The following is a 52,523-nucleotide window of genomic DNA, read 5'->3' on the forward strand; positions in this document are numbered from 1 at the left end:
GGCCATTTTTTGGTTGTCTTTTCCATGGAGAAAGCTGCAAAATTTCCCAATCTTTCGATGAAAATCCAACCAACCAAAGTTATTCTCCACATTGAATGGAAATATCAGATTCAATTTCTCAACAACAATTGTTGGGTACTTTTTTCAGGGATGACTAAGTAACATCTTAATAAAAATTAAGCAATTACTTATTACTAGACCTTTGCGCGGTTACAACCCTGGAGCAATGGATCAGATGATATAATTATATTTTGAAACAATGGATTGAAGCGATGACCATGAGTTTTTCGGAATATGATGTAACCCGCCGCACGCGGAAAGGGAATTTCTTGAAGCAGATTGATCAATTGATAGACTGGAATTCGATAGAGAAAGCGATCACAGTCCATTACGCACCGGTATTGGATGCAACGGGCCGTCCGGCGTATTCCGGGTTTGCTGCTGTTCAAGATGCTGTTGGCAGGAATCTGGAACGGCGGTTTAAGCGATGAATCGGTGGAAGACATGGCGAACTCGAATCTGCACGTGATGCGATTTCTGGGACTGTCAATAGAAGACGATGTGCCGGATCATTCCGTGCTGTCGCGCTTCCGAACCCGGCTGACGGCAGCGTGCGCTTGGGATGGATTGTTAACGCAGATGAATGAGCAAATACAAATGCACGACATCATGGTCAGGAAAGGCAACCATGTTGATGCGAGCATTACACAGAGTCCGCGTAAACCTAAAACCAGGCCTGCTTATGAAGTGGTGAGCGATCGGGAAGAACGGGACGATGAAGCGGATGCCCGGACAGCGATGCAAGTCATTGAAGTGACTCAGCCCGGTGTGGATTCTGAGGCACGCTGGGTTAGAAAAGGCGGCAAACCGGTATTTGGCTATAAGCAACAAACGGTAGTCGATGACAATGGTTTGGTACTGGCGGTTGAAACTAGGCGGCCAATTGCCATGACAGCAAGCCGCTGCTGGATTTACTCGACAAAGCCAATATCCAGCCGGGAGCCCGTGTTCACGCCGACAAGGCGTATAGCAGCCGGAAACATCGCGCTGCGCTGAAATCACGCGGCATTAAAAACGGCATTCAGGATAAAGCCGCGAAGAACAACCCGTTGACGCGCCGGCAGTTGCAGCGCAATAGCCTGATCGCGAAAGTCCGGTATGTGATAGAGCGCACCTTCGGCAGCCAGGCACGTTGGTTCAATGCCAAAATCCTGCGTTACCGTGGTCTGGTCAAAGCGCATGCCTGGCATCTGCTCCTGGCAATGGCGTATAACTTGAAAAGACTGCCCAAACTCTTCGCCGATCGCAGAATATCACGCAAACATAGGGATATTGCGTCCTCTTGATCGGGAATATCCGATTTAGAGTGATCATTCCTGACTCATTTGTAGAAATTTGTAGAAAAATGGCTAAAAATCACACCGAGTCATATAAAGATATGCCCGGAATTACATCAAAATAAAAAATCGCGTGATTTTGCAAAGGTCTCATTACATTTTACCCAACAAAAGAATACCTTGTGGTATCACAAAATCTTGAAATGTGAAGTGGTGCCACAAAACTGGACAGGTTGTTAAGCTCTGTTATGGACACTATAGAGGATCATAATTATGAGCAAGAAACCCACGCAATATTCCAGTGAATTCAAGGCTAAAGTAGCGCTGGCTGCGATACGGGGAGACGAAACCATTGCCCAACTGGCAGCACGTTATGGGATACATCCCACACAGATCAATAGCTGGAGACGGCAACTCATTGAACAAGTGGCCGAGTTGTTTTCCAGAAACAGCAGTGCTAGCAAAGAGAACGGACAAACCACAGACGATTTACATCGTGTCATAGGACAACTGACGGTAGAACGCGATTTTTTAGCCAGAAAGCTCGATTATTAAGCGCGGCGGAACGCAAGATGATGATCGAGCGCCACGATAAACTGAGTCATGTTCGCCAATGCCGCCTACTGGGTTTGGCACGCTCGACTTATTATTATCAACCTCAACCAGCAAGTGATGTTGAACTGGTTTTGCTGCGAAAGATGGACGAGCAATACCTAAAAACACCACAATATGGTACCCGCAGCTACGCCACGTGGTTTTTGCGCCAGGGAATACTGATTGTGGTCGCAAGAAAGCAGCTTCCATGATGAAGATTCTGGGCATTATCAGCACTGCACCAAAACCCAGAACCAGTATTCCAGCCAAACAACACAAAATATATCCTTACCTGCTTAAAGGTAAGATAATAAACCAGTCCAATCAAGTCTGGGCCGCTGATATTACCTATGTGCCGATGGAGAAAGGCTTTGGTTATTTGGTTGTCATCATGGACTGGCATTCCCGTAAAGTACTGAGCTGGCGCTTGTCCAATACGATGGATACCGGTTTCTGCGTTCAGGCGCTGGAGGCTGCCATTCAAGACCACGGGTATCCGCAGCTATTCAATACCGATCAGGGTGCTCAGTTCACCAGCGAAGCATGGGTGGCTGTTTTGAAGAATCACGATATTCAGATCAGCATGGACGGAACAGGTTGTTATCATGATAATATTTTTGTTGAACGGCTATGGCGTACAGTAAAGTATGAACTCTTATACACTAAGGCATTCAGTGACTTAAAGGAGGTAAGGAAAAGTTTGACTCAGTGGTTTGACTGGTACAATCAGGAACGTTTTCATCAAGGTCTTGATAACCAAACTCCCAATGAGGTCTATTATCAATATCAAGCAATTCATCAGCCTGCCTGGGCTTGATTAACTAACAATACAGAGCTTAATTCTACTCTCAGGTTGTACAGATACAGGTGACCACTTCAAACCTATTCCTAGATTTCATTCAGAAAGCTTCTTGGAGAGTTTATTACAACTTGAGCTAAATCGATTGAGTACCATATTCAGCTCAAGGTCTTGTTTAGCTAGCGTTACAATGATTCTTGAAGATTTTAAGGTTGTGGCCCTGTGAGGATGGCGCTATGCAACGCGTTCACAATGCTGGCGGTATTCATCTCTTGGGCGAAATACCACCAAAAGTAACCACCGACATATCTAGCAGGCATCTTAACACGCGATGCTATGGGGTAAAATTCCTGGATTAGGTTTAGCTCATAGCTTGAACCATACTGTGGATTCGCTGTACCGATTTCCCCGAAACCAATTTTTGCGTTCGGATAAATTGCAGCAAGTTTTGCAAAGACAGTTGCCCAATCAGGCTTGATATTATTACATTGTTGGGGATACCAGCTCACAAAAATATAGTCCACATTCAATCGCATTTTTTCATTTTGCGGATCCCGCTTTTCAACAGACAGATCAAGTTGGTGAAGGCTTTTGATCCAAGTAAACATCTCGTACTGCGTAGCAGGGATACAGTTATTCTTCTGTCCTTGTTCACCGAAGTAAAAAAAAGTAATGGCTGTGGTAGCGCCAGCATCATCAAGGACTTGAAAACCTGCACGGAGTTTATTTTCTACATTGGTACCGAGCCAGTCTCCATTGATTTCATTACCTACTTCCCAAATATCTACAGAATCTTTCAAACCTTTAAAGAAAGTCTGCGCCCGAGACTTAAAGGATTCAATCGTTTGTGATTTCATATCCGCTGAGTCTTGTAGTTCTGCCATGATATAAGCTGAGGTTTTCATGGCGTTAATAGCCATAGAATAATCTGTAGGTATTGTTCCTGGATCCAACACCACACGAGCTGTTGGCATGTGAGGAAATTTCTGCAGTGCGCTTACTTTAGCTTTGTAATTAGCTACATTGTCAAAAGTTACGCCATAGATAGGTACGGGTACGACACGACCGTATTGTGGAGCCAGTTCTACATTTGGTGCCGGACTCGGAGATAGAGTAGGATCAGGTAGCGGCTCAGAACCTGCAGCAAGAATTTGTTGAACTTGACTACTATCCTGATAATTCATTGTTGATACATACAGTGTTTTTGAACCTCGCGACGTACCTTTGAAGAAGAATGAGACGTTATTCGTTCCAGCAAGCATTTGCAGAGTCGAAACCTCTGTCAAGCAGTTGAAGTCTTTAAAAATTTTAAGCTCATAGCTGCCTTGATCAAAATAGATTTTCGTATCGAGTTCCACATTGGCCGCAATCCCATACCTATCCTGAGACTGAAGGTTAACCACATTAGAACATTTTTCTAATTCTACTGATTGTGGAGCCGTCAGAATCTTCATTTTGCTAACTGAGGCTGATTCTGAACTGAACGGTAAGACTATCGCCGCAATAGCAATATAAATTATTATTAGTTGCCTATTAGTTTTCATTCTTTCTCCTATAAAGTTTTACTACATTTGATGTTTTTTCAGTAAATTACGTCAGATCCAATTAGTCTCGACGCCTCTTTTAACAATCTATTCGATCAGGTTTTAATTGCTTCAGGATTTAGCTTAAGCTATGCGGTCTTCTGAGGAACTCTTGATAAACGATGTAATTCCCCATTATTTATGTCAGCCCTGCCAGAGCGTTCCAGATGCAGAGCCATTAATATTCAACTTAATCTCAATGCTCGAATAAATTGTTCCAATGGTTTTAAGCAATTTGCATACCCACCTAGACTCTCGATGTGATTCTCATCTAATACTCTAATATTCGGGAATTTATGGTGTTGCCGTAGTATTAAGATGAATACTCTAAGTGAAGATACTCGAAGCATTTGCACCCGTTTAACTTAATGGGTGACGAGAAAACCAGGCAGCTTTATCAAACTTGATTGTAGGTGGGCAATTGGGAAACCGTTTTCACGTGAATCCAGTAATTTAACGGATTGAAGCGATGCAGACTTAATGAATTTGATAGATATGCTAATACTTAGATATTCAATATGTTGACGAGCTGTCTCAAATATAGAGAAGTCTGACCACGCGCAATGGCGCCGCGTGCTTTTATGGAATATCGATTCCAGGCATTATAAATTGACATTACATTGGGATTAAAAGCTTCTTGGGTACGATAATCCCCCACAAGAGGGTCATTTATACCAAAATAATATTTTTGTTCTATTAATGACTTAGGGTCATCTTGTATGCCAGGCATGGGTAAATTACCTGCAAATTTATCTTGTGCCTAGGTAGTAAACAATCCCATCTCAAACGCTACAATTCTGGATTCTTTGAATTACCGTCACCAAAATCAACCGCAAATACTGATGGTGCCACTGTAATTAGTGGCGCTAACATTGGCGTCACTAACATCATATTTTTTATAAACATTTCTCCCTAAAAAATAATAAATTAATTTTTGTAATGAAGATATAGAACCTCTCGATAAGATTTCATGCTTCCAAAAGTGAATATCAACTGTCCAAATTCACCAGAGTATCTATGTGGCATTTTCTCAATGAACCACCAAGCTTGTTTTTGTGTGAATATTTCCCACTTATTGGAATGGGAAGGGATGGTAGCTTAGAAAAACTTCTATGTCAACAATATGCGTGATTATTTCCCACGCCACCCTATCGTTCTTAATCTTAATTTTGGATATATTGCGGAAGGCATCAGCTCATTTTGCCCAGGCGGAGCTCGATCACTGCCAAAAAAATAAGGATGTTTGTTGATCAACAAAAAAAGCAATACGGAAGCACACCAATCTGCAGACAAATTCAGACTACCTCGTCAAGCTATTGCTATTATGAGCACAAAGCACGCGAGCGAGATCCTGACCGATTGCCTGAAGCATAAAATGAGATGCAGAGCTTGATCGCGATATACAGCGGGACGGGATTTGCTTAGGCAACTTTTATTACGAATGTTTTCACACGGTATATTGTCGGTTGTCGGTTGGCGGTTTAGTCGACGCTGCATACGGATCTGGTGCTTGACGCGCTGGAACAGGCGCTGTGGCTCGACTAGAAACCAAGGAATTAACCACCATAGTGTGAACACGTGAGCCGATCGAAAATATTCCACAGGAAGGATTTGAAATGGCATATTATTGCCAACTGGGGGAGTCAGATGATGCGGCTTGACTCAAGTTAAAAAGTCTCCGGAAAAGCAGGGGCGATTCATTATAATATTTTCATAAAATGACTAAGAAATATTTTGGAACAGATGGCATACGTGGCCGAGTGGGAAAGGAACCTATTACTCCTGAATTCATCATGCATCTGGGCTACTCTGCTGGTAAAGTTCTGGCTGCTGCTGATTGGCATCTTGTGGAAGGAAAACGTCCAACAGTGCTTATTGGTAAAGATACTCGAGTATCTGGTTATTTGCTCGAATCTTCACTTCAAGCAGGCTTGTGTGCCGCAGGTGTGGATGTACTCCTATCCGGCCCCATGCCGACCCCCGCTATTGCTTATCTTATTCGCGCCCTGCGATTGCAGGCTGGTATTGTTATCTCCGCTTCACACAACCTATTCGAAGATAATGGCGTTAAGTTTTTTTCTGCTGATGGGTGCAAACTACCTGATAGCATGGAGCATAGTATTGAATCTTTAATAGATGCAACAATTGAAACCATGCCTTCAGAAAAGCTAGGCAAAGTGCAGCGTCTTAAAGATGCAACAGGCCGTTATATCGAGTTTTGTAAAAGTTCTTTTCCTTATCATCTTGATCTACGTGGGTTAAAGATGGTCGTTGATTGTGCCAATGGCGCTACTTACCATATTGCTGGTCATGTTATGCACGAACTAGGTGCCGATGTTATTACCATTGGTGCGCAACCCAATGGCTTAAATATCAATCTTGAATGTGGAGCTACTCATTGCTCAACACTACAAAAGACCGTTATACATCATCATGCCGACATAGGTATTGCATTGGATGGCGATGGTGACCGCATTATGATGGTGGATAAACAAGGCAGACTCTACGATGGCGATCAATTACTCTATATTATAGCCAAACATCGTAAACAGAGAAGAGTTCTTGAAGGTGGTGTCGTAGGTACGCTAATGACTAACCTTGCAATAGAAAACCGTTTTAAAGAAATGAATATTCCATTTCTTAGAGCTAATGTAGGTGACCGGCATGTACTCGAATTACTGCAAGAAAAAAAATGGTATCTCGGGGGCGAGAATTCCGGGCATATCGTTTGTAAAGACAGGCATACGACCGGTGATGGCATTATCTCTGCTTTGCAGGTACTGTACGCGTTACGTGACACCCAAAAAACTTTGGCTCAATTCACGCGTGGCCTTGTACTATACCCGCAGCGATTGATTAATATAAAGATTCCCAAGTCATTTGATTTTAGATCTAATAAAATTGTCAAAACAGTACAGGAAGAAGCCGAAACTGACTTGAATGATAGCGGGCGTGTTCTTATTCGAGCATCAGGAACGGAGCCTCTCATTCGGGTGATGGTTGAAGGTAAATCAAAACAGAAAGTTAACTACTGGACTGAACGTATCGCTCAGGCTGTTCAAATTGCCAGCGCAGAATAAACGATAATTGCTCGCGAACTACACCATTAATATCCCGCATCCATACAATCTGTATCCATAAACCAGAATCTGGAAAAAATCAGATCTGGGAACAAAACATAAGAATTGTCATAATCCTGTAACAATTCTGAAATAGTATGGCGCGTAGTTTTTTCAAGACGCTCATCCTCTACTTTATTCATTTGGAGCACGTATAAACATGTTGAATTCTTTGAACTTCAGGGTACCCATTGCAGCAGCTTTCCTAAGTGCGCTCTTCTATGCAGGCCTCGCCAGCGCCGCGCCGATCGTGAAAATTGATGGCTCAAGCACTGTTTTTCCCATTACTGAGGCCGTTGCAGAAGATTTTCAAATAGCCAAACGCGGCGCAATTCGAGTCACTGTCGGCATCTCTGGAACAGGCGGCGGATTCAAGAAATTCTGCCGGAATGAAATCGATATCGTGAATGCATCCCGCCCCATTACCGAATTGGAAATGGACGCTTGTAAAAAAGAAGGTGTGCAATTTATTGAAATGCCCATCGCTTTTGACGCCCTAACTGTGGTTGTTAACCCCAAAAACACGTGGAGCAAAACCATCACGGTCGAAGAATTGCAGAAAATCTGGGAACCTTCCGCACAAGGCAAAATCACCAACTGGAATCAAATAAACCCGGCGTGGCCGGACAAAAAAATCAAACTTTATGGTCCAGGAGCGGATTCTGGTACCTTTGAGTACTTTACTGAAGCTATTGTTGGCAAAGCCAAATCAAGCCGTGGCGATTTTACGGCATCAGAAGACGATAACGTTTTGGTGCAAGGCGTTGCAAGTGATCTCTATGCATTAGGGTTTTTCGGTTTTGCCTATTACATCGAAAATAGTAAAAAAATTAATGCTGTTGCAATTGATAGTGGAAATGGCGGCGTGCTTCCCTCTGCAGCAACCGTAGAAAACAACAGTTATAAACCATTATCGCGCCCGATATTCATTTACATTAATGCCAAGTCCACAGAAAAACCGGAAGTAAATGAATTCATTAATTTCTATATGCAAAATGCAACGGAACTGGTGACAGAAGTGAAGTATTTCCCGCTCTCCAAAGCGGTATATGATCTCAATCTCGAACACTTAAACAAGAAAAAGGTAGGTACTGTATTCAAAGGCACCGGAATCAACATAAAACTGGAAGACATCCTTAAACTGGAATCCAGTTTATGACCCCCTATTCGCCATAAGGTATAGGTATTCTATATTCAGGGGTACTTGCTTGTAATGAATACACGCAAGGAAGTGCTGTTCAAAGCATAAGCCTTTTTATCTGGCTTAGAATTGATCAGCACTTCCTTTACCATTTATAAATGGGATAAACTGCGCTAGTAATGGATTACCTGCCAATCTTTTTAGATATTAAAAACAAAGCTTGTCTGATTGTAGGTGGCGGTCAAGTTGCTACCCGCAAGGTTATGCTGTTACTCCAGGCCGGTGCGCAAGTATCGGTGGTAGCACCCAAACTGGATAGCGTTTTAGATGAGTACGCCGCTCACGGCACTATCACCCATCGGGCTGAGTGCTTTCAACCCGAACATCTGCACAACATTGCACTCGTAATCGCTGCAACAAATGATCATGCCATCAATCAGCAAATTTCCGCAGCAGCGCAACAGAGACAGATTCCGGTTAATGTCGTTGATAGTCCAGCATTATGTACTTTCATCATGCCATCCATCGTGGATCGCTCCCCACTCCTAATCGCAGTCTCCAGCGGTGGACAATCTCCGGTCCTGGCGCGATTGCTGCGTGCGCAACTGGAAATCATGATACCTGCCGCTTACGCACGCATCGCCACTATTGCAGGGAAATTTCGCCAGCGCGTAAAACAACATTTCACTCACCCGGAGAAACGGCGTATTTTCTGGGAAAAAATCCTGCAAGGCCCATTTACTGAAATGATATTGACCGGTAAAGATGAGACTGCTCAGGATTATTTTCTGCAATCGCTGCAACAGGAAAAGAATGAACCGCAGCAAGGTGAGGTTTATTTGGTCGGCGCCGGGCCGGGCAATCCTGATTTACTCACTTTCCGTGCCATGCGTCTGATGCAGCAGGCTGATGTAGTCGTTTATGACCGCCTGGTTTCAACCGAAATTCTTGATATGGTGCGTCGTGACGCTGCACGCATTTATGCTGGCAAGGAACGTAACCGCCATACACTGAAACAGGAGTCGATCAATCAACTGCTGGTACGATTGGCGCAGGAAGGTAAACGAGTGTTGCGGCTAAAAGGCGGAGATCCTTTTATTTTTGGCCGAGGTGGTGAAGAAATTGAAACTTTGGCTTTAAACCATATCCCCTTTCAAGTTGTGCCAGGCATTACGGCTGCATCGGGTGTTTCAGCCTATGCAGGAATCCCGCTGACACACCGTGATTACGCGCAATCATGCATTTTTGTAACCGGTCATCTAAAAAATAATACGATTGATCTCGATTGGCCGCGCCTCGCCTGCTCCAACCAGACCATCGTGATTTATATGGGATTGCTTGGATTGCCCGTATTATCCCGGCAACTTATCGCCCACGGCTTGCCGGGCTCCACACCTGCAGCAATCATTCAACAAGGCACGACGCAACAACAAAAAATCGTAATCGGAACCTTACAAACGCTACCTGACTTGGCCGCAGCAGCTCATTTGTCCCCTCCTACGCTGATCATTGTCGGAGAAGTTGTCACACTACACAGAAATCTTGCATGGTTTGAATCCACACCCGAGAATTCTTAAATCAATTTTATTATTATTTAATCAAATAGTTAAATTATAAAATAGCGCTGATTTATTAGTATATTACTTCGATGCCTTGAATCTCATCGACAAGTCAATCGCCTGAATATTCTTGGTTAAGCTACCGATTGAAATTCTGTCAATACCGGTTTCGGCCACCTGACGCACATTATCCAGTGTTATGTTACCGGATGCTTCCAGAATTACCCGCTTTTCAGATTGCTGCTGGATCAGAGTAACCGCTTCCGATAACTGCTTCAGCGTAAAATTATCCAACAATATCATGGCAGCTCCGGCCACCAGAGCCTCTTGTAATTCCGGCAGTGATTCCACTTCAATTTGAATAACAGTTCCCGGAGGGGCTATCGCCAATGCTCTGTTTAAGGCGTGCCGGATACTGCCTGCCGCAATGATATGATTTTCCTTAATTAGAATCCCATCATACAGACCCAAGCGATGATTAACGCCGCCGCCGCATGCCACAGCATATTTTTGCGCCAACCGCAATCCGGGAAGCGTTTTACGCGTATCCACAATGACAGCCTCAGTACCCGCAATGGCATCAACAAAACGTTTTGTTTGTGTCGCTACAGCGGATAACATTTGCAGAAAATTCAGCGCGGAACGTTCTGCAGTCAGTAAATCTCGGGATCTTCCCTGAATCTCACAAAGCTTTTGTTCAGATTGAACAAGATCTCCATCATTGGCAAACCATGTGATGACTGTTTCAGGCGATAATGCCAGGAAACAAGCATCAAACCACTGCACTCCACACAATACCGCATTTTCCCTACCGATTACTGCAGCACTCAATACACTTTCGCGAGGAATCAGTGATGCTGTCAAGTCACCGGTACCTATATCTTCTTTCAATGCGCATTGCACATTCGCGTAAATTTCATTATGTAAATCTTGCAATTTCTTTTCCCTAGTTGTTAATCAGGAATGAAAAATATCATATTGACCCCTCTATGACATGCATACCTTCAGCGCCGCCAATACTGCCATATGCAAAAAAATGATAAGTAAATGAATTTTTATTAGTTCCAAGAATAAAGTAAGGCTAGTAAATTCACGGCTCTCACAACAATGATTATTTCAGCAATGACACAGCTAACAACAACACATAAGAGTAATCAACTTAACACGGATGTTATCGAAGAGATTCTGAGTGCCGTAACCAGTATCGAATATGGATCAGTTGAGGTTGTGATACACGATGGCAGAGTTGTGCAAATAGAATGCCGTAAGAAAATTCGCTTAAATCAAAGCAAACCTAACCGGAAAACGTTAGAGCCATGACTAGGCAATTAGCAAGTTAAATTCGGACAAATAAAAATAACACCGACCACGCACATGGAGGTGAGAACGTAAAGAAGAATCAATGACCTAGCCGGAGTTCCGGAAGGTGCGCTCAGGAGAATACCTTGAAATTATTTTATTTTTTTCTACAGGCTGCGTTTTTTAGCACCTTGATTATCCATCCGGCATATGCGACCTCGGATAATAAACCTTCCATAAACTTTGAAACCATGCAGCAAACTATCGTTCAGTTGGCGCAACAAATTGCGGTGGACATGGGCAGGCCGTTGGGAAATAACACACCGGATCAATCCAAGCCAGCCGGAAAAGCATCCGAAGTTGAAAAAACTTTGCCAACGATCGAGCCACAAGCGAAATCTCCGCCAACAACACCGGCCGCTGCGCAATCAACCAGCTATCATCAGCGCTCTAATAGCTATGCCACCAATCCGGATTCCGATCCGCCGCGGTATGTGCGGCAATTAAGCGATATCGGCATTCCGGCTTTTAAAGATATTACCTGGCTGGACGTCGGTTTGGAACATCGCACACGCTATGAGTGGCGCAATAATGACATACGTCGAATTGAAGGGGGAGAAGATAATCCGTTCTTTTTACGTAACCGGGCATGGATTGGAATAAAGAATATTTTGGACCCTTTCCGGTTTGCAGTTGAGTTTCAAGATTCGAGAGTCTATAACAATAAGCATGCCATTACCGATCAGGAGAGAAACGAGTTCGATCTGCTCAATGCTTATGGCGAATTAAATTTCAAAAAAGCACTCGGTGCCGATGACCGGGGTAATGATCGTCCTATTCGATTCCGGGTTGGCCGCATGGCTTACGAGACTACCGATCGGCGTTTTATCGCGCGTAATGAATGGCGTAATACCACAAATACTTTTGAAGGTTTCCGCCTGAATCTGGGGCGTGAAGCCAATGACTGGGAACTTGATCTGTTTGGCATGCAACCGGTTAGACGCTTACAAACCAAATTTGATGAGGCTAATAATAATCTGTGGTTTTTTGGCGGGATCGGCACTTGGCGCAAGTGGTCAGACATCGCCACCATCCAGACGTACTACATGGGTCAGAAGCAAACGGCTGATCCGAATGGTTTTACAGCCACCAATCGGCTGGATCGGGAAATCCATATGCCAGGGTTCCGTGTTTATGGAAAGGCAGGCAATATTGTTGATTTCGATGTCAGCTACAACCACCAGCTGGGGTTTTCCGGCCCCAGTCGCGTGGATGCTAATGGATATACCATCGAAGTAGGACGAACATTTGAGCATATTTGGAGACCTCGTGTTGGTTTGTTTTACGGGTATGCCAGCGGTGACAAAGATCCTACTGATAATGTCGACAACCGTTTTGATCGCTTCTTTGGATTTGCACGGCCTTGGTCAGCAGATCACTATGTGATTTACGAGAATCTCAAGGCTCCGAAAATCAGGTTTGAATTAACTCCAACCCAGAAGCTCGGGTTTGAGCTTGGTTATGGTGCGTATTGGCTGGCCAGTAAAACCGATCGCATGTTCGATATTCTCGATGGCAATATCAGTAATACCGTCAAAGATCCTGGGTTCAATCGTGACCGCACCGGACAAAGTGGTGATTTCGGCGGCCATGCATTTGAAGGACGCATACGCTACCAACCTACCCCGAGAATCAACACCATACTTGGATATACCCATTTTACTGCGGGTGAATTCGTAAGGAACCGCATTGCAGCAAGCCCATCTTGCTCTGATGGCCACTCCCATCCTTGCGTGGATCATCGCTCAGGAAATACGGATTTCTTGTACTTTGAAGTACTCATCAGTCTCTTATAAACCCTTTTAAATTTCTACTGGAGGAAAAATCATGAAGATTACATCATGGCTAGCAACAAGTATTCTGGCAACAAGTCTCATCATCAGCGGCAGCGTGCTGGCGGAAAAAACACTCTTAAATGTTTCTTATGATCCGACGCGTGAGCTGTACCAGGAATTCAATGCAGCTTTTGCCAAGTATTGGCAAGCAAAAAACCACGAGAAAGTAGTCATCCGGCAATCTCACGGCGGCTCCGGCAAGCAGGCGCGTTCTGTCATTGATGGGCTAGAAGCCGATGTCGTGACATTGGCCCTGGCCAACGATATCAACGCCATCGCAGAAATTGCCAAATTATTGCCGGAAAATTGGCAACAGCGTTTATCCCTGAATAGCACCCCCTATACCTCAACAATCATTTTCCTGGTGCGTAAAGGCAATCCCAAAGGCATTAAAGATTGGGATGATCTTGCACGTTCCGGCGTTGCCGTCATTACTCCGAATCCGAAAACTTCCGGCGGCGCGCAGTGGAATTACCTGGCGGCATGGGAATACGGTAAACAACGCTACGGCGAAGATAAAGCCAAAGATTTTGTCGGCAATATTTATAAAAATGTACCGGTGCTGGACTCCGGTGCGCGGGGATCAACGACAACATTTGTAGAACGAGGTGTCGGTGATGTTCTGATTACATGGGAAAACGAAGCATTCCTGGCACTCAAGGAATATGGCTCAGAGAAATTTGAAACTGTTATTCCTTCTTTGAGTATTGTGGCGGAACCACCGGTTGCAGTCGTTGATAAAGTCGTCGACAAGCGAGGCACACGTCAGATTGCCGAAGCCTATCTGCAGTTTCTCTATTCGGAAGAAGGACAAGAAATTGCCGCCAAACATTTCTACCGGCCTACTAGCGCCAAGATAGCGGAAAGATATGCTCAGAAGTTTCCAAAAATTGAATTGTTCAATATCGATGATGCCTTTGGCGGCTGGAAGAATGCACACAAAATTCATTTCGCCGATGGCGCACATTTTGATCAGATTTACTTGAAGTAATAACAAATGTAGCGCGCCACGGTGCGCTACATAAATAACAAACTGCGCATCAAGCCGATGAAAACTGCTGCTGTGATGGCGAAGATCAATAGCAGAGATTTCATTAATGATTCAGTCGCTCGAGGAGTCACCGAGTTACTGTTCATTATTGGCAACATAAATTTGTAGAGAAAAAATTCCATGAATGCATCGGCAAAACACCCTCATTCCATCAAAGATGAGTTTGAGCTTATCCAGTCGGCCACCGATTATTATCTTCAACGGGATGAAAAAGGTTGGATCAGCGGACGTTTTTTTCAGCACGAGCTGATCAGTATTTTTCAACCCATTTTTAGCGTTTCCCGAGGCCAAACGATGGGCCATGCAGCTTATATCCGTGCGAAAGCGGATGGAGAAATTGCGCTCTGGCCCTGGCAGATATTTTCATTAGCCTCGAAAGATGAGCAATTGGTTGAATTGGATCGTTTATGCCGCGCAATTCATGCATCGAATTATTATTTTAATCATCCTCACCAATCGGACAACTTGTTTGTCGAAGTTCATCCGCGTTTACTCGAGAGCGTCAAAGACGACCACGGACAGGCATTTGAAAGCTTTCTTGATCTGATCGGCGTAAGAACTTCCCGGGTAGTGATCGAGATTCCTGTCACGGTTAATCGCAACTGGAAATTACTCCAGCATGTTATCGCCAACTATCGCTCCCGCGGTTATCTAATTGCGGCCAATTACAGCATTGGCTGCAGTGACTGGATGATAAAGCTAGGGAGCCTGTATCCCAATATCGTGCGCATTACTGCAAATGATTTGATTCAGCACGAAGACATCACATCACTGATAGATGCAATTCATAGTGCAGGTGCCAGTTTATTGGTGCGAGGAATCGAAACATCGATTCAATTTTCAACTGCTTTCAAAGCCAATGCAGATTATTTGCAGGGAAATTTCCTCGGTCAACCGGAGCAAGCAATCAACATCCGCGATCTTTGACATGCGCCTAATGCAGCACACAGAAACATTTAACCCTTACAAATTGCATAACCTACAAAGGAGTCCGATTTGAACAATTTCAAACAACACAGCATTCTGCCGGGTTTCAATCTGGCACTCGGATTTACGCTGTTGTATTTGAGTTTAATCGTTTTGATACCGCTTTCAGCTGCGTTCATCCGTACAGCCGAACTAACCTTGCCCGAGTTCTGGACCATCGTCACAACGCCGCGCGTGGTGGCTTCCTATCGACTGACTTTCGGTGTGTCGTTTGCGGCTGCTCTCGTCAATGCATTTTTTGGTTTATTAGTGGCGTGGGTATTGGTACGTTATCATTTTCCCGGTAAAAAAATAGTCGATGCTTTAGTCGATCTTCCCTTCGCGCTGCCAACCGCCGTGGCCGGAATTGCTCTAACCGCGTTGTATTCCGGTAATGGCTGGATCGGTCAGTATCTTGAGCCATTGGGAATCAAAGTGGCTTTCACACCGTTAGGAATTTTTGTAGCACTGACGTTTATTGGATTGCCGTTTGTCGTGCGTACCGTACAACCGGTGCTCGAAGATCTTGAGGCCGAACTGGAAGAAGCAGCAGCTACGTTGGGCGCCAATCGCTGGCAAACCTTCGCACATGTGATTTTTCCTATCCTATTTCCCGCCTTGATGACCGGTTTTGCACTTGCCTTCGCGCGTGCAATCGGTGAATACGGATCGGTTATTTTTATTGCCGGAAACATGCCGATGGTTTCTGAAATTACGCCACTACTGATTGTCACCAAGCTGGAACAATACGATTATGCGGGCGCCACAGCATTGTCAGTCGTGATGTTGGTAATTTCTTTCATTCTGTTATTGATTATTAATCTGCTGCAGTGGTGGAGCCGGCGCCGCAGTGCACGGGCCTGAGAACAATTATGACGACTACCATTACATTTCCTTTATCCGGTAAAACTTTCCAGCAACGCGCTACGCAAGAGCCTTCCTGGGTACGCCGTTTCTTGATTGGATTGGCGCTGGCATTCTTAACATTATTCCTTTTCGTTCCATTGATTTCGGTTTTTTATGAGGCTTTCAAGAAAGGGGTAGATGTTTATCTGGCGGCAATCACCGATCCTGATGCGGTTTCCGCGATTAAACTGACCCTAACCGTGGCAGCGATAGCAGTACCACTGAATTTGGTGTTCGGTATCGCTGCTGCCTGGGCAATCGCCAAATTCGAGTTTCGCGGCAAAAACCTGTTGATCACATTGATCGATTTGCCTTTTTCTGTCTCTCCGGTGGTTTCCGGACTCATTTATGTGCTTGTGTTCGGACTGCAAGGCTGGTTGGGACCTTGGCTGGCAGAACATGACATCAAAATTATTTTTGCTGTTCCAGGCATCGTATTGGCGACGGTCTTTGTTACGGTACCGTTTATCGCGCGGGAATTGATTCCATTAATGCAGGCGCAAGGAACCGAAGAAGAAGAAGCTGCCGTGGTGTTGGGTGCAAGCGGCTGGCAAACCTTCTGCAAAATTACCCTACCCAATATCAAATGGGGATTATTGTATGGCGCCATTCTTTGTAATGCGCGGGCAATGGGTGAATTTGGCGCAGTATCGGTTGTTTCAGGACATATTCGCGGCAGTACCAATACCATGCCGTTGCATGTCGAGATTCTCTACAACGAATACAACTTTGCCGCTGCATTTGCAGTAGCTTCTTTGTTAGCTTTGCTGGCTTTGGTCACACTGGCGCTAAAAACGCTAATTGAATTTCGCAATAAACAACATCAGACACAACGAGGTGATGAATGAGTATTGAAGTTATTAGTCTTTCCAAACAGTTCGGTACGTTTACTGCGCTGCATAATGTCAGCCTGCAAGTACACTCCGGCGAATTATTGGCACTACTGGGACCGTCAGGCTCCGGAAAAACTACGCTACTGCGCGTAATTGCAGGGCTTGAAACGGCTGATAGCGGCCAAGTGCTATTTCATGGCGAAGACGCAACCGACCAGCACGTACGCGAACGTCAGGTGGGGTTTGTATTTCAGCACTATGCGCTATTTCGTAACATGACGATATTTGAGAATGTGGCTTTTGGTTTAAACGTACGTCCGAAGAAATTCCGCCCTGCCCAAGAAGAAATCCGTGATCGTGTAATGAAATTATTACATCTGGTGCAGCTGGATTGGTTGGCAGATCGCTACCCGCACCAACTCTCGGGCGGTCAGCGTCAGCGTATCGCCTTGGCACGCGCGCTTGCTGTAGAACCCAAAGTATTATTGCTTGATGAGCCTTTTGGCGCACTGGATGCCAAAGTACGCAAGGAGCTGCGCTCGTGGCTCAGGCGCTTGCATGACGATATGCACATTACCAGCGTATTCGTCACGCATGATCAGGAAGAAGCGCTTGAAGTTGCTGATCGGGTGGTTGTCATGAATGAAGGCAAAATCGAACAAATCGGTACTCCGGATGAAGTATATGAGCAGCCATCCAGTCCATTTGTCTATGAATTTCTTGGAAATGTGAATCTATTCCACAGCCGGCTGCATCATGGACGCGCCTGGATTGGCGATATTGCAGTCGATGCGCCAGAACATGCAGATGCTAACGAGCTTGCCGCAATTGCCTACGTACGTCCGCACGAGATCGAGGTGGAACGTGCTCATAAAGGTGAAGCGGCAATGGCGGCACGTGTGATTCACGTTCTTTCCGTGGGCCCGATTGTCCGGTTGGAGTTGGTACGAAACAATGATGAAGACAAAACCCCGATCCAGGTCGAAATCAGCAAGGAGCGCTTTCGGGAATTACAGCTGACAAAAGGCGATGAAGTATTTATCAAACCACGTCGCCTTGATTTGTTTCCAAGCCAGAAAAATGGCGCAAATAATACAGTGCAAGCAACCTGAGATACTGCAATCGCGGCAAGGAAACGAGGAATTAAACCCGTAAAAGATTAAAAGAGGGAAATAAGTATGTATTTACAACCACTGGTGGATTATTTTAACGATCGCTTTGAAGCCGAACACCATTCCAATATCCGGCCATTCATTATAGAAAACGGTCTTGTAAGCGGTATTTTTGGACCCATTCAGATCAGCAGCGTTTTCGAATCTGTTCGGCAGACACACGATAACGAAAAACTTGTCGGCCATATCGCGCAGATATCGGTCACACCGTATACTCACAATCAACCCAGCGAACAGCTTGTAGAAGCCGGAAACCTGCTCACCAAAGTTATTGCGCAACCCGTAGACTTTCAATCCATTATCAATCTGGATCGTCTGTGCCGTACGGTGCATATGTTGAACTATCTCAACTACTCTCAAAATGGTGGCATGCTTTTTCTGGATGTTGATCCAAGGCATATCCTGGGTGTTCAACAGGGTCATGGCGCATACTTTGAGGAAAGTATAATCAAATGCGGATTGGCAACTCAGAATGTGGTCATTTCAATGGCAATCAATAGTTTTTATGCTTTACATCATACTCAATTGCTGGATGGGTTAAACAATTATCGTCGGCGCAGCTATAAGATCGCGCTAAATATCGGCTCGCTATACGCTGCTGACGGGATTCGGGAAATAATCACAAAATTATCAGCCGATTATTTGCGCGTTAACGCGCCTAATACAGAAACAGACCAGAATTCAGGCGTGATTTGGTCAGAAACTCTTAACCCATTGACAGAACTACAAAACCCGCATGGAGGAAAAACCATTCTACAACAGGTTAAAAATGAGAAACAGGCTGATATTGCTGCTTCTGTGAAATTTGACCTGGTACAAGGTGACCATTACGACAAACTGATTACTGATCATCTAAGATGCTTATGATGAAGTCTATAGGGCGCCTCTAAAATTCAGATTGTTAAATAAGATGAGGCGAAAACAAAAAATGTTGACGCAGCATGTTATTGATTTGAAAGGAAATATTTTTTGAGAACAACAATGTATCGTGGCGAAATATGGATTTTTAGAAGTGTCCTATAATCAATGCGACAATGGATTCGAATAAGCAAATGCAGTATTAGATAACTGAGGAAAGGCAATGAATTTTCAGCAATTGCGCATTATCAATGAAACCGTAAAGCGGAATTATAATTTGACCGAGGTTGCCAATGCCTTATTCACATCGCAATCCGGCGTCAGCAAGCATATCAAGGATCTGGAGGACGAGCTGAATATTGAATTATTCATTCGTAAGGGTAAACGATTTATCGGCTTGACCGAACCCGGAAAAGAGTTAGTCAAAATTGTCGAGCGCATTTTATTTGACACAAAAAATATCAAACGCTTAGCCGAGCAGTTTAGTAATCATGATCAAGGACAGTTGACCCTGGCGACAACGCATACGCAAGCGCAGTACACGCTACCGCCTGTAGTGGCAGAGTTTAAAAAGATATTTCCAAAAGTTCAACTGGTACTGCATGAATCCCGACCGGATGAAATTTTATCCATGCTGATCGATGGCGAGGCTGATATCGGTATTGCGACTGAAGCGCTGGAAGGCGCGGTTGATCTGGTGTCTTTTCCCTATTATACCTGGCAACATGCGGTTATCGTTCCTGTGGGACACCCCCTGCAGTCTATCCATCCCCTTACACTCGAAGCCATTGCAGAGTTTCCGATCATTACTTATCACCATGGAATGACAGGCCGGTTTCGAATCGATCAAGTTTTCGCCAAAGCGGGGCTGATTCCGGATATTGCCATGTCTGCGCTGGATGCGGATGTAATCAAAACTTATGTAAGGTTGGGATTAGGTATTGGAATCATTGCTTCCGTCGCTTTTTCACCCGAACGGGATACAACACTCATCAAACTGGATAGCGAATACCTGTTCGAAAAAAATACAACCTTTATTTCAGTTCGGCGTAATCATTTTCTGCGGGGTTATGCTTACCGGTTTATTGAGTTATGCATGCCTACTTTAAATGAGTCGGTAATTCGCTCCGACGTCAATCCGCTTATTGATGTGGAATAAAATATTCACATGCTCTGCGGCACAGTAACTTGCAGAACATTACTGAAATACATCCTCCCGGGATAAGTTTTTACGATCTGCCTATCAGATAGTAAACAATTGTAATGAGCTGCTGTTTTAATTGATACAATCAATCAATTTTAAGTTCGGCAGATTTTCAGGCTCCTGCGATACAGGATAAGGGGATTTGTATGTCCGGTGTAATCGATCTATTTAGTTACAGTATTGCTGCGATGCTGGGTGTTGCCTTCATCGTTATTGTCGTCACCTGGTTTATTCAGGATATCACGCAGAAAAAACATTCTGTACTGCGCAATTATCCTGTTATCGGCCGATTGCGGTATATTTTCGAACGGCAAGGCAAATACTTTCGACAGTATTTTTTTACCAATGATCGTGATGAGATGCCGTTTAATCGCGCAACGCGTGGTTGGATTTACAAAAACGCCAAAAACAAGGGTAGCCTGGTGGGTTTCGGTTCCACTAATGATTTGCGTCAACCGGGCTCGGTTATTTTTGTCAATGCCGCCTTCCCAATTCAGGAAGAAGATCAATTACCAACCCCTTCGCTGCAGATTGGTAAAGGATACTGCGAACACCCGTTTGAAGCCAAATCAATTATCAATATTAGCGGGATGAGCTACGGCGCTATCTCCAAGCCTGCAGTACGCGCATTATCTCTTGGTGCCGCACAAGCTAATTGCTGGTTGAATACAGGCGAAGGTGGATTATCTCCCTATCACCTCGAAGGTGGTTGTGATTTGATCATGCAAATCGGCACCGCCAAGTATGGCATTCGGGATGAACATGGCAATTTCTCACCGCAACGCGCAAAAGAATTGAGTAAGGTGGTCAAAGCTTTTGAGATCAAGCTATCCCAGGGCGCCAAACCCGGTAAAGGCGGATTGCTACCGGCTAACAAAGTACATAGCGAGATTGCCGCAATCCGTGGCATTCCGGAAAATCAGAACTCGATCAGTCCGAATCGCCATAAAGATATTAACAATATTGATGAGCTGCTCGACAAAATCCATTTTATCCGCGAACTGACGGGGCGGCCCGTCGGCATTAAAACAGCCATTGGCGGATGGAATTTCATCAATGAAGTATGCGACCACATCAACCGGCGCGGATTGGAATACGCGCCGGATTTTCTTACCATTGACGGTGGCGAGGGCGGAAGCGGCGCATCTCCTCAAACACTGATGGATCACGTCAGCCTGCCAATCTCGGAAGCCTTGCCGCGCGTAGTGGATGCCTTGTTGCAATCCGGCTTGAAAAATCGAATTTATGTTGTGGCCGCGGGAAAATTGGTAACTTCTGCGGAGGGTGCGTGGGCACTCTGTGCTGGCGCAGATTTTGTCAATACTGCACGCGGTTTCATGTTTTCATTAGGTTGCATTCAGGCAATGCGCTGCCATCTCAATACATGCCCTACCGGCATCACAACGCATGATGAGCGTTTGCAGAATGGACTGGTGGTGGAAGAAAAATATCTGCGGGTTGCGAATTATGCCAGGAATGTCAATAAAGAAATCAGCATGATCGCCCATTCATGTGGCCTACACCACGCCCGGCAGTTTAAGCGCGAGCATGCACGTATTGTTGAGACCGCCGGGAAAAGCGTGGCTTTAAACATTCTTTACCCCTATCCAGAGGCGCCCAGAAAAATAAATTTGGATTAATCAATCCAAGGGTCACTTCGTGTTGGCAAGTATTTCCATCATTTTCTCGAATTCCAGCGACAAATGGGAAAATCCATAATGTTGCATCATCCTAAGAATTGAGGGAGAAAAACCTCTTAGATATATATTTCAACAAAGTATTCCATTGTCGATAATGCATGAACTAGAAATATCTTAATTGCATATAGCCAAAGACAAATAATGCTTCGTTCCGTGATCAATCAATATAACAGAAAGATAATATTAATCAGCAGCCTGACTCTGATTATGCTTATTCTGTTCACAAGTCTCTCGGTATATAGCGTGATGCAGAGACAGATCGAAGCAATCGCTACCTCAAGTCTCGAAGTTGCACTGGAAAACACGGTCAAACATATTCAAAAACAGATCACGCATTCCGTAACGAATACCCAAGCAATATCAACGCGCACCTTTCTCGCGCAAAGCCTGGAAAAGTTTTATTCGGATCGCTCGCAGAAGGAAGGTATTGAAGAAATTGCGCAATCAATAGAAAAAATACTGTCTACTTATTTTTCAGGTGTTGAGATTTATGGTACGGATGACAATCTGATTTTAAGTGCAGGTAACCTCTCCAAATACAGGCAACTTGCTATTGAGTTGAATACTGGGCCGAATATCAACACAATCTTATTTTGGAATAATGACTTCATCATCCGAAATTCAATCCGGCTTGTAAATGAATACGGTAAACCTATTGGCCGTGTCATCACAGAAGAACACATGCCCAATCTCACAAGGATTTTTACAGAGGCGGCTCTCATCGGCAATACCAGCGATTTCCAGCTTTGCGCACCCGTCAAAGGCGATAACCTTGAGATGGATTGCTTTCTGCGTAACTTTGACGATAATCAACTGAAGCGTATGCAGCGCACCATGAACAATCAACCACTTCCGGTGCATTTTGCATTAGAAGGCCAGACTGGAGTTAAATTTACCAAGGATTATCGGCAAATCCAGGTTGTTGCCGCACATTCCCCTGTAGCTTATGATCTTGGAGCGGTTCTTAAAATAAACAAGGATGAGTTAAATAATTATTCAACCGATCAGATCAAAGCAATCATATTCTATCTGGTCTTGATCCTTTTCTTTGGCATTGCAATTATAAGCTGGTTTACACTACCACTGATCCAGAAATTAATTAACCAGAAAGAATCTTATCTGAATGAGCGCTTAAAAGAGAATATCTGCTTACAGAAAATCAGAAGCTATCTGGCGCTGGATCAGAGCATCGAAGATACGTGCAAAAATATTTTAAAATCTTTGCTACCCGTTTTTGAATTTCAAGAAATGGCTGTCGCCGTGATTAAGCTTGAAGATAAACGATACTTCACTCCCAAGTATCAAGAAAACTTATCCAATTGTATAAGTTCAGCCATTATTTCCAATAGACAACAATGCGGTTTGCTACAAGTGGCTTATATTCGTAACTTCCCATCGACATTAATCTATCAGCAAAATCTTATTGATACCATTGCGCACGACCTGGGTCGATGGTATGAGGGAAAAGAAGCGGAGAAACGCATTATTGAAATGGCCACGCACGATGCATTAACAGGCTTACCCAATCGATACTTACTGCGTGATCGTATCGAGCAAGTATTGGTTCATGATACGCGCCTGCAACGACAAATGGCCGTACTGTTTATTGATCTGGATCATTTTAAAACCATCAATGATTCACTCGGCCATGAAATTGGTGATTCGCTGTTAAAAGCCGTGGCGGATAGACTAAAATCTTGTGTTCGCAACGAAGATACGGTTGCCCGTCAGGGAGGCGATGAGTTCATTGTGGTGCTCAATTCTATCGCCGAATCACTCGATGCCGCAAAAGTGGCGCAAAAAATTCTGGATTCACTCGCGCAACCTTTTCATATTCATAATAATGAGCTACATATAGACGGCAGCATCGGGATCGCGGTGTTTCCTGATGATGGTGTTAATGCGGAAGCACTGCTTAAAAACAGCGATGTTGCCATGTACCATGCCAAGAAAAACGGACGCAATAATTATCAATTCTTCACCGATGAACTGAATAAATCCGCATACGAAAGGCATATTCTCAGCCTTGATTTACGTTATGCATTGGATCGGAATGAATTGCTCTTGTATTATCAGCCTGTCATGGATATGCCCAGTCATAATTTATATGGCGTGGAAGCACTATTGCGCTGGCAGCACCCTGAGCAGAAACTGATTACTCCCGATAAGTTCATTAACCTGGCAGAAGAGACAGGGTTGATTATTCCCATCGGTGAATGGGTTATAAGAACGGTCTGCATGCAAATAAAAGCTTGGCAAGATCAAGGTTTCTATGTGCCCAGGGTCGCCATTAACCTATCTGCGCGGCAATTTCGCGACAAGGACTTGATCAAGAATATCTCACGCATATTGAGTGAAACTGGCGTTAAAGCCAAACATATCGCTTTGGAAATAACCGAAAGCATGCTGATCGACAATATCGAAAAAGTGGTGGAAACGCTTAATCGCCTCGATGCAATGGGTTTACACATCTCGATTGATGATTTCGGAACAGGCTACTCGAGCCTCAGTTATCTAAAGCAATTCCCCATTCACACCCTTAAGATAGATCGCTCCTTCGTGCGTGACCTCGTAACCGACAAAAATGACCGCACCATTGTAGCCGCAATAATTGCAATGGCGCACAGCCTGGAAATGGAAGTCATTGCGGAAGGCATAGAAATAGAAGAGCAATTAAATTTTCTGGTAACGCAAAAATGCAATCACTATCAAGGCTATTACTTCAGCAAACCGGTTACTGTTTCTGAAATTGAGCTGATGCTAATGAATTCGGTAACTCAATCGAACAAGATTCGCGCTATCGGCTCGGCAAAATAATCTACTCTTGAAAATTCCCACCTCTCCCCCACGTAGGCATTTAATAACCTATGATAGGAGAATTTCATGCGTTTTGACAAACTGACCACCAAATTCCAACAAGCATTTGCTGATGCGCAAAGCATTGCTGTCGGCCAGGACAACCCAACCATAGAACCACAACACTTGTTACTGGCATTATTGCAACAGGAGGATGGCAGCACGTTGTCTCTATTGCAACGCTCTGGCGTTAATACCGTTCCCTTGCTGGAAAGTATCAAGCAAAGTATTCACCGCTTGCCGAAGGTTGAGAATTCGGGTGGTGAGGTGACGATTTCCCGTGGCTTGAATAATCTGCTCAACGTAGCTGATAAAGAAGCGCAAAAACGCAATGATCAGTTTATTGCCTCTGAAATGTTTCTTTTGGCCATCTTGCAAGATAAAGGCGAAATGGGCGCATTGTTAAAACAGTATGGCGCCAACACCGCAGCTTTGGAAAAAGCGATTAATGCGATACGGGGGGGCGAGCAGGTTGGTAGCGCTGAAGCTGAAGGTAGCCGTGAAGCATTGAAAAAATACACCTTGGATCTTACTGAACGTGCGCGCCAGGGCAAACTGGATCCGGTTATAGGGCGTGATGATGAGATCCGCCGGGCAATCCAGGTGTTGCAGCGACGTACCAAAAATAACCCCGTTCTGATTGGCGAACCGGGCGTGGGTAAAACCGCGATTGTTGAAGGTTTGGCACAACGCATCATCAATGGAGAAGTGCCCGAAAGTTTGAAAGACAAACGTGTTCTGGCTCTGGATATGGCAGCGTTACTGGCAGGCGCAAAATACCGCGGTGAATTTGAAGAACGCCTCAAATCCGTACTGAAAGAATTGGCACAAGACGAAGGAAAAACCATTGTATTCATTGATGAACTGCATACCATGGTAGGTGCCGGCAAGGCGGAAGGCGCAATGGATGCGGGCAATATGTTGAAGCCAGCCTTAGCACGCGGAGAATTACATTGCGTTGGCGCAACAACACTCGATGAATATCGTAAGTACATTGAGAAAGATGCTGCGCTGGAACGGCGCTTTCAGAAAGTCCTCGTAGAAGAACCCACTGTGGAAGCCACCATTGCAATATTGCGCGGCTTACAGGAAAAATATGAAGTACATCATGGTGTAGACATTACCGATCCCGCCATTGTCGCTGCTGCGGAATTATCCAATCGGTACATTACCGACCGTTTCCTGCCTGACAAAGCCATTGATCTGATAGATGAAGCTGCGGCAAGAATTCGCATGGAAATTGATTCTAAACCGGAGATATTGGATAAACTGGATCGGCGCTTGATACAGCTTAAAATTGAACGTGAAGCGATTAAAAAGGAAAAAGATGAAGCATCACAAAAACGTCTTCAATTATTGGAAGAGGAAATCAAGCAGAAAGAACGCGAATATGACGATTTAGCCGAGATCTGGAAAGCTGAGAAATTTCAGGTACACGGTTCCCAGCAAATCAAGGAAGCAATGGAGAAACTCAAGCTGGAAATAGAAGCAGCAACTCGTAAAGGAGATTGGCAAAAAGTTTCAGAATTGCAATATGGTCGTCTACCGCAACTGGAAGCACAATTGCAGCAGACGGCAGGAAATGAATCAAATTCTGCGCCCGCACCTAAACTGCTACGGACTCAAGTAGGTACTGAAGAAATTGCAGAAGTTGTATCGCGCGCCACTGGTATTCCTGTATCGAAAATGATGCAAGGTGAACGGGAAAAACTGCTTCTGATGGAACAAAAACTCCATGATCGAGTTGTCGGTCAGGATGAAGCCGTACGCCTGGTTTCGGATGCAATCCGGCGTTCCCGCGCCGGGTTGGCAGATCCCAATCGCCCTTATGGATCGTTCTTGTTTCTGGGTCCAACCGGGGTAGGAAAAACTGAACTATGCAAAGCGCTAGCCGGTTTTCTGTTTGATTCCGAGGACCATCTAATCCGCGTCGACATGTCTGAATTCATGGAAAAACATTCTGTCGCACGACTGATTGGCGCTCCACCGGGCTATGTCGGTTATGAAGAAGGCGGTTACTTAACCGAGCTCGTGCGCAGAAAACCTTATTCGGTTATTCTGCTGGATGAAGTTGAGAAAGCGCATCCGGATGTATTTAATGTTTTGCTGCAAGTTCTGGACGATGGGCGAATGACGGATGGCCAGGGACGCACTGTCGATTTCAAAAATACAGTGATCGTCATGACATCCAATTTGGGGTCTCAGATGATTCAGGAAATGTCAGGAAATGATTACCAAGCCATCAAGCAGGCCGTCATGAATGAAGTGAAGATATACTTCCGTCCCGAGTTTATTAATCGCATCGATGAAGTCGTTGTGTTCCATGCTTTAGGTGAAAAACACATCCACTCGATTGCGCGGATACAGTTGCATTACCTTGAAGCAAGATTAGCCAAACTGGAAATGCATCTGGTAGTCAGTGAAGCAGCACTCACAGCCCTTTCTCAAGCAGGATTCGATCCGGTATTTGGTGCACGTCCTTTAAAACGAGCTATCCAAACACAAATTGAAAATCCTCTGGCCAAAGAAATTCTGGAAGGGAAATTTGTTGCAAAAGATATCATCCAAGTCGACTACAGCAATGGCATGATCAACTTTAGCAAAAAGCAGGAATAATCTTCCCGTATGTCAATGGATCCTATTCGTCATGCATGCGGCAAAGACAAAATATGCTGAAGCCCATAGCGAAACTCAATAATGAATATTAGTTTGAGGTAAAATAAGACTTTTTTTATTGGATAGATCGTCATGTTCAAAGGTAGCTTGGTTGCTATCGTCACTCCCATGGATGAAGAGGGCGGGTTAGATCTGGATCGCTTCCGCTCTCTTTTAGATTTTCATATAAATCAGGGTACTGATGGCGTTGTGGTAGTTGGCACCACAGGTGAATCTCCAACAGTGGATTTTGATGAGCATCATCTGTTAATGCGCATGGCGGTCGATCATGTCGCAGGACGCATACCGGTAATTGCAGGAACCGGTGCAAACTCGACGCGCGAAGCTATTGATCTATCCATTTTTGCCAGGAATTCAGGTGTGGATGCGTGTCTCTCAGTCGCTCCTTATTACAACAAACCCACCCAAGAAGGGTTATACCAGCACTTCAAAACAATTGCTGAAGCTGTTGATATTCCGCATATTCTATATAATGTCCCTGGAAGGACCGTTGCTGATATTCATAACGATACCGCACTTCGTTTGGCACAGGTTCCTAATATTGTCGGTATTAAAGATGCAACAGGCAATATTGGGCGAGGTTGTGATCTCTTGCTGCGTGCGCCTTCCGAATTTTGTATTTACAGTGGAGATGATATTAGCGCATTGGCATTATTACTGTTAGGGGGACATGGTGTTATTTCAGTTACCGCAAATGTGGCCCCCAAAATGATGCATAAAATGTGCATGGCTGCGCTTTCGGGTGAAATAAATACGGCAATATCTTTAAATAATAAACTTCTGCGCTTACATACGGATTTATTTATCGAAGCCAATCCTATTCCCGTGAAATGGGCCGTTACACAAATGGGTTTAATACATTCCGGGATCCGTTTGCCACTAACACCATTATCCGCTCAATACCATGAACTTATACGCGAAGCGATGCAATTAGCGGATATCCACGACTTAAAAAGGTAAAACATCAACCATGAAGTGGCGAAAAATAATCTTGTCGCGCCTGATACTACTGTTTTTGATGGCAAACACAGGTTGCGCTATGTTTCCTGAAACCAAGAATATCGATTATAAGTCCGCCGGCAAGGTACCCGCCCTGGATGTACCTCCTGACTTGGTTCAGCCTGACATTGATGAGCGCTACTCCATTCCGGAGCTGAGTGCACCTGGAAGTACAACGTTTTCCAGTTATAGCAGTGAGCGGGGAGGACAGCAAAATACCGGCTCATCGTCTTTATTGCCGTCATCATCCTTTCAGAATGTGCATATTGAGCGTTCAGGAACACAGCGCTGGTTAGTTATTCCTCAAAAACCTGAAACTGTATGGCCGATAATTAAAGAATTTTGGCAAGAACTTGGTTTTCTGATCAAAACAGAAGTTCCTGAAGCTGGAATTATGGAAACGGATTGGGCTGAGAATCGAGCCAAGATTCCACAAGATATTGTACGCACTTTACTCTCCACCGTTCTCGACAGCATTTATTCCACTGCTGAGCGCGATAAATTTCGTACCCGCCTGGAGCGAAACGAGACAGGGAATACGGAAGTGTATATCAGCCATCGCGGCATGATCGAAGTCATGGAAGGTGGCCCTCTGAATCGCACCATCTGGCAACCGCGCCCAGCAGACCCTGACTTGGAAGCTGAAATGCTCTCGCGTTTAATGATGCGCTTCGGCGTTGAGGAGCAAAAAGCCAAGCTGGAATTAGCCACCGGCAAAAATAATACTTCTGCTGAACGCGCTTATATCGATCAAGAAGGAACAACTCTTGTTATTAACGAAGCATTCGACCGATCCTGGCGACGTGTTGGTTTGGCACTTGATAGGATCGGCTTTACCGTTGAAGATCGCAATCGTGAAGAAGGCATTTATTTTGTACGTTATGTTAATCCCGATATCGATAGTAAGAAGAAAGGCGACGATAAAGGCATTTTGTCAAACATAATGTTCTGGCGCAGTGATGACAAGGAGGCAGCCAAAGCGGCAAAGTTCCGTATTAAGGTTCATAATACTGGAGCCAATACATGCAAAGTAACCTTCTTAAATGATGATGGATCAGCGGTAAGCTCTGCCACATCCAGTCGTATCCTGAAACTATTGCATGAGCAGTTAAAATAAGACACCTTGATCCCCTAAAGGAATATGCTCGCTGAATGCTTCTTTCTGCCAGGATCTGCGTTAATTGCTATACCGGGAATTGTCAAAGAAATACATCCATCGGGATGCTAAAAGCATTCACCCTTCCCGGCATTGAAACCGAAAATACGATTTTAGGTGTATTCTTTCAGGAACGTTTTAATTAGAACTGCCGTCTCCAGTTTTGCTTCATCCAATCCATCGCTGTATCTCGTCAATTAAGCCATTCAAAACCCTTATGTTCAGATTTCCTTCTCACTTAAAATACACACTCTTCAATTTCATTTTACATCTCCCTAACAAATTGATATAAATTGAAAAATTACAATCCACACTGAAATCTATAGAAAAAAGTAAAATTAACTGCTATCTTACGCAAACAAAGAAACTTCTCTATTATTTACAGCAAAACGGAAGGAGCATTTCATGACCCAAGTAATCTCAATTCCAAACATGAGAAACCAGAACCGTCGTCAAGTTATGCCCTTCTTTTGCATCTATCACATGGGAATTAAAACCGGCAGAAGATTAGGCGAACGTAGAATTCCTGAGAAAGGAAAACCGGAATATGTAGATCGCTATGCCGGGCATCTGATGCTTTGTACAGTGGCTATTTTGTTATTGGGTGTATTAGATGCTTTTTTTACACTCAATATTCTAGCCAGAGGTGGAGAAGAACTGAATTGGGTTATGGCACAACTGATTGAAGATAGCGCACAAAAATTTGTCAGTTTTAAGCTGGCACTAACATCGATGGCGCTGATATTGCTTATCATTCACCATAATGTACGGTTAACCGAAAAAATACGCGTGTGGCACATCAAATATTTGATTCTTTCCGGTTATACTGTATTGATTGGTTATGAGTTGTACTTATTGAATCTTGCGGGCTTTTACTGATTCATATCAATTAAATTAATTCCGGTACGATGTGAAGTAACTAGCGACTTTCCTCAAGTCATCAAATGCTAATGTACCGGCAGCTAGCTGCAATCGAAGATAAGCCAGCATGTAGTTATATCGTGCCTGAGCAAGATCACGCCGGGATGTGTGTAATTGCTGTTGAGCGTCCAAAAGATTTAAATTAATACGAACACCGCCACGAATACTTTTCTGCGTGGCTTCCACAAGCAACTCTGCTGATTTTACTGCCAGTTCCAAGGATTCAATCCTTTTGACGCTACTGATTAACAGATTATATTGCTTACGTAACTCAACCAAAACTTTATCAGTCGCTGCGTCTAGCTCAGCCTCAGCGCGCGCGTGGTTTGCAACTGCTTGTGTAGTTAGAGCATTTACGCGCCCTCCTGAATATATGGGCATATTAACTTCAATTCCAATTGTTCCGAATTCTGCATCCAGGCCTTGCGTAACAAAAGACCCCCTTTTATTCTTTTGTAAACTGGCAACCAAATCAACTCGAGGTAAATGACCGGCGTGATTTTTCTTGATTTCTTCCTTCCCGGAAACCACATTATGACGTTGCGTAACCAATTCAGCGTTCTGCTCAAGCGCCAAAGCCTGCCACGTGTCATAGCCATCCGGAAGCTGTATTGTATGAGAACTGAAAGTATCATCTAAACGGACCAGTTGTGTTATTTTCTGCCCTATCAATGCTTCCAGCTTAAGTTGTGCAATTTCCAACTCATCTTTTGCTTCAATTATTTTCGCTTGTGCTAATGCGTGCTTAGATTGTGTTTCCAAAACATCGGTAGTCGTTCCTTCTCCTTTTTGCAACATGCGTTCATTGACACGTTTCAGTTCTTCAAGGGCTGCAAGCTCTGTTTCGGCAATTCTTACACGATCTTGTGCTAGCAAAGTTTCGACATAAGCTTCTACAACTCGAACGAGAAGCTGCTGACCATGCCCAAGAAATTTTGCACGGCTAGAATCAGCTCTGGCTTTTCCTTGCTGATATCCAGCTATTGCTTCAAGATTGAATAAGGGTTGGCGCAAAGTTAACGTACTCACTTGCCCATCAAAATTCAGCGGTTGAGTACCATTACCGGTATCCAATGTACCTGAATTCTTGTTTTGGGCATGCGTTACAGTCAAGCTAGGCAAAAGACTGGCACGCCCTATGATTTCTGCCTGCTGTCCCGCTTCATTTTCGTGCAACGCGGAACGATAGATGGGGTCGTGCTGCAATGCTGCTTCATAAGCATCCAGGAGATTCATAGCACGAGCGAAATTAGTTACATCAATGAAAAGTAAAAAAACGATTATTACGGCCTTGGAATAAAAAGTAATCATCGCACAACTACTCTTCGCTTAGAGATGAATGCACACGATCAAGAATGGGTTTAAATAAATAATTCATAAGCGAACGCTCGCCTGTCTTAATGAATATTTCTACCGGCATGCCCGCTCGTATTTGTTCATCGGTCAATTGTCTCATACCTTCTGGCGTTACCTTAGCTTTAATACTGTAAAATGGAAATCCGCTTTGCTCATCAACAAGGCGGTCTGCTGATACCTGGGTAACGATACCAGGAATATTGGGGGTTTTCTTTTGATTCAGCGCAGAAAAAATCAGATCCACTGGAAGGTCAACATGAATTTTGTCAATTAAATGCACAGGTACCTGGCCTGTAATGATCAGCATATCATCGCTTGGAACGATATCCATCAATTTGAATCCTGGACTGATTACCCCTCCTTTTGTAAACACATTCATACCGACAACAATACCGTCTACGGGAGCTTTAACTTCTACGTTTGCCAGTTCAAAATCCTGTCCGATTAAGCGGCTGCTTAAAACCTCAGCTTCGCGCTGCACATCGGATAGCGCCTGCCGAACTTCTTTCTGATATTCCTGCAACCGGTGAATACGGCGTTGTTCAAATTCTGTAATCTGGCGTTGCGTACGTCCAATATTCCCAATATCGGAAGAAATTTCTCCTGTAAGTTGCGTATAGCTTCGCTCAAGTTCCAAAACGCGATTGTGGGGAACAAAGCCATCCATTGCTAGATCACGTAAACTGAAGAGTTGTTCTTCAAGGAACTTGAGTTGCTGGTTTTTACTGCCTCTTGATGCTTCCAATCCCCGCAACTGTAATTTCAACCCGGCAGTACTTTCATCAATTGCAGCAATCTCATGCTGTAAAGCAAGTTTACGCGATGAGAATAGCTGATTCTGAATGCTGATATTATTTGTAATACGCGAATCATTCTGCGCTGCAAGCAATTCTTTTGGAAAGGTGATTTCACTCGCTCCGTCACGTTCGGCCAATAACCTGGCTTCAATCGCACGCGCCGCATAAAGTTGACTGCGGGTTATTTCGGCTTGAGCTTTGATTTGAACGTCATTCATGTGTACCAGGATCTGTCCCTGCTTTACATGATCACCTTCCTTGATCAGAATATCATCAATGATACCCCCAGTCTGATGCTGCACTGCCTGAAGATGACTCGCTACAGTTACTGTCCCCATAACGGGCACTCCTTTATCCAAAGGAGCGATAGATGACCACAGAATGAATCCGCAAAACCCTGCCAAAACAATCCACCAGCCAAGTTTGGTATAAGTTGTTTCATCTGTTTTGACTTGGGTAGACAGATCAACCATTGGAACACTCTCAATAATTGATTCTTTTTCTTCAGCAACAAGCTTCATCATTATTCCTATTCGTTGATCGAAATATTGTTCTCAATATGTGATAGAACGGAGCGACACCTTTCATTTAGCTAGTTTTCGTATCAGCTACATCAGCAGTCTGAGAGCCTTGGTTGGCAGTCTGATTTTCAGCTCTCTTTTGCGCCAGTAATGCCTGTTGAGTTTGCTGTTGTTTTGTCAAGGCCTCGATCACTTCCTTGGTTGGACCAAACATTTTCACCATGCCATCTTGCAATAGTAATAGCTTGCTGGTCGCACCAAGAATACTGGTTCGGTGTGTAATCAAGACAATGGTTTTTCCACGTTTACGCAAATCAATAATGGCAGCCAGAAGCGCTTGTTCACCTACGTCATCCAGATTTGAATTTGGCTCATCCAGAACGATCAATGATGGATCATCATACATTGCACGCGCTAAACCAATGCGTTGTTTTTGTCCGCCGGAAAGTCCCGCGCCACCACCACCCAGCACTGTATCGTAACCTTCAGGCATATTCAGAATCATCTCATGAACGCCTGCTCGTTTAGAGGCGAGAATAACCTTCTCGGCGTGAATTTCTCCAAAACGCGCAATATTTTCTGAGACCGTGCCTGCAAATAGCTCAATATCTTGAGGTAAATACCCGATGTGCGGGCCCAATTCATCTTTATTCCAAAGATAAACATCCGCGCCATCCAATCTTACTTTTCCCGCAGCAGCTGGCCATATGCCGACCAATAATCGGGCCAGCGTGGATTTCCCAGATCCACTGGGGCCGATAATTCCGAGAACCTCGCCGGCACTCAGAGAGAATGAAAGCCCTTTAATAACAGGAACCTTTCCACCAGGCGGAGCTGCAGTAACACTTTCTACGCTAATGATACCTACTGGCTTCGGCAATGCCATCCCCGCTTCACGCGCCGGATTATGTTCAAGTAATTGAGTAAGGCGCTCATAAGCGCTGCGCGTACTTCCTATTTGCTTCCACACGCTGATTAATAACTGAACCGGTGCGATGGCTCGACCCAATAGTATCGAACCTGCGATCATCATTCCGGGAGTAATACTATTCTCCAAAACCAATAACGCACCTAATCCCAACATGAGTGACTGCAATGCTACAGTGAAAGATTTAGACAATGCAGTCATAACACCTGCCTTTTCACTGGCTTCGGCCTGTAAATTAAGAAAACGACTGTGTAATTTATACCAACGGGATTGTATATTGGGCAGCATGCCCATAGCCTCGATTACTTCGGCATTACGTAAATTATTTGATGCCACATTGGTAGACGCTACAGCCATTGAATTGGCCTCGGCCAAAGGCTTGTGTGATATTTTTTCATTAATGTAGGCAAGTGCGATTAATATAGCCGTACCGCATAATGCAAAAATCCCCAAGCCGGGATGGAACATAAATATCACGAACAAATAAATTGGAAACCACGGCGCATCAAAAAAAGCGAATAAGGCATTACCCGTTAGAAATTGCCGTAAATTCGTTAAATCTTTCAAAGCTTGCCCAGCATTGCCATCACCCTGCTTCAAGCTTTCTTCAAAAGCGGCGGTATAGACACGTTTATTCAACTTCATATCGAGCTGCGCACCGACCCGGATTAATACAAAACTGCGTATATATTCTAATGCGCCCATAAAAATATAAGCACCTAGCATAATCAACGTTAGCATCAACAAAGTTGTTTCGTTGCGGCTGGTAAGAACACTGTCATAAAGCTGCAGCATGTAAATGGCCGGCATAAGCATGAGCATATTAATGACCGCACTGAAAACCCCAATGTTTCTAAAAGCTTTCTTAAAGCTCACCAGTACTTGTGCAACCTCATTTTGAGGAGCTCGAAATTTGAATTTCATCTATATAACGCCATGATTTAGTGTTACCCGATTACAAATATGCAATTTATTGAATTAATTATAATTGTTGATGATCATTCTTGACCAGGCAAATCTTTTGCAGTCAACTCAAATGCTCTAGGAAAAAAATTCAGATCCCGTTGTAAGTCCGAGCAATCAAAATTTAGATTCTGATTCATTCGTTCGGCCATCGCTAACGTCCAATGACGATAACGGGGTAGCCATCGAATCCCCCATGTAGCGCTCTGAAAAAGCCACAGCGGTATTGTCACTATACGCTGCGGTTGATGCAATGCCGCAAAAATACGATTGACCAGTGCACGGTACGTTAAGGCCTCTCCTCCCCCTAAATTATAAGAGCGATTCGCTAAGCTTAAAGTGGTAAGTACCTTAAAACATACGGTCGCAACATCTTCTGCATGAATTGGTTGCCGTAAGCCCTGAGCTGATCCTAATAGAGGAAAAAATCCAAACCGACGAATAAAATGCATTATTTCAGAAATATTTTTATCTTGCCCATACCCATAAATCATTGTTGGCCGTAGAAATATCCATTCTATATTATGCGCAGTCATCCATGCTTGCACCCTCTCTTCGCTTTTGATCAGCCGCATTGCGATTTCTCGCTCCCTGGAATCCGTAGATGAGTTTTTAGTGAAACGACTGGTGGAAGATAATACAACAATCCGACGAGCACCATAGGCTAATAAGAGATCAAAATGCTCTGGTAATATCCAGATGGGAGCAACGCATAGCCAAAGAGGAATGGTTTTGTTTTCTGTGAGATCACTGGAATAATCATTCCTATCAAGCTGCCGCCAAGTGATTTGTGGATGATTTTCTGTGAATAAACGACGTGAGAAAGCGGTAATACGATAATCGTTATGTAATAATTGGCGTAATAAACATTGGCCAACCAAGCTGGTTGCACCCAGCAGTCCGACACGCTGTTGATTCATATTTTTACTTTCAATAATCTGTAACAGTATTGCGCAGAAAGAAACATCACGGCAACTCCAAAGCGAAGCCATACTGCCAAAGAAACTAATCCCATCAGCATCTTCGGGTATTGCCGCTGAAAAAATTTCCGATAAAAACGTAACATTCCTTTATGCTTATGCCATGTAACAAAGAAAGGCCGGGAGTGGCTGCAGGCTCCTTGAAAATGGACAACCGGAGCATCCGGTACGAAAACAATTTTCCATTTCTTTTGCTTGAACCGCATACAAAGATCTAAATCCTCGCAGTGTAAAAAATAATTTTCATCCCACAGACCCACCTCATCGATAGCTGCACGCTTTACCAGCATCAATGCACCAGAAATTGCTTCGACTTCAATGGGCGCATGGGGCAATGGTTTGTTATTAAGGTGAAAATCAAAAAACAAATGGGGCCAGAATTTCTCCAGGCGATACAATCCAAAAGCACGTACAAAAGCACGCCAAGGAGTAGGTATGGCTCTCCGCCCCCCACCTTGTTCGGAGCCATCAGGATTAACCAGAAAACCACCGACCATACCAATATGAGTATCTGATTCTATTACCTGAACCATGCGCTGCATCGAATTTTCCAGCAAGATACAATCAGGATTCAGGAAAAGAATAAGTGATTGAGTAGACAATTTAAGGCCTGCATTGCAACCCGCCGCGAATCCTACATTATCATGCAGACGGACAATGTGCAGTTTTTCTGATGAAAGCTTATTTTCCAATTCTGTCAAGCTCGTATCAGAAGAGGCATTATCAACCACAACAACTTGCTGAACCTGTTGCAATACTGCATGAACACAACTTGCCAGAAGCGAACCGCTATTATAGTTGACGATGACTGCTGTTACCGGTTTGCTGCAGATGAAATTCAATTAACTTTAACTCCCGTTGCTCTAAGTCCTATAATTAAGAAACGCCCTAGGATTCTTGACCGGGCAATTGACTTGAAAGCATTTTTCACTATACGAATATGCGGAGACTTCATATCATTTTACCGCCTTCAGCTAGCCACCGACAGTATATTGTTCTTACTTCATGAGCAAGATAAATAAACCGCGACTCTGTATTCCCGGATCAATACGCCTGTACTCGTAACACCTCATGCACTCTAGCGCACATTTTGCCCTGGCATCCCTTTATATGGAAGCAATAATACCCGTGCCCCGGCTCGGTAATTCCGTTTTCTGGGATCCTAAATACGCTGCGGTAAATGAGCGCGTTTCTTGAAGAAATGAAGACTGCTTTATCGAATTCATTATAGGAGATTGTTGATGCAAATCTTTAGCAAAAGATCAATAAAATCTGACACCAGGCTAGGCAGGCTTAATAACCTGCGTTCCAAACATAATGAAAATTACCCCAGTCAAACAAATGCCTACCCCAATCCAATCAGTGATGGCTGGACGAACTGCATCTATCCCCCACAACCACATCAGCGCCACACAAATATAGACACCGCCATATGCAGCATAAACACGTCCTGCAGCTTGAGGATGAAGTGTGAGCAACCAAACAAACAATGCTAAGCTGATAACTGCGGGAAAAAGCAACCAAAGAGGCTTACCTTCCTTCAAGCAGAGATAGGGTAAATAACAACCGATTATCTCCGCCAAAGCGGTCACAATAAATAAGCTCATTGTTTTTATGATTTCCATTACTGCTGTCCCAATAAAAGCAATTATTTCTGAAGCATGACAAGCAGAAAAGATTGTAACTTGATCTCAAAAATCTTGCTATGGATCAAAAGATCGCTATAGTGCCAGACAATACTATATTTATCTGGTGAATAAATCAGGATTTAGAAGCTTGTTGTTAAAATAGCTCTGGAAGTACTTGTAATTAGATTGACATAGCATCCAAGCAAAGATTACTGAAATAATAATCTCTGAATAGGCTAACCAATCGCAATCCGGTCGATTATTCAGATCACGCGGGATAACTGTATGTCCTGAAAATGAACCGGCAGATTTTAACGTTCAATCACTGTAGGACTTTATTGATAGAGGATCCAGATCGCCGAAAATGCCGTCTGGCATACATGAAAAGGCCAAATCGGTTATTTATGCCTAATTTCTTGAAAATTGCGGACAAGTGATTCCGCAATGTATATTCACTCATTTGTAAGTGAGCTGCAATCTGTTTATTTTGCTCACTACCATTGGCTTGAGAGAACACTTTAAGAATTTCACATTCCTTACGTGTAAGCGCGCTGATCTTCCTGGTATTAATAGAAGGAGAAACTGTCTTTCTCATATGGAAGTTTTGTAGAAAGGTACGGCTGGCCGTTTCCCGATCAAACCACAATTCTCCGTCATGAACCTTCTTAATCACTTTAAGTATCGTTTGGATGGATTCCTTCTGATATACGATCCCTCTGGCACCGAAAAGTACTGCCTGGTCAATTACTTCCTGATCGCGTGTCCTGCAAAAAATTACGATTTTTGTATCCCCGTTATTGGCAAATTCAGAAATATGATTCACACAGTTAATATCACCCAAATAGATGTTGAGTATCAAAACATCTGGCCGTTTTTCCATAATCAGCCGCTTGGCAAGAAAAATATTTTCTGCTGATCCAACAACTTCCATTTTTGGTTTCTGGCTATTGATCAGCTTCTCCAATCCCAAGAGTACTATTTGCTGATCATCGACTAACAATACCCGGATTGGGTTTGGGGAAGATAGCTTTGCCAGTCTTAACGACTTGTCGATCCCATCATCATGTCGATTAAAGTCAGACTCAGCATTTTGGCAGCTCCTTTCATTACTACATTCCTGGACTCTATTGCCCAAGGCTGAAACTAATGTCATGGTGCGTTGCATGATTGATTGAGTGGTATAGCTTGTAAAATAAACACAAAGCTTGGAGTTTCCGATTAATAGGTTGAACTGATGAGTTACACACAAGCTGTCATCATCCAGCTCCATATCGGTCAAAATAAGATCCGGCTTATCAATTTTTACTCTGAATAAAGCCGCCTTATTTGAATTGTAAATGCCGATGATGTTGAATTCCCATCCTTTAACTATATATTCCAGGTCCCCACCCGAAATATAATCATGAATTAGGATTAATACCCGTGGAACTTCTGCTCTGCTATGAGAAATTCTCTCCAATGTTGATTTTATTTTTTTATTCATTGATCTTTGCCTTTAAAGAGTTTTATGACACTACAACTTTTTATTTGCAATAAAGACAAACTCGCGTGTATAAGCGGGCAAGCAAGCGAAAAATGCCTGTCACCCTAATAGTTAATACACACATGCTCCATAAGAGAGAAAAAAGTAACCAGTATCCGAAATGTTAATTCCACTTGTCGGCACAAAGGTTTTAATGATAAACAAATAAACTGATCTTCAACTTATCTTTCCTTAAAATTTTTATGCATATCAACAGCCCGGAAGGCATTGAGAGGGATAAAAATGCCTTAGGGCTGTTTTCTTACTTGATGTGTCAGAGAACATAAATCCTGGTTACACTGAGCAGATCTATGTGCAACCATTTCTCACACACAAACGAACTATACGTGGGAAAAATCCCATTTCAATGATTTTGTAATATTTTTCTGATAAATCTATATAAATTAGTGATAACCATATGTAACGCAATAACTTTATGTCCCCTTTCTGAAAGTACTATTTGGGATAAGAATTCAAGCCTTATTATTGTTACAATTAGTCGAGTATATTATGCATTTCTTAATACCACTAAAAGGATTAGTAATATGACTGAGAATGCAATCTCGTGTGAACAGCATGATTTTGTGGAAGTCGCTTGTATGTATCACTATCGACTCAGGCTCGTTTTAAAAAACAAGCTGATAATCGAAGGTACAGCAATTGATATTGTCAATTCTCCAGAAAAACAGGAATGTCTGGTTATCGATAATGATTCAAGAGTGCAAATCGAGTTAACACAGTTCGTCAGCATGGAAGTACTAACCCCTGATGCCAAATTTCGTGAAGTTATCTTCGAATAGAAGATTACAAAAGAACTTTTATTTCAGTACTCCCAATACTCCAATTTATCGGAGAAAGCTATCCGTGTCATTATGTCAATCCTAGCAGAACACTTAATTATCTGGCATGGTCAACATGGCCGTCATCATTTACCATGGCAAAAAGATCGTGACCCTTACGCAATCTGGCTATCAGAAATTATGTTACAGCAAACTCAGGTCACCACGGTCATTCCATATTATGCGCGATTCATGCGGAAATTCCCGACAATTGACAGTCTCGCGCAAGCTTCGCTTGACACTGTACTAAGTCTCTGGAGTGGCCTTGGTTATTATTCGCGCGCGCGTAACCTACACATAACAGCTCGCAAAATAATGCACCATTATCAAGGACAATTTCCCTGCACACGGGAAATTATTCAAAACTTACCGGGAATTGGACGCTCCACAGCAGCCGCAATAGCAGTTTTTTCCTTTGGCCAGCGAGAAGCAATTTTGGATGGCAATGTTAAACGAATCTTTACACGTTATTTTGGAATTTCCGGTTATCCGGGAGAAAACAAAACTCAGAATCTGCTATGGAAGAAAGCCGAAGAATCATTACCCGTTCATTATCATAACGGCAAGATCGAAACCTATACTCAAGCGTTGATGGATTTAGGCGCTACCGTTTGTACTCGGCGTGCTCCACTGTGTAAAATTTGCCCGCTGCAGTCGGAATGTGTAGCACTAAAAGAAAACTGCGTGGATCAGCTCCCTGCCGCAAAACCTCGCAGACCATTACCGCAGAAAGAAACCATTTTTCTGCTGCTGATGCAACGACAGAATATACTGCTGGAACAAAGGCCATCCTCAGGTATCTGGGGAGGATTATGGTGTCCGCCTGAAATTGACGTCGGAATAGATATCATCAATCATTGCCAACACAATTTAAATATTGAAATAAAAACATCGATTAGATTGCCAACGCTAGACCATCAATTCACACATTTCAAATTACGCATACACCCGCAGTTATTACAAGTAACCTCCTCAGAATCGCTGATCGCACTACCCAAGTTTATTTGGACCAAACCATCGAATGCACTTGCAAAAGGTATTCCAGCGCCTGTCAGAAAATTGCTTAAGCAAACTTTTTTGTCTTGTCACTCTTCGCCTGAGGAAGCACTGATTAATTCGGAGAACGAGATGAAGCACGAGGCGTCAGGAACGCAGCAACGGGGACATATCAACAAGATAGACGAAGGCGCGAGTACCGCGCAACGAAGTGATTCGCTCGTGCAGCCAATTAATCAGCGTTTCTCTAGGATTTAACTTGGAAGCTGTGCAAGACTTACTTGAATGGAAAAAACATCAGCGCGAGCTATTGATCGCAGCCCGTGAAAGTATTCCAGAAAAAACACATTGGGAATGGAGTCAGGCAATTTCAGGTAATCTTATGCAAAAACTGTCCAACCCGCAGAAAATGATTATCGGTATATATTGCCCATTCCGCGGTGAATACGATCCGCGATCCATAGCCCGATATCTTATCCAGAATAGCGCCACGCTTGCACTGCCGGAAATCATCGGCAAGGATACACCCCTATGCTTCCGCGAATGGTCAATGGATACACCGATGAAAAATGGCGCTTACGGTATTCCCATCCCAGTAGACACCAAAATTGTCCGGCCGGATGCCGTGATAATACCCATGGTGGGGTTTGATCGGCAAGGCTATCGGTTAGGTTACGGCGGCGGCTTTTTTGACCGTACACTGGCTAGTTATCAGCGACAACCACTCAGTATTGGTGTGGCTTTTGAAATACAACGATTAGAAAATACTTATCCACAAGCGCATGATATCGCGATGCATTATGTAATCACAGAGGCAAGGAGCCTTCAAACCAGGAATTATTGATTATTACGCGTTGCATTCTCTTCAGAATGCCAATGGATAATTCTGTAAAGTAATGGAAGCTTATCTTTCCACTCCCCAACGGGCAATCAAAGCATGATCGACTCCCAGATGATCGAGAATTCGGGCAACAACAAAATCCACCATATCCTGTATCGTTTCCGGGCGATGATAAAAACCCGGGTTAGCCGGCAGAATTACTGTGCCTGCCCGTGCCAATTTGAGCATATTCTCCAGATGAATTACTGAAAATGGCATCTCTCTGGGAACAATGATGAGTAATCGGTTTTCCTTTAACGCAACATCAGCAGCACGCTCAATCAAATTCTGACTCATGCCTGCAGCTATTGCAGCCAAAGTTCCCATGGTACAGGGACAAATAACCATTGCATCTGCCGGATTTGATCCCGAAGCAACTGGTGCAAACCATTCTTCACGTCCAAAAACGCGCAATTGTCCATCTTGAGCATGGAATTGACGGCTAAAAAAAGCTTCTGCTTCCTTGGCACTGGCAGGCAGCGTAAAATTCATCTCCTGTTGCGCAACAATCTGTGCCACTTTTGAGTACAGCAGATTAACCTGCTTACCCTTTTGCAACAACATCTCGAGTAAACGAATTCCGTACGGCATCCCAGATGCTCCGGTCAATGCCAAGGTAATCGTGTAAGGACTCTTCATCGAAGTTTACGTAGATTTGAAAAACCACACTCAAGACTAACTACAAAGAACCAAAGAAAAAACACCCTAATGCGGATCCTTACCTTCTGATTGGTGACTCATCTCCCGTTCATGTCGTTCGATAAACTCTTTCGTACCGTCTATTCCACGTAACTGCAAGACATAATTTCGCACCGCTGCTTCCACCAGAACAGCCAAATTACGGCCCGCTGCAACAGGAATAATTACCTTAGGAATATCAACATTCATAATTTTTTCAGTAAGATCACTAATCGGCAATCGCTCCAATAAACCAGAACCGGCTCCGCCGCTATTTTGCAAATGCACAATCAATTTCATATTTTTCCGGCGCCGCACTGCGGTTTCACCGAAAATCGTACGGATATTCAGCATGCCTAATCCACGCACTTCCAAATAATCCCTCAACATTGGAGGACAGAGGCCTTCCAATGTTTCCGGAGCAATGCGTCGCAATTCGACGACATCATCCGCTACCAGGCCATGGCCACGACTAATCAATTCCAGAGCCAATTCACTTTTGCCGACACCACTTTCACCCGTTATCAGCACCCCCACGCCCAGCACATCTAAAAACACACCGTGCAAACTACAGGATGGCGCCAACACGCTACTCAGATAAGTACGTATTAGCCAGATCACCTCCAAACCGGGAAAAGGAGAATGAAGCAGCGGAATATTAAATGTGCTGGCCATATTGAAAATAGGCGCGGGCACTTCAGCATTATCCGCGACAATAATACAAGCCACGTTACTCTGCTGAGTAAGTTGATTAATCTTTTTCTCCAGAGAAGCGGCTTCAAGTTTTTTTAAATAATGAATCTCATCGATACTAATTACCTGAATCCAATCCGGATGAATAAAATTCAAATGACCAATCATACCCTGACCCGATTGCGCAATCTTCTCATCACTCAATTCAATAGCGCCGCCATTTTGCCCTGCGATCCAGCTCAGCTTAAGCTTTTCTTTTTTATCATCAAAGAGTTGAGCAATACTAATTCGCGACATCCGGCTCCCAATCAACAATAAGTTTATGAATTGCTGCAGCGTCTTTGCACTGTAAGATGCTTTCACGAAATGACTTATCACTAAGCATTTGCGCCAGCTCGCTTAAAATCTGCAAATGCTTGTCAGTCGCTTTTTCCGGAACCAGTAAAATACATGCAATATTAACCGGTTGACCATCAGGTGCATCAAAAGGCACACCCTCTTTCATCGTCACCAAGGCCGCTACAGCTTCACGCAGTCCCTTTATACGCCCGTGCGGAATAGCTACACCTTGCCCCAGACCAGTTGAACCAAGTTTTTCGCGTGCAAACAAACTATCAAAAACCTGACTGCGAGCAATCTGATTCGTATTCTCAAACAATAATCCAGCTTGCTCAAAAACACGTTTTTTACTAGTCACATCTAGATCAACAATAACATTTGAAACGGATAACAATTGTGAAATTTGATTCATGAGAAATAGGGTCGTTTCATTCAAACGGTAGCACAAAATGCAATGTTTTGAACGCAATTAACAGTGTTCTGAAATACATAATTCTATCTGGAAAAACTGGATACCTGAATAAGGCTCGAATTATCCAAAATCTTGATCTTTCAATGAACCATGATTTCGACGCTCAAGATTCTTTTCTTTATGTTTGAGTATTTGCCGGTCCAATTTATCCACCAAACTGTCTATCGATGCATACATATCCTCACTGTCGGTTTCTACGAAAATATCTTTACCGCGCACATGTACATTTGCTTCAGCTTTCTGCTTAAGCTTTTCTACCGATAGAATGACACTGACATCAATCACATGATCAAAATGACGCGTAACCTTACTGATTTTTGAGGTCACATAATCTCGCATTGCATCAGTAATTTCTACATGGTTACCAGTAAGTTTAAGGTTCATATTTTTCCTTTATTCGAATTAAATTGATTTACGAAGATTGGCTGCAGGAATCTGTAACGATTCCCGATACTTCGCAATGGTACGACGCGCAACAACGATACCTTGTTGTTCAAGAATAGTTGAAATTTTATTATCGCTGAGTGGTTTCTTTGAATTCTCTTCCTGTATCAATTGCCTGATTAATGCACGAATGGCCGTAGCTGAACAAGCCCCTCCCGAATCTGTGGAAACATGACTTCCAAAAAAATATTTAAGCTCAAAAATACCCTGCGGAGTATACATAAATTTTTGTGTCGTTACCCGGGATACTGTTGATTCATGCAGATTTAATGTTTCTGCAACCTCTCTTAGTACAAGCGGGCGCATCGCAACTTCTCCATGTTCAAAAAACTGCTGCTGACGTCCTACAATTACACTAGCAACTTTAAGGATAGTGCTTGAACGTTGCTGAACATTTTTAATCAGCCATTTCGCTTCATTTAATTGACTTATTAGACCACGTGCAGAATGATGTTCTTGTTTCAATATATTAGCATATAGATGATTAATATTGAGACGTGGAATTGCGTTCATATTAAGATTTGCCAACCAGACTCCATTTCTTTTTACAACTGTGATATCAGGAATAATGTAGCGTTCACTCTGGGAATTAAACTGAATGCCAGGCTTAGGATTCAGATGGGTAATCAGTTTATGGATAGCTTTTAGGGTTTGATCATCACATCTTAATAACTTTTTGACTTGCGCAAAATCATGCGATGCCAGAATCTCTAAATATTCTTGTACAACTTTTATAGCCTGGGCACGGTAGATCACCTCATCTGGCAATGCTTGCAGCTGCAATACCAAGCACTCCTTTAGATCACGCGCACCCACACCAGGCGGATCATATTGCTGCAAGTGCATGAGCGCACTCTCCAAATCCTGCAAATCAATCCCCAGTTCTGCTGGTAGCAAATCCACCAGTTCACCCAAGTCCTGCAATAAATAACCATCGTCATTCAAACTGTCAATCAACAACCCAATAATTTTTCTTTCATACTCGGAGATTGGACTTAAGGACGCTTGAAAACTCAAATGTTCGCGCAAACTTAGTGGCTTATCAGGAACCTGCAATGCTTCCCGGTCATCATCCTCAAAGGTATTATGAGTAGAAATATTCTCTTGCAACCATTCGGAATCCGGTTCAAAATTTTCTTCCGATACAATGTCGGCTTCAGATTCGCTCCCTTCAATTGAAGCACTTTCAGAATCTACGGAATTGAGAGATTCTACAGATTCAGATGAATCATGCGCCTCAGATGAACTCCAGTCATCGCGCAGCTCCAACAAGGGATTCTCCTGCACAATACGCTCGATTTCTTGATTCAATTCAAGCGTTGATAACTGCAGCAGCCGGATGGATTGCTGCAACTGAGGAGTTAGCTTCAGTTGCTGAGTCAGCTTGAGTTGGAGTGTTGGCTTCATAATCCCGAAAAAACAACTATTACTAAATGATGCAACATCAATCCCTTCTTTTTCTTACAATCGGAAATGCTCTCCCAAATAAACTTCTCTGACCTTTTCATTATCTATGATTTCTTCCGACCGACCTTTTGCCAACACATGTCCTTCACTAATGATATAAGCTCGATCGCAAATCCCTAATGTTTCTCGGACATTATGATCGGTAATCAGCACACCGATTTTTCGTTCCTTAAGAAAAGCAATCACTTTCTGGATATCCAGAACCGCAATGGGATCAACCCCCGCAAAAGGCTCATCAAGCAAAATAAAACGAGGTTGCGATGCCAAAGCACGAGCTATTTCAACTCGACGGCGCTCCCCCCCCGATAAGCTAATAGCAGGATTATTACGCAAGTGACTGATATGCAAATCGTGTAATAAGTCATCTAAATGCCTCTGTTTTGCATCTTCATCCAGGTCCTGCAACTCTAATACTGCCAGAACATTCTCTTCAACCGTCAAACGCCGGAAAATGGATGCTTCTTGTGGCAAATAACTTAATCCAAGCTTTGCCCGTTGATGAATCTGCAACAGGCTTAAATCCTGATCATCCAGATAGATTCCACCGCCATCAAGAGGCAATAGACCAACAATCATATAAAAACAGGTTGTTTTTCCAGCACCATTGGGCCCAAGCAAACCAATCACCTCACCGCTACTGAGTGAAAAGGAAACATCCTCCACGACCGTACGCGACTTATACCGTTTTTTTAAATTATTTGCCTTTAACTCGCTCATACCATGCAATTACATCCGTATTTAACTGGGCAGCTTAAACTATTCGGGTTTATTTTTAGGTTGAATGGTTATCCGTACCCGTTTATCGGGCCCTGTCTCAACACCCCGTTCTTTACTGCCAATCACTTGAAAAAACTCACTATTCATATCATAGGAAATATAATCACCCAGCACTTCATCTTCACCGCGTATTAGTCGCGCTTGACGAAATAATTCGATTTTTTCTGTCTTACTATCGTATTCAGCTCGCTCACTCCAACCCTCTACATATTCATTCATTCGATCGCGTTTTTGACGGAAGCTAACAAGATCCCCCGTGGCTGTCGCATGCCGAAACCCTTGCGAATCTTCTTTCATAATTACTTTATCGGCATTAATACGCAAGGTTCCCTGTGTCAGAATTACATTTCCGGTAAAAATACTGATCCGTGTTCCCTCTTTGCGATTCACATCCTCTATAGTCGCGCGATCCGCTTCCAAATGAATGGGCCTTTCACGGTCAGCTCGCTCAGCCCAAGCAGCGGAAATAAAGAATACACCCCAAAAACACACGATTACCAGTAGCTTCATAATTTGATCAATCAGTTATTAACAGCACTTACTTTCGACAGCAGTTGTATCTTTCCAATGCGATTGTTGAACTCCAGACCAGTCGCATGAATTATAGTATTCAATTTTGTAATGGTTACCGCCCGATCTGTCCTTACCAAATTTTCATCCGGAATGAGGTATAAAAAATCAGTACTCAGCGTTATTTTATTTTTGTCATCATCAGCACCTCTCGTTGCTGATACATTTCCTGTCAAGTAAATATCTGCTCCTTTATTTTTTATTTCAGCTTGATCAGCATACAAACGCATGAGAGGGTTTCCCGGATCAATACTAATAAAATTCGCTTGCTCCAATTGAGTAACTCTCTCATCCAGATAATGAAGCAGTTTTTGCGCTGAAAATTCACGTTGAATGCCTTGCTCATGATCCACTTGAATACCGGACAAATCTTCTACAATATAGTCTGGGTTAAAGTAAGTATCATCATTCTTATTTTTCTCGGGCGGCATGGTTAATACATCCAACCATAATGTCAGCAGAATCAGGATAATGAAAAAAATTAGCGGTGAGCTAAAATAGGAATGCTTACTCATTCAAAATTACTCGCACTTAGTTCCAGAATTCTGGATTCAGATTATCTCGATTATTAATTTTAATAACATACTCTTGCAAAATTATATCAGAACACTGATTCTCATTTAATGTATTGACTCCAGCAACTTTTACGCTAGAAACCTTCTAATTTGATAGATGGATCCACATATTCAAATAGAATGCTGTACATTACTTAATAAATCTTTAGGAAAATACCTCATGACAATGCCCAAAAAAGTATTTGAATTTGAGCAATATGATCAATTACAGGATGAAACGTGCGCACAACGCATTATCGCAGCCAAAAGAAATCTGGGTAAGCGTGCCGTGATCCTGGCTCATCACTATCAGCGTGCGGATGTATACCGGCATGCGGATCTGACGGGCGATTCCTTGAAACTTTCTTTTCTGGCCGCTCAGACCGATGCCGATTATCTAGTATTTTGCGGGGTTCATTTTATGGCTGAGGTTGCGGATATACTCTCAAGCCCAGAACAAGTTGCAATTTTACCCGACTTGGCGGCCGGCTGCTCAATGGCAGATATGGCCAATCTCTCAAATGTCGAACGGGCATGGCGGGAAATCTCGGAAATCATGAATCCTGACGAAACAATTACCCCCGTCACCTATATCAATTCTGCTGCCGATCTAAAAGCCTTTTGCGGCGAACATAATGGTATTGTTTGCACATCCAGCAACGCCAGCAAAATATTGCAATGGTCTTTTAAACAACGGGAAAAAGTGCTGTTCTTTCCTGATCAGCATCTTGGTCGCTGGAGCGGACATCAGTTGGGTATTCCACTGGACGAAATGCCCGTGTGGAATTTTGATGAACCTATGGGCGGATTAACACCAGAACAAATTACTAAGGCAAAGATTTTTTTGTGGAAGGGCCATTGTTCCGTTCATCAGATGTTTCAACCACAGCATATTATCCGTTTCCGCAATCAATACCCTGACGGCATTGTCATTTCGCATCCGGAATGTAATTATGAAGTTTGCAAGGCATCGGATTATGTCGGTTCAACCGAATATATTATCAAAACTATCGCTGCAGCAAAAAATGGAACACGCTGGCTGGTTGGTACCGAATTGAATCTGGTCAGCCGGATTACGGAAGAATTTAAATCCCAAGGTAAAATCATTCAATTTATGTCACCCATGGTGTGTATGTGCTCAACCATGGCACGAATTGATCCGCAACACTTGGCCTGGACGTTGGAGAACCTGGTCAATGGCAATATCGTAAATCAGATCAAAGTTCCTCCGGAAGACGCAAAGCAAGCAAGATTAGCATTGGATAGAATGTTGAAGATCTCATAATCGTGCGCCCCAATATCGGCAGTATAAATCTGGAAACCTGATTGCCGCATCTACAACGAAATTTATTCGTCAATGAAAAATATTGATTTTGTTGAAGGCAACCTCATCACTCTTTTGCATAATGGTGAGGAATATTTTCCGGAACTTGAAGCAGCAATAGAAAAGGCACAATTTGAAATACATATCGAAACGTATATTTTGGAATATGATGCCGTTGGCAAAAGGATCATAGCTGCTTTAAAGCGCGCAGCACAACGTGATGTATCCGTACATCTGTTATTCGACGGATTTGGCTCACAAAACTTCCCCGTGGCAGAAATAAGCCTTATGCTGCAAGCTGGTATTAAGGTACTCATATTCCGTCCAGAATTTATATTCTCGATGCCACGCCGTCACCGTCTGCGCCGAATGCACCGCAAATTGACACTTATCGACGCTCAAATCGCCTATATCGGCGGGATAAACATCATTGACGATCAGGACAATCCCGAAAAACTGACACCACGCTTCGATTATGCTGTTGCTATTAAAGGCCCGCTGTTGATTCAGATCCATAAAGCCGTGAAGCGTTTATGGATGTTAGTCGCATGGGCGCACTTTAAAAAACGCTGGATCATTCCCAACACTATAAAACCAGTGAGCGATTCTTGCGGAAATCAGAAAGCCGCATTTGTTATCCGCGATAATTGGCGCCATCGCCACGATATTGAGCACGCTTACCTGAAGGGCATCAATCAAGCACAGTCCGAAATTATTATTGCCAACGCTTATTTCCTGCCTGGAAGAAAGTTCCGTAATGCATTGAAAAATGCTGCTCAACGAGGTGTGAATGTAGAACTCTTATTGCAAGGTAGAATTGAATATCGTCTGCAACACCATGCAACTCAGGCGTTATATGAGAATCTATTACAAGCCGGCATAAAAATTCATGAATATAATCGCAGTTATCTGCACGCCAAAGTAGCCGTTATTGATCGATATTGGGCAACGGTGGGCTCATCCAATATTGATCCTTTCAGTTTGCTTCTTGCGCGCGAGGCCAATGTTTTCATCGCAGACCATCAATTTGCCGACGAACTGAGAACAAGCCTAAAAACCGCAATTTCACAAGAATCCACCCTAGTCATATCAACAGACAAAAACTTTTTTTCCAAGTGGAATTATGCAGTAAATTGGCTATGTTTCTATATCGTGCGCTTGTTGCAAGGTATGCTGGGCTTATGATCGGCATGACAGCAAACTATAGTTTCTTATCAATCACATCAGGTCTCATTTGCATCTAACAATCAAATCAAGTAAATGGAACATACACAGCACGCATTCACACAATCCGATTTATCTCCAGCTCAACTGGATCAGATTATTGCTGCCGCTCAAATTTTGCGTACAGGGGGTACAGTAGCTTTTCCGACTGAGACTGTATACGGACTCGGTGCCGATGTGACAAATCCAGTCGCCATAGACAAGATTTACACAATAAAGCAACGTCCTACCAATCATCCGCTAATCGTTCATATTGGCAGTATTTCCCATCTGCACTATTGGGCACAAGCTATACCGGACTCAGCATGGAAATTAGTCAATCATTTTTGGCCCGGACCTTTAACATTAATTCTACCGCGCAGCGATCGCATTCCTGATAGTGTTACCGGCGGGCAAGACACCGTTGGGATCAGATTTCCAGCGCATCCCGTAGCATTGGCTTTATTACGCGCATTAGGACCGGAAAAAGCCTTGGCTGCCCCTTCGGCTAACCGTTTTGGGCGCATCAGCCCAACCTTGGCGGCACATGTTCATCAAGAATTAGGCAACGCTGTTGATATGATCCTTGATGGCGGAGCCTGTGATGTAGGTCTGGAAAGCACCATCGTCAGTTTTCACGATGAAATACCGCAAATACTGCGGCCAGGCAGCATTACGTTATCAGCACTTGAAGCGGCATTAAATAGCTCCGTCATTCTTGCGCATCATATCAATAATCGGTCAATCCGAACTTCTGGATCATTACCGGCACATTATGCGCCAACGACACCATTAAGAGTGTATTCGAATACACAAATATGGCAGCATGCTTTTATACTGGCTGAAAAAAATTTGCGCGTTCTGGTCATTACCTGGTCGAATACTGACAAACCAAAGTTCTCAAATCAATTTATCGAGCAATTCTCCATGCCTGAAGACCCGGTCGCTTATGGTCGACAACTTTATGCTAAATTACGCCAGTTTGATCAAGCAGAGTTTGATTATATGCTGATAGAATCACCCCCTGATCATCCCAGCTGGCTGGCCATAGCGGATCGTCTGCAACGTGCCGGTTACCATTCACCCGACAACAACTGAAATTACTCAAGAAAATGAAAAATCAGAAGAAATTGCAAGCTGTACTGTTTGATGTTGATGGCACGCTTGCGGATACCGAGCAAGATGGCCATCGCATTGCTTTCAATGCTGCATTTCAACAATTCAATCTCGATTGGAATTGGGATATTGATCTTTATGGCAAGCTATTAGAAGTTACTGGCGGAAAAGAACGAATTCGCTATTTTATGGAAAATTTTGCCCCTACCGAGCTCAATAAAAACGATCTGACGAATTGGATCGCCAGTCTGCACAAAGCTAAAACCAAATACTTTGAATCACTGATGGAAACTGGCAATATTCCATTGCGTCCCGGTGTTGCACGGTTAATTCAAGAATTACGGCAAAAAAAAATAAAATTTGCAATCGCAACTACAACAACTATGGAAAATGTCACTTCCTTGCTCAAATCCACATTAGGCGAAGAATCAATCGACTGGTTTGACGTCATTGGCGCCGGTGACATTGTTCCATCGAAAAAACCGGCACCCGATATATACCATTGGGTTCTCAATCAACTTGATTTACCCGCGCAACAGTGTATCGCAATAGAAGATTCAGAAAATGGCCTGAAATCAGCACGAGCCGCACTCCTCCCGACTCTGATCACGGTAAGCGGCTACACCAGCCAACAAAACTTTAATGATGCTGTTGCAGTTTTGTCTGATCTGGGCGAACCTTCGAAACCATTGACTCAAATACAAGGCACAACAATTACTCAGGGATGGGTAGATTATGAAATACTCAATAATTTAATTAGTCGATTCTGAAAAACCCTTAAGCATTTGATATTAGTTATAAATGCACTGTATGTTAGTGATCATAGCGACCGAAGATGTTAAAATGGCGCTG

49 protein-coding genes are annotated in these 52,523 nt (G+C 43.5%); 31 read left to right on the forward strand and 18 right to left on the reverse strand.

Going from position 1 to position 52,523, the window contains the following annotated elements:
• The first annotated feature begins 272 nt into the window (after positions 1-272).
• The 6 genes from C4S39_RS11125 (at position 273) to C4S39_RS11150 (ending at position 2,748) form a co-directional block, all read left to right on the forward strand.
• Positions 273-491 carry a hypothetical protein gene (locus C4S39_RS11125; protein WP_103967067.1) on the forward strand — a complete coding sequence of 73 codons (219 nt, stop codon included), beginning with the start codon at positions 273-275 and terminating at the stop codon, positions 489-491.
• A complete protein-coding gene (locus C4S39_RS11130; protein ID WP_103967068.1) occupies positions 406-1,056 on the forward strand; it encodes a transposase in 651 nt (216 codons plus the stop codon). Before C4S39_RS11125 ends, C4S39_RS11130 begins: the two co-directional genes overlap by 86 nt.
• Positions 990-1,346 carry a transposase gene (locus C4S39_RS16060; protein ID WP_374953031.1) on the forward strand — a complete coding sequence of 119 codons (357 nt, stop codon included), beginning with the start codon at positions 990-992 and terminating at the stop codon, positions 1,344-1,346. Before C4S39_RS11130 ends, C4S39_RS16060 begins: the two co-directional genes overlap by 67 nt.
• 264 nt (positions 1,347-1,610) lie before the next feature.
• On the forward strand, positions 1,611-1,892 hold the full coding sequence (locus C4S39_RS11140; RefSeq protein WP_103967070.1) for a helix-turn-helix domain-containing protein: 282 nt from the start codon (positions 1,611-1,613) through the stop codon (positions 1,890-1,892).
• 17 nt (positions 1,893-1,909) lie between these two features.
• Positions 1,910-2,143, forward strand: a complete 234-nt coding sequence (locus C4S39_RS11145; RefSeq protein WP_103967071.1) for a hypothetical protein — start codon at positions 1,910-1,912, stop codon at positions 2,141-2,143.
• Positions 2,140-2,748, forward strand: coding sequence for an IS3 family transposase (locus C4S39_RS11150; protein ID WP_103967072.1), 609 nt, complete (start codon positions 2,140-2,142; stop codon positions 2,746-2,748). Before C4S39_RS11145 ends, C4S39_RS11150 begins: the two co-directional genes overlap by 4 nt.
• A gap of 188 nt (positions 2,749-2,936) precedes the next feature.
• Here the strand turns inward: C4S39_RS11150 and C4S39_RS11155 are convergent, their stop codons facing one another.
• Both C4S39_RS11155 and C4S39_RS11160 read right to left on the reverse strand, forming a co-directional pair.
• Positions 2,937-4,274 carry a hypothetical protein gene (locus C4S39_RS11155; RefSeq protein ID WP_103967073.1) on the reverse strand — a complete coding sequence of 446 codons (1,338 nt, stop codon included), beginning with the start codon at positions 4,272-4,274 and terminating at the stop codon, positions 2,937-2,939.
• Positions 4,275-4,818: 544 nt separating this feature from the next.
• A complete protein-coding gene (locus tag C4S39_RS11160) occupies positions 4,819-5,043 on the reverse strand; it encodes a hypothetical protein (RefSeq protein WP_103967074.1) in 225 nt (74 codons plus the stop codon).
• A 988-nt stretch (positions 5,044-6,031) separates the two neighbouring features.
• On the opposite strand from C4S39_RS11160, the gene glmM reads away from it, so the two are divergent.
• The 3 genes from glmM to cysG all read left to right on the forward strand — a co-directional run bounded on the left by glmM (position 6,032) and on the right by cysG (position 10,150).
• On the forward strand, positions 6,032-7,393 hold the full coding sequence (gene glmM / locus C4S39_RS11165) for a phosphoglucosamine mutase (RefSeq protein ID WP_103967075.1): 1,362 nt from the start codon (positions 6,032-6,034) through the stop codon (positions 7,391-7,393).
• A 199-nt stretch (positions 7,394-7,592) separates the two neighbouring features.
• The gene (locus C4S39_RS11170; RefSeq protein WP_103967076.1) at positions 7,593-8,591 is read left to right on the forward strand and encodes a PstS family phosphate ABC transporter substrate-binding protein; all 999 of its coding nucleotides are present in this window, start codon (positions 7,593-7,595) and stop codon (positions 8,589-8,591) included.
• Between the two features lie 161 nt (positions 8,592-8,752).
• Positions 8,753-10,150, forward strand: coding sequence for a siroheme synthase CysG (cysG, locus tag C4S39_RS11175; RefSeq protein WP_103967077.1), 1,398 nt, complete (start codon positions 8,753-8,755; stop codon positions 10,148-10,150).
• A 63-nt stretch (positions 10,151-10,213) separates the two neighbouring features.
• Here cysG and nadC read toward each other — a convergent pair whose 3' ends face one another.
• Entirely contained in the window at positions 10,214-11,068 is an 855-nt protein-coding gene (gene nadC / locus C4S39_RS11180; RefSeq protein WP_103967078.1) for a carboxylating nicotinate-nucleotide diphosphorylase, read from the reverse strand.
• Between the two features lie 186 nt (positions 11,069-11,254).
• Between nadC and C4S39_RS11185 the strand changes: the two genes are divergently transcribed.
• The 15 genes from C4S39_RS11185 to C4S39_RS11255 all read left to right on the forward strand — a co-directional run bounded on the left by C4S39_RS11185 (position 11,255) and on the right by C4S39_RS11255 (position 30,582).
• A complete protein-coding gene (locus C4S39_RS11185; RefSeq protein ID WP_103967111.1) occupies positions 11,255-11,452 on the forward strand; it encodes a YezD family protein in 198 nt (65 codons plus the stop codon).
• A 125-nt stretch (positions 11,453-11,577) separates the two neighbouring features.
• A complete protein-coding gene (locus tag C4S39_RS11190) occupies positions 11,578-13,287 on the forward strand; it encodes an alginate export family protein (RefSeq protein WP_103967079.1) in 1,710 nt (569 codons plus the stop codon).
• Between the two features lie 31 nt (positions 13,288-13,318).
• Positions 13,319-14,317 (forward strand): sulfate ABC transporter substrate-binding protein, encoded by a 999-nt coding sequence (locus C4S39_RS11195; RefSeq protein WP_103967080.1) that lies wholly within the window; start codon positions 13,319-13,321, stop codon positions 14,315-14,317.
• Between the two features lie 180 nt (positions 14,318-14,497).
• On the forward strand, positions 14,498-15,304 hold the full coding sequence (locus C4S39_RS11200; protein WP_103967081.1) for an EAL domain-containing protein: 807 nt from the start codon (positions 14,498-14,500) through the stop codon (positions 15,302-15,304).
• Between the two features lie 69 nt (positions 15,305-15,373).
• A complete protein-coding gene (gene cysT / locus C4S39_RS11205) occupies positions 15,374-16,207 on the forward strand; it encodes a sulfate ABC transporter permease subunit CysT (RefSeq protein ID WP_103967082.1) in 834 nt (277 codons plus the stop codon).
• Between the two features lie 8 nt (positions 16,208-16,215).
• A complete protein-coding gene (gene cysW / locus C4S39_RS11210) occupies positions 16,216-17,097 on the forward strand; it encodes a sulfate ABC transporter permease subunit CysW (protein ID WP_103967083.1) in 882 nt (293 codons plus the stop codon).
• Positions 17,094-18,194 carry a sulfate/molybdate ABC transporter ATP-binding protein gene (locus tag C4S39_RS11215; protein WP_103967084.1) on the forward strand — a complete coding sequence of 367 codons (1,101 nt, stop codon included), beginning with the start codon at positions 17,094-17,096 and terminating at the stop codon, positions 18,192-18,194. Before cysW ends, C4S39_RS11215 begins: the two co-directional genes overlap by 4 nt.
• A 66-nt stretch (positions 18,195-18,260) precedes the next feature.
• Positions 18,261-19,121: a hypothetical protein gene (locus tag C4S39_RS11220; RefSeq protein ID WP_103967085.1), complete on the forward strand. Its 861-nt coding sequence runs from the start codon at positions 18,261-18,263 to the stop codon at positions 19,119-19,121.
• Between the two features lie 214 nt (positions 19,122-19,335).
• Positions 19,336-20,271, forward strand: a complete 936-nt coding sequence (locus tag C4S39_RS11225; protein WP_103967086.1) for a CysB family HTH-type transcriptional regulator — start codon at positions 19,336-19,338, stop codon at positions 20,269-20,271.
• 191 nt (positions 20,272-20,462) lie between these two features.
• Positions 20,463-21,956, forward strand: coding sequence for an FMN-binding glutamate synthase family protein (locus C4S39_RS11230; RefSeq protein ID WP_103967087.1), 1,494 nt, complete (start codon positions 20,463-20,465; stop codon positions 21,954-21,956).
• A 267-nt stretch (positions 21,957-22,223) separates the two neighbouring features.
• On the forward strand, positions 22,224-24,833 hold the full coding sequence (locus C4S39_RS11235) for a putative bifunctional diguanylate cyclase/phosphodiesterase (RefSeq protein ID WP_258039415.1): 2,610 nt from the start codon (positions 22,224-22,226) through the stop codon (positions 24,831-24,833).
• Positions 24,834-24,899: 66 nt separating this feature from the next.
• Positions 24,900-27,488 carry an ATP-dependent chaperone ClpB gene (gene clpB / locus C4S39_RS11240; protein ID WP_103967089.1) on the forward strand — a complete coding sequence of 863 codons (2,589 nt, stop codon included), beginning with the start codon at positions 24,900-24,902 and terminating at the stop codon, positions 27,486-27,488.
• A gap of 132 nt (positions 27,489-27,620) precedes the next feature.
• Positions 27,621-28,508 (forward strand): 4-hydroxy-tetrahydrodipicolinate synthase, encoded by an 888-nt coding sequence (dapA, locus tag C4S39_RS11245; RefSeq protein ID WP_103967090.1) that lies wholly within the window; start codon positions 27,621-27,623, stop codon positions 28,506-28,508.
• A 10-nt stretch (positions 28,509-28,518) separates the two neighbouring features.
• On the forward strand, positions 28,519-29,664 hold the full coding sequence (gene bamC / locus C4S39_RS11250) for an outer membrane protein assembly factor BamC (protein ID WP_103967091.1): 1,146 nt from the start codon (positions 28,519-28,521) through the stop codon (positions 29,662-29,664).
• 444 nt (positions 29,665-30,108) lie between these two features.
• Positions 30,109-30,582, forward strand: coding sequence for a DUF5658 family protein (locus C4S39_RS11255; RefSeq protein ID WP_103967092.1), 474 nt, complete (start codon positions 30,109-30,111; stop codon positions 30,580-30,582).
• 15 nt (positions 30,583-30,597) lie between these two features.
• Here C4S39_RS11255 and C4S39_RS11260 read toward each other — a convergent pair whose 3' ends face one another.
• The 7 genes from C4S39_RS11260 to C4S39_RS11290 form a co-directional block, all read right to left on the reverse strand.
• On the reverse strand, positions 30,598-31,935 hold the full coding sequence (locus C4S39_RS11260) for a TolC family outer membrane protein (RefSeq protein WP_103967093.1): 1,338 nt from the start codon (positions 31,933-31,935) through the stop codon (positions 30,598-30,600).
• Positions 31,936-31,942: 7 nt separating this feature from the next.
• On the reverse strand, positions 31,943-33,301 hold the full coding sequence (locus C4S39_RS11265; protein WP_258039416.1) for an HlyD family type I secretion periplasmic adaptor subunit: 1,359 nt from the start codon (positions 33,299-33,301) through the stop codon (positions 31,943-31,945).
• A 64-nt stretch (positions 33,302-33,365) separates the two neighbouring features.
• Entirely contained in the window at positions 33,366-35,150 is a 1,785-nt protein-coding gene (locus C4S39_RS11270) for a type I secretion system permease/ATPase (RefSeq protein ID WP_103967095.1), read from the reverse strand.
• A gap of 74 nt (positions 35,151-35,224) precedes the next feature.
• A complete protein-coding gene (locus C4S39_RS11275) occupies positions 35,225-36,109 on the reverse strand; it encodes an NAD-dependent epimerase/dehydratase family protein (protein ID WP_103967096.1) in 885 nt (294 codons plus the stop codon).
• Positions 36,106-37,011, reverse strand: a complete 906-nt coding sequence (locus C4S39_RS11280; RefSeq protein WP_103967097.1) for a glycosyltransferase family 2 protein — start codon at positions 37,009-37,011, stop codon at positions 36,106-36,108. Before C4S39_RS11280 ends, C4S39_RS11275 begins: the two co-directional genes overlap by 4 nt.
• Before the next feature lie 441 nt (positions 37,012-37,452).
• Positions 37,453-37,794, reverse strand: coding sequence for a YnfA family protein (locus C4S39_RS11285; protein ID WP_103967098.1), 342 nt, complete (start codon positions 37,792-37,794; stop codon positions 37,453-37,455).
• Between the two features lie 325 nt (positions 37,795-38,119).
• Positions 38,120-39,280, reverse strand: coding sequence for a response regulator transcription factor (locus C4S39_RS11290; RefSeq protein WP_103967099.1), 1,161 nt, complete (start codon positions 39,278-39,280; stop codon positions 38,120-38,122).
• 584 nt (positions 39,281-39,864) lie between these two features.
• Here C4S39_RS11290 and C4S39_RS11295 point away from each other — a divergent pair.
• The 3 genes from C4S39_RS11295 (at position 39,865) to C4S39_RS11305 (ending at position 41,998) form a co-directional block, all read left to right on the forward strand.
• Positions 39,865-40,119 carry a Rho-binding antiterminator gene (locus tag C4S39_RS11295; RefSeq protein WP_103967100.1) on the forward strand — a complete coding sequence of 85 codons (255 nt, stop codon included), beginning with the start codon at positions 39,865-39,867 and terminating at the stop codon, positions 40,117-40,119.
• Between the two features lie 72 nt (positions 40,120-40,191).
• A complete protein-coding gene (gene mutY / locus C4S39_RS11300; RefSeq protein WP_258039417.1) occupies positions 40,192-41,412 on the forward strand; it encodes an A/G-specific adenine glycosylase in 1,221 nt (406 codons plus the stop codon).
• A gap of 10 nt (positions 41,413-41,422) precedes the next feature.
• Positions 41,423-41,998, forward strand: a complete 576-nt coding sequence (locus C4S39_RS11305; protein WP_103967112.1) for a 5-formyltetrahydrofolate cyclo-ligase — start codon at positions 41,423-41,425, stop codon at positions 41,996-41,998.
• Between the two features lie 60 nt (positions 41,999-42,058).
• On the opposite strand, the gene C4S39_RS11310 is transcribed toward C4S39_RS11305, so the two are convergent.
• The 8 genes from C4S39_RS11310 to lptC form a co-directional block, all read right to left on the reverse strand.
• Positions 42,059-42,673, reverse strand: a complete 615-nt coding sequence (locus C4S39_RS11310) for a flavin prenyltransferase UbiX (RefSeq protein WP_103967101.1) — start codon at positions 42,671-42,673, stop codon at positions 42,059-42,061.
• A 66-nt stretch (positions 42,674-42,739) separates the two neighbouring features.
• Complete coding sequence (hprK, locus tag C4S39_RS11315; RefSeq protein ID WP_103967102.1) at positions 42,740-43,702, reverse strand: HPr(Ser) kinase/phosphatase; 963 nt, start codon at positions 43,700-43,702, stop codon at positions 42,740-42,742.
• On the reverse strand, positions 43,689-44,156 hold the full coding sequence (locus C4S39_RS11320; protein WP_103967103.1) for a PTS sugar transporter subunit IIA: 468 nt from the start codon (positions 44,154-44,156) through the stop codon (positions 43,689-43,691). The genes hprK and C4S39_RS11320 overlap by 14 nt, the downstream gene beginning before the upstream one ends.
• A 120-nt stretch (positions 44,157-44,276) precedes the next feature.
• On the reverse strand, positions 44,277-44,600 hold the full coding sequence (gene hpf / locus C4S39_RS11325) for a ribosome hibernation-promoting factor, HPF/YfiA family (RefSeq protein WP_013647966.1): 324 nt from the start codon (positions 44,598-44,600) through the stop codon (positions 44,277-44,279).
• Positions 44,601-44,618: 18 nt separating this feature from the next.
• On the reverse strand, positions 44,619-46,067 hold the full coding sequence (locus C4S39_RS11330; RefSeq protein WP_103967104.1) for an RNA polymerase factor sigma-54: 1,449 nt from the start codon (positions 46,065-46,067) through the stop codon (positions 44,619-44,621).
• A 54-nt stretch (positions 46,068-46,121) separates the two neighbouring features.
• Positions 46,122-46,844 (reverse strand): LPS export ABC transporter ATP-binding protein, encoded by a 723-nt coding sequence (gene lptB / locus C4S39_RS11335; protein WP_103967105.1) that lies wholly within the window; start codon positions 46,842-46,844, stop codon positions 46,122-46,124.
• 39 nt (positions 46,845-46,883) lie between these two features.
• Positions 46,884-47,414, reverse strand: a complete 531-nt coding sequence (gene lptA, locus C4S39_RS11340; RefSeq protein ID WP_103967106.1) for a lipopolysaccharide transport periplasmic protein LptA — start codon at positions 47,412-47,414, stop codon at positions 46,884-46,886.
• Positions 47,415-47,425: 11 nt separating this feature from the next.
• The gene (gene lptC / locus C4S39_RS11345) at positions 47,426-47,989 is read right to left on the reverse strand and encodes an LPS export ABC transporter periplasmic protein LptC (protein WP_103967107.1); all 564 of its coding nucleotides are present in this window, start codon (positions 47,987-47,989) and stop codon (positions 47,426-47,428) included.
• Between the two features lie 226 nt (positions 47,990-48,215).
• Between lptC and nadA the strand changes: the two genes are divergently transcribed.
• The 4 genes from nadA to C4S39_RS11365 all read left to right on the forward strand — a co-directional run bounded on the left by nadA (position 48,216) and on the right by C4S39_RS11365 (position 52,441).
• Positions 48,216-49,313: a quinolinate synthase NadA gene (nadA, locus tag C4S39_RS11350; protein WP_103967113.1), complete on the forward strand. Its 1,098-nt coding sequence runs from the start codon at positions 48,216-48,218 to the stop codon at positions 49,311-49,313.
• 72 nt (positions 49,314-49,385) lie between these two features.
• Positions 49,386-50,537 (forward strand): cardiolipin synthase ClsB, encoded by a 1,152-nt coding sequence (gene clsB, locus C4S39_RS11355; protein ID WP_103967108.1) that lies wholly within the window; start codon positions 49,386-49,388, stop codon positions 50,535-50,537.
• A 75-nt stretch (positions 50,538-50,612) separates the two neighbouring features.
• Entirely contained in the window at positions 50,613-51,653 is a 1,041-nt protein-coding gene (locus C4S39_RS11360; protein ID WP_103967109.1) for an L-threonylcarbamoyladenylate synthase, read from the forward strand.
• A gap of 14 nt (positions 51,654-51,667) precedes the next feature.
• Positions 51,668-52,441, forward strand: a complete 774-nt coding sequence (locus C4S39_RS11365) for an HAD family hydrolase (RefSeq protein ID WP_103967110.1) — start codon at positions 51,668-51,670, stop codon at positions 52,439-52,441.
• Positions 52,442-52,523 lie beyond the last annotated feature (82 nt).

Source organism: Nitrosomonas ureae, from assembly GCF_900108305.1.
Taxonomy (GTDB): Bacteria; Pseudomonadota; Gammaproteobacteria; order Burkholderiales; family Nitrosomonadaceae; genus Nitrosomonas; species Nitrosomonas ureae_B.

Excerpts from the sequence above, each read along its gene's own strand:
- C4S39_RS11125 (WP_103967067.1), top strand. The coding sequence starts at position 273 with ATGACCATGAGTTTTTCGGAATATGATGTAACCCGCCGCACGCGGAAA.
- C4S39_RS11130 (WP_103967068.1), top strand. The coding sequence starts at position 406 with ATGCAACGGGCCGTCCGGCGTATTCCGGGTTTGCTGCTGTTCAAGATG.
- C4S39_RS11140 (WP_103967070.1), top strand. The coding sequence starts at position 1,611 with ATGAGCAAGAAACCCACGCAATATTCCAGTGAATTCAAGGCTAAAGTA.
- C4S39_RS11145 (WP_103967071.1), top strand. The coding sequence starts at position 1,910 with ATGATGATCGAGCGCCACGATAAACTGAGTCATGTTCGCCAATGCCGC.
- C4S39_RS11150 (WP_103967072.1), top strand. The coding sequence starts at position 2,140 with ATGATGAAGATTCTGGGCATTATCAGCACTGCACCAAAACCCAGAACC.
- C4S39_RS11155 (WP_103967073.1), bottom strand. The coding sequence starts at position 4,274 with ATGAAAACTAATAGGCAACTAATAATAATTTATATTGCTATTGCGGCG.
- C4S39_RS11160 (WP_103967074.1), bottom strand. The coding sequence starts at position 5,043 with ATGCCTGGCATACAAGATGACCCTAAGTCATTAATAGAACAAAAATAT.
- glmM (WP_103967075.1), top strand. The coding sequence starts at position 6,032 with ATGACTAAGAAATATTTTGGAACAGATGGCATACGTGGCCGAGTGGGA.
- C4S39_RS11170 (WP_103967076.1), top strand. The coding sequence starts at position 7,593 with ATGTTGAATTCTTTGAACTTCAGGGTACCCATTGCAGCAGCTTTCCTA.
- cysG (WP_103967077.1), top strand. The coding sequence starts at position 8,753 with ATGGATTACCTGCCAATCTTTTTAGATATTAAAAACAAAGCTTGTCTG.
- C4S39_RS11185 (WP_103967111.1), top strand. The coding sequence starts at position 11,255 with ATGACACAGCTAACAACAACACATAAGAGTAATCAACTTAACACGGAT.
- C4S39_RS11195 (WP_103967080.1), top strand. The coding sequence starts at position 13,319 with ATGAAGATTACATCATGGCTAGCAACAAGTATTCTGGCAACAAGTCTC.
- C4S39_RS11200 (WP_103967081.1), top strand. The coding sequence starts at position 14,498 with ATGAATGCATCGGCAAAACACCCTCATTCCATCAAAGATGAGTTTGAG.
- cysW (WP_103967083.1), top strand. The coding sequence starts at position 16,216 with ATGACGACTACCATTACATTTCCTTTATCCGGTAAAACTTTCCAGCAA.
- C4S39_RS11215 (WP_103967084.1), top strand. The coding sequence starts at position 17,094 with ATGAGTATTGAAGTTATTAGTCTTTCCAAACAGTTCGGTACGTTTACT.
- C4S39_RS11220 (WP_103967085.1), top strand. The coding sequence starts at position 18,261 with ATGTATTTACAACCACTGGTGGATTATTTTAACGATCGCTTTGAAGCC.
- C4S39_RS11225 (WP_103967086.1), top strand. The coding sequence starts at position 19,336 with ATGAATTTTCAGCAATTGCGCATTATCAATGAAACCGTAAAGCGGAAT.
- C4S39_RS11230 (WP_103967087.1), top strand. The coding sequence starts at position 20,463 with ATGTCCGGTGTAATCGATCTATTTAGTTACAGTATTGCTGCGATGCTG.
- C4S39_RS11235 (WP_258039415.1), top strand. The coding sequence starts at position 22,224 with ATGCTTATTCTGTTCACAAGTCTCTCGGTATATAGCGTGATGCAGAGA.
- clpB (WP_103967089.1), top strand. The coding sequence starts at position 24,900 with ATGCGTTTTGACAAACTGACCACCAAATTCCAACAAGCATTTGCTGAT.
- dapA (WP_103967090.1), top strand. The coding sequence starts at position 27,621 with ATGTTCAAAGGTAGCTTGGTTGCTATCGTCACTCCCATGGATGAAGAG.
- bamC (WP_103967091.1), top strand. The coding sequence starts at position 28,519 with ATGAAGTGGCGAAAAATAATCTTGTCGCGCCTGATACTACTGTTTTTG.
- C4S39_RS11255 (WP_103967092.1), top strand. The coding sequence starts at position 30,109 with ATGACCCAAGTAATCTCAATTCCAAACATGAGAAACCAGAACCGTCGT.
- C4S39_RS11260 (WP_103967093.1), bottom strand. The coding sequence starts at position 31,935 with ATGATTACTTTTTATTCCAAGGCCGTAATAATCGTTTTTTTACTTTTC.
- C4S39_RS11265 (WP_258039416.1), bottom strand. The coding sequence starts at position 33,301 with ATGATGAAGCTTGTTGCTGAAGAAAAAGAATCAATTATTGAGAGTGTT.
- C4S39_RS11270 (WP_103967095.1), bottom strand. The coding sequence starts at position 35,150 with ATGAAATTCAAATTTCGAGCTCCTCAAAATGAGGTTGCACAAGTACTG.
- C4S39_RS11275 (WP_103967096.1), bottom strand. The coding sequence starts at position 36,109 with ATGAATCAACAGCGTGTCGGACTGCTGGGTGCAACCAGCTTGGTTGGC.
- C4S39_RS11285 (WP_103967098.1), bottom strand. The coding sequence starts at position 37,794 with ATGGAAATCATAAAAACAATGAGCTTATTTATTGTGACCGCTTTGGCG.
- C4S39_RS11290 (WP_103967099.1), bottom strand. The coding sequence starts at position 39,280 with ATGAATAAAAAAATAAAATCAACATTGGAGAGAATTTCTCATAGCAGA.
- C4S39_RS11295 (WP_103967100.1), top strand. The coding sequence starts at position 39,865 with ATGACTGAGAATGCAATCTCGTGTGAACAGCATGATTTTGTGGAAGTC.
- mutY (WP_258039417.1), top strand. The coding sequence starts at position 40,192 with ATGTCAATCCTAGCAGAACACTTAATTATCTGGCATGGTCAACATGGC.
- C4S39_RS11310 (WP_103967101.1), bottom strand. The coding sequence starts at position 42,673 with ATGAAGAGTCCTTACACGATTACCTTGGCATTGACCGGAGCATCTGGG.
- hprK (WP_103967102.1), bottom strand. The coding sequence starts at position 43,702 with ATGTCGCGAATTAGTATTGCTCAACTCTTTGATGATAAAAAAGAAAAG.
- C4S39_RS11320 (WP_103967103.1), bottom strand. The coding sequence starts at position 44,156 with ATGAATCAAATTTCACAATTGTTATCCGTTTCAAATGTTATTGTTGAT.
- hpf (WP_013647966.1), bottom strand. The coding sequence starts at position 44,600 with ATGAACCTTAAACTTACTGGTAACCATGTAGAAATTACTGATGCAATG.
- C4S39_RS11330 (WP_103967104.1), bottom strand. The coding sequence starts at position 46,067 with ATGAAGCCAACACTCCAACTCAAGCTGACTCAGCAACTGAAGCTAACT.
- lptB (WP_103967105.1), bottom strand. The coding sequence starts at position 46,844 with ATGAGCGAGTTAAAGGCAAATAATTTAAAAAAACGGTATAAGTCGCGT.
- lptA (WP_103967106.1), bottom strand. The coding sequence starts at position 47,414 with ATGAAGCTACTGGTAATCGTGTGTTTTTGGGGTGTATTCTTTATTTCC.
- lptC (WP_103967107.1), bottom strand. The coding sequence starts at position 47,989 with ATGAGTAAGCATTCCTATTTTAGCTCACCGCTAATTTTTTTCATTATC.
- nadA (WP_103967113.1), top strand. The coding sequence starts at position 48,216 with ATGCCCAAAAAAGTATTTGAATTTGAGCAATATGATCAATTACAGGAT.
- clsB (WP_103967108.1), top strand. The coding sequence starts at position 49,386 with ATGAAAAATATTGATTTTGTTGAAGGCAACCTCATCACTCTTTTGCAT.
- C4S39_RS11360 (WP_103967109.1), top strand. The coding sequence starts at position 50,613 with ATGGAACATACACAGCACGCATTCACACAATCCGATTTATCTCCAGCT.
- C4S39_RS11365 (WP_103967110.1), top strand. The coding sequence starts at position 51,668 with ATGAAAAATCAGAAGAAATTGCAAGCTGTACTGTTTGATGTTGATGGC.